Source organism: Actinoallomurus sp. NPDC052308 (genome assembly GCF_040679195.1).
In the GTDB taxonomy this organism is placed as follows: domain Bacteria; phylum Actinomycetota; class Actinomycetes; order Streptosporangiales; family Streptosporangiaceae; genus Actinoallomurus; species Actinoallomurus liliacearum.
The window spans coordinates 54865-112535 of the sequence record NZ_JBFAUM010000020.1 but is presented as its reverse complement, the minus strand read 5'-3'; the positions used below and the strand labels follow the sequence as shown (position 1 = coordinate 112535).

General features: G+C 69.0%; 47 protein-coding genes and 1 pseudogene (2 of these 48 only partly in view). 32 read left to right on the top strand and 16 right to left on the bottom strand.

From position 1 onward, the window contains the following. From AB0L00_RS33600 to AB0L00_RS33590, 3 genes are all read right to left on the bottom strand, one after another. Window positions 1-2198, bottom strand: the 5' portion of a protein-coding gene (locus AB0L00_RS33600; RefSeq protein ID WP_364441191.1) for a ricin-type beta-trefoil lectin domain protein. 223 nt of this gene lie to the left of the window's left edge; the window shows 2198 of its 2421 coding nt (coding positions 1-2198); the start codon lies at window positions 2196-2198; the stop codon falls past the left edge of the window. 43 nt (window positions 2199-2241) lie between these two features. Then, a complete protein-coding gene (locus AB0L00_RS33595) occupies window positions 2242-4638 on the bottom strand; it encodes an RICIN domain-containing protein (protein WP_364441189.1) in 2397 nt (798 codons plus the stop codon). 277 nt (window positions 4639-4915) lie between these two features. After that, window positions 4916-5932, bottom strand: coding sequence for a LacI family DNA-binding transcriptional regulator (locus AB0L00_RS33590; protein WP_364441188.1), 1017 nt, complete (start codon window positions 5930-5932; stop codon window positions 4916-4918). 218 nt (window positions 5933-6150) lie between these two features. On the opposite strand from AB0L00_RS33590, the gene AB0L00_RS33585 reads away from it, so the two are divergent. The 8 genes from AB0L00_RS33585 (at window position 6151) to AB0L00_RS33550 (ending at window position 18052) form a co-directional block, all read left to right on the top strand. Beyond that, window positions 6151-6282, top strand: coding sequence for a hypothetical protein (locus AB0L00_RS33585; protein ID WP_364441187.1), 132 nt, complete (start codon window positions 6151-6153; stop codon window positions 6280-6282). A 139-nt stretch (window positions 6283-6421) separates the two neighbouring features. Continuing rightward, window positions 6422-7951: an arabinofuranosidase catalytic domain-containing protein gene (locus AB0L00_RS33580; RefSeq protein WP_364441186.1), complete on the top strand. Its 1530-nt coding sequence runs from the start codon at window positions 6422-6424 to the stop codon at window positions 7949-7951. Between the two features lie 450 nt (window positions 7952-8401). Continuing rightward, window positions 8402-9814 carry an endo-1,4-beta-xylanase gene (locus AB0L00_RS33575; protein ID WP_364441184.1) on the top strand — a complete coding sequence of 471 codons (1413 nt, stop codon included), beginning with the start codon at window positions 8402-8404 and terminating at the stop codon, window positions 9812-9814. 122 nt (window positions 9815-9936) lie between these two features. Further along, the gene (locus tag AB0L00_RS33570) at window positions 9937-11913 is read left to right on the top strand and encodes an alpha-L-fucosidase (protein ID WP_364441183.1); all 1977 of its coding nucleotides are present in this window, start codon (window positions 9937-9939) and stop codon (window positions 11911-11913) included. Window positions 11914-12011: 98 nt separating this feature from the next. Then, entirely contained in the window at window positions 12012-13529 is a 1518-nt protein-coding gene (locus AB0L00_RS33565) for an arabinofuranosidase catalytic domain-containing protein (RefSeq protein WP_364441181.1), read from the top strand. Window positions 13530-13705: 176 nt separating this feature from the next. Next, window positions 13706-14977 (top strand): PHB depolymerase family esterase, encoded by a 1272-nt coding sequence (locus tag AB0L00_RS33560; protein WP_364441180.1) that lies wholly within the window; start codon window positions 13706-13708, stop codon window positions 14975-14977. 46 nt (window positions 14978-15023) lie between these two features. After that, window positions 15024-16499, top strand: a complete 1476-nt coding sequence (locus AB0L00_RS33555) for an endo-1,4-beta-xylanase (RefSeq protein ID WP_364441179.1) — start codon at window positions 15024-15026, stop codon at window positions 16497-16499. Between the two features lie 92 nt (window positions 16500-16591). Further along, the gene (locus AB0L00_RS33550) at window positions 16592-18052 is read left to right on the top strand and encodes an arabinofuranosidase catalytic domain-containing protein (RefSeq protein ID WP_364441178.1); all 1461 of its coding nucleotides are present in this window, start codon (window positions 16592-16594) and stop codon (window positions 18050-18052) included. Between the two features lie 40 nt (window positions 18053-18092). Here AB0L00_RS33550 and AB0L00_RS33545 read toward each other — a convergent pair whose 3' ends face one another. Then, complete coding sequence (locus AB0L00_RS33545) at window positions 18093-18875, bottom strand: FadR/GntR family transcriptional regulator (RefSeq protein ID WP_364441176.1); 783 nt, start codon at window positions 18873-18875, stop codon at window positions 18093-18095. Between the two features lie 582 nt (window positions 18876-19457). Here AB0L00_RS33545 and AB0L00_RS33540 point away from each other — a divergent pair. From AB0L00_RS33540 to AB0L00_RS33515, 6 genes are all read left to right on the top strand, one after another. Next, window positions 19458-20636 carry an extracellular solute-binding protein gene (locus AB0L00_RS33540; RefSeq protein ID WP_364441175.1) on the top strand — a complete coding sequence of 393 codons (1179 nt, stop codon included), beginning with the start codon at window positions 19458-19460 and terminating at the stop codon, window positions 20634-20636. Further along, window positions 20633-21529, top strand: coding sequence for a sugar ABC transporter permease (locus tag AB0L00_RS33535; RefSeq protein ID WP_364441174.1), 897 nt, complete (start codon window positions 20633-20635; stop codon window positions 21527-21529). The genes AB0L00_RS33540 and AB0L00_RS33535 overlap by 4 nt, the downstream gene beginning before the upstream one ends. Next, on the top strand, window positions 21519-22475 hold the full coding sequence (locus AB0L00_RS33530; protein ID WP_364441173.1) for a carbohydrate ABC transporter permease: 957 nt from the start codon (window positions 21519-21521) through the stop codon (window positions 22473-22475). Before AB0L00_RS33535 ends, AB0L00_RS33530 begins: the two co-directional genes overlap by 11 nt. A 110-nt stretch (window positions 22476-22585) precedes the next feature. After that, window positions 22586-24517, top strand: coding sequence for a hypothetical protein (locus AB0L00_RS33525; RefSeq protein WP_364441171.1), 1932 nt, complete (start codon window positions 22586-22588; stop codon window positions 24515-24517). Between the two features lie 154 nt (window positions 24518-24671). Next, window positions 24672-25718 carry an alcohol dehydrogenase catalytic domain-containing protein gene (locus tag AB0L00_RS33520; protein ID WP_345360778.1) on the top strand — a complete coding sequence of 349 codons (1047 nt, stop codon included), beginning with the start codon at window positions 24672-24674 and terminating at the stop codon, window positions 25716-25718. Then, window positions 25715-26491 carry an SDR family oxidoreductase gene (locus tag AB0L00_RS33515; protein WP_364441170.1) on the top strand — a complete coding sequence of 259 codons (777 nt, stop codon included), beginning with the start codon at window positions 25715-25717 and terminating at the stop codon, window positions 26489-26491. Before AB0L00_RS33520 ends, AB0L00_RS33515 begins: the two co-directional genes overlap by 4 nt. Window positions 26492-26743: 252 nt before the next feature. Here AB0L00_RS33515 and AB0L00_RS33510 read toward each other — a convergent pair whose 3' ends face one another. Next, on the bottom strand, window positions 26744-28192 hold the full coding sequence (locus AB0L00_RS33510) for a non-reducing end alpha-L-arabinofuranosidase family hydrolase (RefSeq protein ID WP_364441169.1): 1449 nt from the start codon (window positions 28190-28192) through the stop codon (window positions 26744-26746). 385 nt (window positions 28193-28577) lie between these two features. Here AB0L00_RS33510 and AB0L00_RS33505 point away from each other — a divergent pair, with 385 nt between their 5' ends. The 3 genes from AB0L00_RS33505 to AB0L00_RS33495 all read left to right on the top strand — a co-directional run bounded on the left by AB0L00_RS33505 (window position 28578) and on the right by AB0L00_RS33495 (window position 31497). Then, entirely contained in the window at window positions 28578-28880 is a 303-nt protein-coding gene (locus tag AB0L00_RS33505; protein WP_364441168.1) for a hypothetical protein, read from the top strand. Between the two features lie 315 nt (window positions 28881-29195). Then, a complete protein-coding gene (locus AB0L00_RS33500) occupies window positions 29196-30677 on the top strand; it encodes an endo-1,4-beta-xylanase (protein WP_364441167.1) in 1482 nt (493 codons plus the stop codon). 280 nt (window positions 30678-30957) lie between these two features. Then, window positions 30958-31497 carry a GNAT family N-acetyltransferase gene (locus AB0L00_RS33495; RefSeq protein WP_364441166.1) on the top strand — a complete coding sequence of 180 codons (540 nt, stop codon included), beginning with the start codon at window positions 30958-30960 and terminating at the stop codon, window positions 31495-31497. An 84-nt stretch (window positions 31498-31581) separates the two neighbouring features. Here AB0L00_RS33495 and AB0L00_RS33490 read toward each other — a convergent pair. The 4 genes and pseudogenes from AB0L00_RS33490 to AB0L00_RS33475 all read right to left on the bottom strand — a co-directional run. Further along, window positions 31582-31707, bottom strand: a pseudogene (locus AB0L00_RS33490) (IS630 family transposase); the annotation flags it as partial. A gap of 83 nt (window positions 31708-31790) precedes the next feature. Then, a complete protein-coding gene (locus AB0L00_RS33485; protein ID WP_364441165.1) occupies window positions 31791-33500 on the bottom strand; it encodes an RICIN domain-containing protein in 1710 nt (569 codons plus the stop codon). Window positions 33501-33571: 71 nt separating this feature from the next. Further along, on the bottom strand, window positions 33572-35236 hold the full coding sequence (locus AB0L00_RS33480; RefSeq protein ID WP_364441164.1) for a ricin-type beta-trefoil lectin domain protein: 1665 nt from the start codon (window positions 35234-35236) through the stop codon (window positions 33572-33574). Between the two features lie 36 nt (window positions 35237-35272). Next, window positions 35273-36322, bottom strand: a complete 1050-nt coding sequence (locus AB0L00_RS33475; protein ID WP_364441163.1) for a cellulose binding domain-containing protein — start codon at window positions 36320-36322, stop codon at window positions 35273-35275. A gap of 846 nt (window positions 36323-37168) precedes the next feature. On the opposite strand from AB0L00_RS33475, the gene AB0L00_RS33470 reads away from it, so the two are divergent. Next, a complete protein-coding gene (locus AB0L00_RS33470; RefSeq protein ID WP_364441162.1) occupies window positions 37169-37489 on the top strand; it encodes an Lsr2 family protein in 321 nt (106 codons plus the stop codon). A gap of 69 nt (window positions 37490-37558) precedes the next feature. Next, window positions 37559-37834 carry a hypothetical protein gene (locus tag AB0L00_RS33465; protein WP_364441160.1) on the top strand — a complete coding sequence of 92 codons (276 nt, stop codon included), beginning with the start codon at window positions 37559-37561 and terminating at the stop codon, window positions 37832-37834. Window positions 37835-37895: 61 nt separating this feature from the next. Here the strand turns inward: AB0L00_RS33465 and AB0L00_RS33460 are convergent, their stop codons facing one another. After that, the gene (locus tag AB0L00_RS33460; protein ID WP_364441158.1) at window positions 37896-38804 is read right to left on the bottom strand and encodes a LysR substrate-binding domain-containing protein; all 909 of its coding nucleotides are present in this window, start codon (window positions 38802-38804) and stop codon (window positions 37896-37898) included. A gap of 89 nt (window positions 38805-38893) precedes the next feature. On the opposite strand from AB0L00_RS33460, the gene AB0L00_RS33455 reads away from it, so the two are divergent. From AB0L00_RS33455 to AB0L00_RS33420, 8 genes are all read left to right on the top strand, one after another. Further along, on the top strand, window positions 38894-39859 hold the full coding sequence (locus AB0L00_RS33455) for a branched-chain amino acid transaminase (RefSeq protein ID WP_364441157.1): 966 nt from the start codon (window positions 38894-38896) through the stop codon (window positions 39857-39859). Then, window positions 39856-40254, top strand: a complete 399-nt coding sequence (locus AB0L00_RS33450) for a cupin domain-containing protein (RefSeq protein ID WP_364441156.1) — start codon at window positions 39856-39858, stop codon at window positions 40252-40254. Before AB0L00_RS33455 ends, AB0L00_RS33450 begins: the two co-directional genes overlap by 4 nt. Next, window positions 40251-41171 (top strand): zinc-binding dehydrogenase, encoded by a 921-nt coding sequence (locus AB0L00_RS33445; protein WP_364441154.1) that lies wholly within the window; start codon window positions 40251-40253, stop codon window positions 41169-41171. The genes AB0L00_RS33450 and AB0L00_RS33445 overlap by 4 nt, the downstream gene beginning before the upstream one ends. A 252-nt stretch (window positions 41172-41423) precedes the next feature. Further along, window positions 41424-41891: a MarR family transcriptional regulator gene (locus AB0L00_RS33440; protein WP_364441152.1), complete on the top strand. Its 468-nt coding sequence runs from the start codon at window positions 41424-41426 to the stop codon at window positions 41889-41891. Window positions 41892-41911: 20 nt separating this feature from the next. Then, complete coding sequence (locus AB0L00_RS33435) at window positions 41912-43663, top strand: MFS transporter (protein ID WP_364441150.1); 1752 nt, start codon at window positions 41912-41914, stop codon at window positions 43661-43663. Between the two features lie 461 nt (window positions 43664-44124). After that, window positions 44125-45201: a winged helix DNA-binding domain-containing protein gene (locus tag AB0L00_RS33430; protein WP_364441148.1), complete on the top strand. Its 1077-nt coding sequence runs from the start codon at window positions 44125-44127 to the stop codon at window positions 45199-45201. A gap of 187 nt (window positions 45202-45388) precedes the next feature. Then, window positions 45389-45886 (top strand): MarR family transcriptional regulator, encoded by a 498-nt coding sequence (locus AB0L00_RS33425; RefSeq protein ID WP_364441146.1) that lies wholly within the window; start codon window positions 45389-45391, stop codon window positions 45884-45886. Between the two features lie 22 nt (window positions 45887-45908). Further along, window positions 45909-46790 carry an SMP-30/gluconolactonase/LRE family protein gene (locus AB0L00_RS33420; RefSeq protein ID WP_364441144.1) on the top strand — a complete coding sequence of 294 codons (882 nt, stop codon included), beginning with the start codon at window positions 45909-45911 and terminating at the stop codon, window positions 46788-46790. 52 nt (window positions 46791-46842) lie between these two features. Here AB0L00_RS33420 and AB0L00_RS33415 read toward each other — a convergent pair whose 3' ends face one another. Both AB0L00_RS33415 and AB0L00_RS33410 read right to left on the bottom strand, forming a co-directional pair. Next, the gene (locus AB0L00_RS33415; protein ID WP_364441142.1) at window positions 46843-47910 is read right to left on the bottom strand and encodes a haloalkane dehalogenase; all 1068 of its coding nucleotides are present in this window, start codon (window positions 47908-47910) and stop codon (window positions 46843-46845) included. Between the two features lie 30 nt (window positions 47911-47940). Then, window positions 47941-48795, bottom strand: coding sequence for an NAD(P)H-binding protein (locus AB0L00_RS33410; protein ID WP_364441140.1), 855 nt, complete (start codon window positions 48793-48795; stop codon window positions 47941-47943). A 195-nt stretch (window positions 48796-48990) separates the two neighbouring features. On the opposite strand from AB0L00_RS33410, the gene AB0L00_RS33405 reads away from it, so the two are divergent. From AB0L00_RS33405 to AB0L00_RS33395, 3 genes are all read left to right on the top strand, one after another. Further along, complete coding sequence (locus tag AB0L00_RS33405; protein ID WP_364441139.1) at window positions 48991-49623, top strand: hypothetical protein; 633 nt, start codon at window positions 48991-48993, stop codon at window positions 49621-49623. Window positions 49624-49727: 104 nt separating this feature from the next. Then, window positions 49728-50687: an alpha/beta hydrolase gene (locus tag AB0L00_RS33400; RefSeq protein WP_364441137.1), complete on the top strand. Its 960-nt coding sequence runs from the start codon at window positions 49728-49730 to the stop codon at window positions 50685-50687. Continuing rightward, a complete protein-coding gene (locus tag AB0L00_RS33395; RefSeq protein WP_364441136.1) occupies window positions 50684-51529 on the top strand; it encodes an alpha/beta hydrolase in 846 nt (281 codons plus the stop codon). Before AB0L00_RS33400 ends, AB0L00_RS33395 begins: the two co-directional genes overlap by 4 nt. Window positions 51530-51550: 21 nt before the next feature. Here the strand turns inward: AB0L00_RS33395 and AB0L00_RS33390 are convergent, their stop codons facing one another. After that, entirely contained in the window at window positions 51551-52912 is a 1362-nt protein-coding gene (locus AB0L00_RS33390) for an MFS transporter (RefSeq protein WP_364441134.1), read from the bottom strand. 34 nt (window positions 52913-52946) lie between these two features. Continuing rightward, window positions 52947-53738, bottom strand: coding sequence for a glycerophosphodiester phosphodiesterase (locus tag AB0L00_RS33385; RefSeq protein ID WP_364441133.1), 792 nt, complete (start codon window positions 53736-53738; stop codon window positions 52947-52949). A 241-nt stretch (window positions 53739-53979) separates the two neighbouring features. On the opposite strand from AB0L00_RS33385, the gene AB0L00_RS33380 reads away from it, so the two are divergent. Beyond that, window positions 53980-54192 carry an EF-hand domain-containing protein gene (locus AB0L00_RS33380; protein ID WP_345347642.1) on the top strand — a complete coding sequence of 71 codons (213 nt, stop codon included), beginning with the start codon at window positions 53980-53982 and terminating at the stop codon, window positions 54190-54192. Window positions 54193-54471: 279 nt separating this feature from the next. Here AB0L00_RS33380 and AB0L00_RS33375 read toward each other — a convergent pair whose 3' ends face one another. Next, window positions 54472-55989, bottom strand: coding sequence for a leucyl aminopeptidase (locus AB0L00_RS33375; protein ID WP_364441131.1), 1518 nt, complete (start codon window positions 55987-55989; stop codon window positions 54472-54474). 59 nt (window positions 55990-56048) lie between these two features. Further along, window positions 56049-56987 (bottom strand): DMT family transporter, encoded by a 939-nt coding sequence (locus tag AB0L00_RS33370; RefSeq protein ID WP_364441129.1) that lies wholly within the window; start codon window positions 56985-56987, stop codon window positions 56049-56051. 91 nt (window positions 56988-57078) lie between these two features. Between AB0L00_RS33370 and AB0L00_RS33365 the strand changes: the two genes are divergently transcribed. Next, window positions 57079-57671: the 5' portion of a LysR family transcriptional regulator gene (locus tag AB0L00_RS33365; RefSeq protein WP_364441127.1), read on the top strand. It continues 298 nt past the right edge of the window; only the first 593 of its 891 coding nucleotides appear in the window; it begins with the start codon at window positions 57079-57081; its stop codon lies off the right edge, out of view.

Below are 57671 nucleotides of genomic sequence, written 5' to 3'. Positions count from 1 at the left end.
CACTTGGAGCCGTACACCTGCAGCCGCTTGGACGACGTCGACGTCCACTGCTGGTTGGTCCCGCCGTTGCAGTCCCACAGCTCGACCTGCGTGCCGTTGGTCTGCGAGACGTTCGGTACGTCCAGGCACCGGCCGGACGCCGCGTTGACCAGCGCGGACGTCGTCCCGCCGGTACCGCCGCCCGAGCCGGGGGTGATCTTGAGGTTGTCGAACTGAGCGGTCTCACCCTGGCTGGTCCCCAGGCCGATCTGGCCGGTCCCGTAGGTGGAGTCGCTCACCGAGCCGACCGCGGTGCCGTCGACGATGGCGGTGATGGTGCCGCCGGAGAAGCCGAGGGCGAGGGTGTGCCACCGGTTCGTGCCGAGCGCGGAGGTGGTGCCGCTGCGCAGCGTGGTCCACTGCGCGCTGGTGTTGGAGCGCAGGATGGACCAGGCGCCCGTGTCACCGACCCGCAGGTAGTAGGCGTTCAGCCCGTTCGGGTCGCCTGTGCTCTGCGCGCCGGCGCGGCCGATGACCTCGGCGTACCCCGACTTCTCCAGCAGTACGTCGGAGGAGACGGTGTAGTTGTTCCAGTTGGTGTTGCCCAGCAGTGCGTACGGGTCGGAGATCGGTTTCCACCCGATCGCGGCCTGCGTGCCGGCCTGGCGTACGCACATTCCGGAACGGCCGCCGCCGCAGGTGCTCGTCTCGAACGCGCCCTGCATGTCCATGAGGTACTTGGCCTCGTGGCCGGCGGAGTAGGAGTCGAAGTCGTCGCCGTACGGCAGGTTCAGCGCTCCCTGGGCCGGGCCGGTGGCGGTGCCCTTGCCCTGGCCCGTCGTGGTCGTGACGGTGTAGAGGTAGCCGGGCTGGACGGTCAGGGAGAAGTTCCCGCCGGACGGGGTGATGTCGGCGGTGTGCGCGAAGTAGTCGGCCGGGCTGCCGGAGTTGAGGTTGGTCGCCCACACGTGCACCTGGCCGGTGGACAGGCCGCCGGTGACGTTGAGGTTGAGCGTCTGGGCGCTGGTCGCGTCCATGGTCTCGATGATCGTGCTGTAGTCGGTGTTGTTCGTCGACTTCAGCGATACGTAGCTGCCGTTGTTCCGGTTGCCGCCGATATAGCCGCTGGAAGAGTCGAGGTACTTCCATCCCGGGGCGGTGAACTGGGTGGTGTGCGCCAGCGCCCACGTGTCCTTGCCCACGGAGTAGGAGCCCGACCACGGCTGGTTCGCCAGGATCAGGCCCACGGTCGGCCACGGGATGTTCGGCGTGACCGAGGCGATCAGGTCCCAGTTGAGGTAGGCGGTCATCTTCCCGTCGATGTAGGCCCGGTTGATGCCCCGGGCCAGCGGCGCGGCGCCCCCGTTGTAGTCCTGCGATCCGTTCTCGCTCGACCACAGCACCTTGCCGGAGCTGATGAAGTTCGACGGCACCGAGCACGAGTTCTGCGCGCTCAGATACCCGCATGGATAGTGCCCGCTCAGCACGTCGACGTCGGCGCGGAAGGTGGCGTTGCTCGCGACCTGGTCGGCTCCGACCCAGGCACCCGGGTACTGGTCACCGACGATGAGCTTGACGCCCGAGTAGCCGGCCGAGTTCAGCGCGTTGCGCAGGTTGATCGTCCAGTTGACGTCCCAGAGCTTCTCGTTCTGGGCGGCCGTGAGGTAGTCGATCGACAGGTTGTGCTGTTTGGCGCAACCCAGCCAGGACACCAGATAGTTGATCATGTCGGTGGACAGGAACGTGCCGTTGCCGATCCACCCCGGCGCGCCCCAGGCCAGCCCGACGAGCTTGATGTTGGGATTGCGCGCCTTGGCCTGCTCCATGATCCACCACTCGTAGCCGCGGTCGCAGTTCAGGTCGCCGCGGAAGTGGGAGTGACTGGGTTCGGCGCCGCTGGTGGAGTTGGTGTCACCGCCGATCTCGACCTTCAGGATCTGCAGGGAGGCGCCGTAGCCGGGCTTGAACAGGTAGTCGAGGATCTGACCGCGCTGCGGCTCGGGATAGTCGATCAGCAGGCGGCTGTTGCCGCCGCCGCCGCTGACCGCGCCGACGCCGTCGAACGTCCGGCCGCCCGACGTGCCGTTGATCGTGATCGAGGTGGCCGCCCGGGCCGGCGTCGTCGCGGCGCTCACGATGCCGCTCGCGGCCAGGACGACGCCGACGACCACGAGGATCGAGACTTTCAGTCGCCGGAGCAACCGGCTGGTTCCTGACATCAGGGTTCGTCCCTTTCAGGGTGTGGTTGGGGGACGCCGGCGATCAACTCCGAGTCCACTGCTGGTTGGTGCCGCCGTTGCAGGTCCAGATCTCCACGGCGGTGCCGTTCGCGGTGCCCTTGCCGGTGACGTCAAGGCACAGCCCGGACTCGGTGCCGACGACGGTGCCGTCGGAGTTCAACCGCCACTGCTGGTTGGTGCCGCCGTTGCAGGACCAGATCTCCACCCGGGTGCCCGCGGTGGTGGCGTGGCCCGGCACGTCCAGGCACTCGGATCCGCCGAACACGGTCAGCTGACCGCTCGAGGTCAGTGTCCACTGCTGGTTCGCCTGGCCGTTGCAGTCCCAGATCTGCAGGTAGGTGCCGTCGGTCTGGTTCGCGTTCGGCACGTCCAGGCAGCGGCCGGAGCCGACGCCGCGCAGGACTCCGGTGTCTCCGCCGCCGCTGGACTGGGAGCCGGTGCCCGCGTTCGAGATCACGGACTGGGCGCCCGAGGGCCAGGCACTGTTGCTGACCTGGGTGTTGCCGTAGACCGTGTTGCCGCGGTCACCGTTGTTGATGTTCGTGGTGCCGTTGCTGTACCAGTTGTTGGTCACGGTGAGCGTGCCGGTGTTGTTGTTCGCGTTGGCGTTCATCGTGGCCCAGACGCTGCCGGTGGAGGAGAACACGTTGCCCGTGGCGGTGAAGTACCGCGAGCCCTCGTCGAAGTACAGGCCGAAGTAGCCGTTGGTCCGCAGGCAGTAGTTGCCGCTGATGCGCCCGTTCGGGTTCGCCGACAGTGCGTAGATGCATCCGCCGTCGTTCATCTGCTGCATGACGTCGTGCACGTAGTTGTCGGTGATCTGGTTGTTCGACGCCGTCGTGGCGGTGCTGTAGCGCGGCTGGTAGTTGTACAGGCCGCGGTTCGCGTAGTCGTTGCTGCCGCCGGCGTCGTTGGCACCCCAGCCGAATCCGTCCGAGATGCCGGAGTACGGCATGTTGTAGACCTCGTTGTGGGAGATCGTGGCGTTGGTGACGTATGTCGGCAGGAACGAGCTGCTGTCGCGGTAGTCGACGCCGACGTCGTGCACCGTGTTGTAGCTGATCGTGATGTCTCGGTTGATCATCCGCGAGTCGCTGGGGTGGTGCGCGTCGGCCTGCACGCCGCCGGCCAGGATGGCGCCGGCCGCGTCACCGGTGAAGATCGACTTCGTGACGGTGATGGAGCTGGCGCCCAGGCCGACGCCGCTGGCGTGCGCGTTGGCGTCGTTACCGATGCCCATCGCGATCTGGCCCAGGTTGACGAACTGGTCGCCGCTGAAGGTGATGTGGTCGGCGGCCGAGACCTGCACCGCACCCGGCATCTGGCTCCAGTGCGGCCGGGCGGCCTCGAATTGGGTGCAGCCCGAGTTACACGATCCGAACGCCGGCCATGACCAGTTCCCGGCGAGGTAGCCACCGGTCTGCTGGTCCGCGAAGCCCTGGTTGCTGGAGGGTCCCAGCCAGCTCGTCCCGGTGAAGGTGATGCCGGAGAAGGAGATGTCGTGGGCGGGGGCGTCGTAGGTACCGCCGACGTCCAGCAGCGACTGCAGCCGCGGCAGCTCCACGTCGACGTTGCTCATGTTCTGCCCGGACCGCGGAATGTAGTAGAGGGTGCCGGTGCCGGTGTTGAGATACCACTCGGCGGGTGAGTCGAGGAACTCGTAGGCGTTCTCCAGGTACAGCGGGCCCGCGCGGAACGGGTTGGTGAACGTGTCCCACCCGAAGGTGTTGTTGTTCCAGGCCGGCTGCTGCATCGTGATCTGGTTGCCGCCGATGCTCTGCACGGTCACGTACCGGTCGGTCCAGGAACCGATGGCCTCGACCTCGACGCGGTTCTGGTTCGCCAGGTTGTTCAGGTAGCCCAGGGCGTTATTGGAGAAGTGCAGGCCGCTGCTGTTCGCGGTGAAGTCGGAGCGATTCACCTGGGTGCGGGCCCTGATGGCCGGCACGCCGTCGACGTAGAGCTGCCGGGTGTCGAAGCCGGTCCCCACGGTCGCCTTCCAGATGTTCTTGGACGCGTCGGCCAGGCTCCATCCCGTGACCGCCTGGGCGCCGGTGACCACCGGATGCGCCCCGGAAGCGGCCTGCCAGGTCACAGTGTGACCGCCGGTGCCGGAATCGGCCGCGGTGAACCGCAATGGCGTGGTCTGCCGGTAGACGCCGTCGGCGAGCTGCACCACGATGTCGCCGGACATCCCGCCGTTCATCGACCGCACCGCCGACTGCGCGCCCGCCAGCGAACACGGCTGTGCGGAGGTACAGGCACTGCCGCTACCCGATGGCGAGGCGTAGATCATCGTGACGGCCGCCGAGGCGGGGGCCGCCGGGGACACGAGGGCGAATGCCGCGGCCAGTCCGACGGCGGCGGCTCTGACCGCAGCCATCGGCCTGCGGCGGCCGAACGTGGGTGAGGAAGACATGACGGGATGCCTCTCAGGACAGGGACGGCATTGCTGGTGGCCGCCGATGGTCGACCTGTCGAATCGATTCACTGGGATGGATTTTCGAGCGGATGTTATGACCGGTGATCAAGCGGGTCAATGGTCTTTTCATCGGCTTTCGAACCGATTCGCTGCCGCCGTGTCGTTTCCGAGCCGGGCGGGCGTCACCGGCGTGATGCGCAGCCGGGCCCCTCGCCTTACGCGTGAATCGCGGACCTGGACCGTCGCTTGCGAACCACCACCACCGATGCCTCGCTCAGCGCGGCGCGGGTGCCGGTCCGGTGCTGTTCCGCAGCGAGATCGGCGGAACGAACAGGTGCTGCCTGGGTGGTGCGTCCGGGTCGGTGACGCGTTCGACGAGGAAGTCGACGGCGGTCGCGCCCATGTCCACCGCGGGCACGTCGGCCGCGGTGAGCTGAGGATGGAACTGCTCGGCCCAGTACCGCGCGGCGACGCCGGCGACGGAGAACCGGGCCGGGATGTCCAGCCCCGCATCCTCGAGTGCCCGCTGGACGCCGGGCAGGGCCGCCTCGTTGATCGTCGTGATCGCGGTGATCTCGGGATGGGCGCGGAGGATCTCCTGAACGCACGTCTCGCCCGCGGTCGCATCATCGGCGCAGCAGAACTCGACCCCTTCGACGCCGCAGCGGGCGACGGCATCGGCGAATCCCTCGCGAGCCCGGTGCGCGGGGCCGTAGCCGGAGGCGATGAGCTCGGCCGAGCGGTTGATCAGCGCGATGTGGCGGTGCCCGAGGTCGGCCAGATGGTTCACGCATCGGTCGATGAGCGTCGCGTAGTCCACGTCGATCCAGCACGTCCCCTGTGGCCGCGCGGTGCGGCCGATGGTCACGAACGGCAACCGCAGACCCTGCAGCCGTGTGACGCGGGGGTCGTCCAGGCGGATCTCCATGAGGATCAGACCGTCCACCCGGCGGCCGCCGACGATCCGCTCGAAGGAACGGTCGTGGTCGTCGCGGGACGGCGAGAGCAGCAGGTCGAGGTCGGCGCGGTCGGCGGCCTCCATGACGCTGGCGACGAACTCCAGTTGCATGAACGTCAACCGTCGCCGGGTGGGTGGGACGACCAGGCCGAGCGTGCGGGTGCGGCCCTCCTTCAGCGCCCGGGCGGCGGCGTTCGGGCGATAGCCCAGCTCGTCGATGACCGCCTGGATGCGTTGCCGGGTCGCCTCGGACACGGCGCGCTTGCCGCTGAGCGCGTACGACACGGTGCTGCGCGACACTCCGGAGCGGCGGGCGATCTCCCCGATGTTCATCGAGCTCCTTCGCGGCACCGACACGGTCGGCACAGGTCGTCCAGCCGACCGGCTCATTCGACGGTATGAGGGTAACGAGTCGAATCGTTTCGCCTACCTTCCATGAAGTGTAGTCATCCCACTTCTTGGCGGGCAACGTCGTCGGCCGTGCGTCACGGCCGGTCGGCCCCTCGCCGCGCACGCGCACCGGAGCGATCCGCGGCGTGAAGGCCGGGCCGATGAAAGCCGGTGAAAGCCCGGCGGGCGCCGACGGCCGGGGAGAGCTCCGGGAGCAGGGCGAACTCGGCCTGCTGGTCGCGGTCGTCGACGGCCCACGGTCGGGCGTTGACCTCGCCGAAGCCCGGTCATAGCATCCCGGCGGCTTGTTCGAATCGGTTCGAGTAGCCGCCGGGACTTCGTCGTTCACGTTCGGATGGCCTGATCCGACAGTGAAACCTCGTCGCGGCGGCTGCCGGGATCGTCGCAGTCGCAGGACGACGGAGGTTCGTCATGTTCCCAGTTCCCAAAGGCCTACCTTGGGCGGGGCGGCTGCTCGCCGCCTGCCTGCTGGCCGTGGCGGCGGCCGTGCTCTCCCTCGGTACCCAGGCCGCCGTCAACACGGCCTCCGCGGCGTCGCTTCCGTGCGACATCTACGCGGCCGGGGGCACGCCGTGTGTCGCCGCGCACAGTACGACCCGCGCGCTGTTCTCCTCCTACAACGGGCCGCTATACCAGATACAGCGCAAGTCCGACCAGAAGTACCTCGACATCGGCCTGCTGGCCGCGGGCGGGTACGCGGACGCGGCCCCACAAGCGTCGTTCTGCGCGGGCACGTCCTGCACGATCACGAAGATCTATGACCAGACGGCGAACCACAACGACCTGCCGATCTCCTGGGGCGGCTACTGGAAGGGCCCCGGCCCCAACGGCGCGGACATCGGCGCGGACGCCATGGCGCTCCCGATCACCGTGGCCGGCCACCCGGCGTACGGGATCAAGTCCACGCCCGGCACCGGCTACCGCATCGACCACGCCAAGGGGGTGCCCACCGGTTCGCAGCCGGCGGGCATCTACATGGTGACCTCGTCGAACTACGTGAACCAGTGGTGCTGCTTCGACTACGGCAGCGGCGAGAACTCCCACACCGACACCGGAAACGCCACCATGAACGCGATCTACTGGGGCACCGCGTGCTGGTTCGGCGGGTGCACCGGTAGCGGCCCGTGGGTGGAGGCCGACCTGGAGAACGGCATGTACCACACCGGTACCGGCTCCAACCACGACCCGAACAACAGCGGGGTGCACTTCCCGTTCGTCAGCGCGTGGGAGAAGAACAACGGCACCAGTAACTTCACCCTGAAATACGGCAACGCCACCAGCGGCGGTCTGACGACCCCGTACTCGGGTCCGCTGCCCAACGGCTACTCGCCGATGCGCACGGACAGTTCGATCCTGCTGGGCACCGGCGGTGACAACAGCGTCAGCGGCCAGGGCGAGTTCTTCGAGGGTGCGATGACGTCGGGTTATCCGTCTGATGCGACGGAGAACGCGGTGCAGGGGAGTATCACGGCCGCTGGTTACGGGTCGGGTGGCGGCAATGGTGGTGGTTTCCCGGGTGGTTATCACCAGTTGGTGGTCGGTAATGACGGGCTGTGCCTGGATGTGTACGGCAATAGTTCGGCTGCGGGTGCGGCGATCGATCAGTGGACGTGTAACGGGCAGTCGAATCAGCAGTTTCAGTTCCTGCCGGGGTCGAACGGTTTTGGGGAGTTGCAGGCGCAGAGCTCTGGTCAGGTGGTCGGGGTGGTGAACGGCTCGACGGGGCAGGGGAGTCCGGACATCGTGCAGCAGGCGCGCAGTGGTGCGGCGGGCACGATGTGGAAGCCGGTTCAGCAGTCCGATGGTTCCTGGTCCTTCCAGAACCAGAACAGTGGGTTGTGCCTGGACGTCTATGGCGCCGGGAGCAACCTGGGTCAGCAGTTGGACCAGTGGCCGTGCAAGAACGCGGCCGGCACCAACCAGGACTTCACCCCCCGCTAGCGGGATCATTCGGGTACGTCGATAAAGGCAGCCAGCCGAATCTGGAGGACGCGCGGCTGACCAAGAGGAGAGCCCTCGAGGTTCACCAACGTCGAGGGCTCTTCGACGCTGCCATCCGGCGATGGCAAAGGACATCGTCCGCCGGTGCCGACCTACCCGTATCGGTGAAATGCGCGGCACTGCATTGCCGCGTTACTTTCAGTTGTTTTCATGCGTCCCCCGGGCTGGAACCGCCGCTGCCAGCGCCGCAACGATTCGCCGGCACGCGCGAACGTCAGACGCCTTGACTTCGCGGCTGCAGCCCGGATACTCCCGGCTGAATCTTCAGTCCAATATCTCGCACCTTGTTCGAGATACCGAACCCCGGAGAGGTGAGAAGCAGCCGATGCGAGAACCTCGACCCGCCGTGGCGACAGAACGGCGCGGCCACCTGATGTGGCAGGGAGAATCATGAAATCTTCGATCCGGCCTCGCCGGGTGCGGGGGCTGGTCTCGGCGCTGTCGGCCGCCGCCGTGGTCGCCGTGGCCGCCGGGGCCGCGACGCTGGTGCCCGGTTCCGCGCAGGCCGCGAGCACCCTCGGAGCGCAGGCGGCCCAGTCCGGGCGTTACTTCGGTACCGCCGTGGCCGCCGGCAAGCTCGGGAACTCGACGTACTCGACGATTCTCGACCGGGAATTCAACATGATCACCCCGGAGAACGAGATGAAGTGGGACACCACCGAACCGTCCCGCGGCTCGTTCAACTTCGGCCCGGCCGACCAGATCGTCAACCACGCCCTGGCGCACGGGCAGCGCATGCGCGGCCACACTCTGGTCTGGCACAACCAGCTCCCCGGCTGGGTGAGCGGCATCTCCGACGCCAACACGCTGCGCAGCGTGATGGACAACCACATCACGACCGAGATGACCCACTTCAAGGGCAAGATCTACGCGTGGGACGTGGTGAACGAGGCGTTCGCCGACGGCAGCACCCAGCACCGCGGCTCGGTGTTCCAGAACGTCTTGGGCAACGGCTTCATCGAAGAGGCGTTCCGTACCGCGCGGGCCGCCGACCCGAGCGCCAAGCTCTGTTACAACGACTACAACATCGAGAACTGGAGCGACGCCAAGACCCAGGGCGTCTACGCCATGGTCAAGGACTTCAGGTCCCGCGGCGTTCCGATCGACTGCGTCGGCTTCCAGAGCCACTTCGGTTCCGGCGGACCTCCGGCGAGCTTCCAGACCACGCTGTCCAACTTCGCCGCCCTCGGCGTCGACGTCCAGCTCACCGAGCTCGACATCGCCCAGGCGCCGTCGACCGCGTACGGCAACACGGTCAAGGCGTGCGTGAACGTCTCCCGCTGCGCGGGCATCACCGTGTGGGGGATCCGCGACAGCGACTCCTGGCGCAGCGGTGAGAACCCGCTGCTGTTCGACGCGAACGGCAACAAGAAGGCCGCCTACGACGCGGTCCTGTCCGCGCTCGGCACCGGCGTCCCGTACGGCGGCGGAGGTTCACCCACGCCCACGCCAACTCCCACGCCGACCCCCACACCGCCGGGGAACGGCGCGTGCTCGGTCAAGTACACGATCGCCTCCCAGTGGACCGGCGGGTTCAGCGCGAACGTCACCGTCACCAACCTGGGCGATCCCGTCTCGAGCTGGACACTGACCTGGTCGTTCGGGGCGGGACAGCAGATCACCCAGGCGTGGAACGCCGCCGTGACCCAGAGCGGGGCGAACGTGACCGCCCGCAACGTCGGCTACAACGGCTCGATCCCCACCAACGGCAGCACGAGCTTCGGGTTCAACGGGTCCTGGAACGGCAGCAACCCGGTGCCCTCGAACTTCGCGCTGGGCGGCACCGCCTGCACCACCGGCTGATCACCCGGCCGCAGGCGCCGCCCATGCCGGGCCGGACGTGTGCGCGATGCGTCCGGCCCGGTCCCTCGCTCCGCCGGCCGCGCATCATCTCGAGGTGCGCCCCCCGCCGAAAGGTCCCCGTCATGCCTCCGTACCAGTTCCAACTGAGCCGCCGGCGCCTTCTCACCACGGCCGGCGCCACCGTCGCCGCCGGCCTGCTGGGATTCCGTACCGCCGGAGCCACCACCGGCCCGAGTAGTTACACGGCGAGCTGGTCGTCGGTCGATCAGCACCCGCCGGCTCCCGAGTGGTACCAGGACGCCAAGTTCGGCATCTACTACCACTGGGGCGTGTTCAGCGTTCCCGCGTTCGGTAACGAGTGGTATCCGCGGAACATGTACATCAGCGGATCCGCCGAGAACAACCACCACAAGAGCGTGTACGGCGATCCGTCGGTATGGCCCTACCACAACTTCATCAACGGCGCCCGCGACAAGGCCGGCAACTGGGTGCAGTTCGCCCCGAAGCTGAAATCAGCGGGCGGCAACTGGGACCCGAACGCGTGGGCGCAGCTGTTCGCCGACGCGGGCGCGAAGTTCGCCGGGCCGGTCGCCGAGCACCACGACGGCTACTCGATGTGGAACAGCACCGCCAACGAGTGGAACTCCGTCGCCACCGGGCCCCGGCTCGACCTGCTGCGGCAGCACGCCGACGCGATCCGGTCCAAGGGCCTGAAGCTGTACGTGTCCCTGCACCACGCGTACCACTTCAACGGCTATTACGACCACGTCCCGGCGCAGACGACGACCACCCTCAAGAAGCTGTACGGCCAGCTCGGGTCGGCCGCGGAGAACCAGCTGTGGTACGACAAGCTCAAGGAGGTCATCGACGGCTACCAGCCCGACATCATCTACCAGGACTTCGACCTGAACCTGGTCCAGGAGTCGCTGCGGCTGCAGTTCCTCGCGTACTACTACAACCAGGCGGTCGCCTGGAACAAGGATGTCGTGGCCACCTACAAGGACGGCTTCGACAACAAGGGCGAGGTCTACGACTTCGAACGCGGTGGCCCGGGCGGCATTCAGACGCCCTACTGGCAGACCGACGACAGCGTCTCCAGTTCGAGCTGGTGCTACACGGTCGGCATCGGCTACTACTCGACCAAGGCCATGATGCACGCGCTGATCGACCGGGTCAGCAAGAACGGCACCATGGTGCTCAACATCGCCCCGATGGCCGACGGCACCATCCCGGCGGGGCAGCAGGCGATCCTGCAGGGAATGGGGGACTACCTCAAGCGGTTCGGCGAGTCCGTCTACGCCACCCGCGCCTGGGCGTCCTTCGGCGAGGGGCCGACGCAGATGGGCGGCGGCTCGTTCACCACGCCGCGGGAGGGAACCGCGCAGGACGTCCGGTTCACCCGCAGCAAGGACAACACGGTGCTGTACGCGACCGTGCTGGGCTGGCCGGGCAGCACCCTCACCATCACGACCCTGAACTCCGGTCAGATCAACCTGAGCAGCCTCACCTCGGTCCAGCTCCTCGACCAGACCGCCGGCTCGTACGTCAACCTGCCGAACCGCAGCCAGGACGGCGCCGGGCTGCATATCTCGCTGCCCTCGTCCAGCGCCCCCTTCAGCGCCCTGGCGTACGTCGTGAAGCTCACCTTCTCCGGCCAGATCCCCGCCCTGGGCGGTGGCACCACCACGGGATGGGTGAAGATCGCCAATGTGACCAGCGGCCTGGTCCTCGACAGCGGCGGCAACGTCTCGTCCGGATCGGTGCTCAAGCAGTGGAGCTACGACGGCTCCACCAACCTTCAGTGGCAGCTGGTGGACCTGGGCAACGGCTACTACCGCATCGTCAACCGTACCAACGGCATGGTGGCCGACAGCTGGGGCAACACCGCCAACGGCGCGAGCTGCCTGCAGGCGGCCTGGAACGGCGGTAACAACCAGCAGTGGCGGCTGAGCGACGCCGGCAACGGCCGCTACCAGATCATCAACCGCGGCACCGGAACGGCCCTGGACGGCGCGGGCAGCACCACCATCGGCGCCACCACCGTGCTGTGGACGCCGAACTCCAGTACCAACAACGAGTGGACGATCACCGGGGTCTGAGCGCCCCGGCCGCACGGCCCGCCCTGACACGGGTCACGGGCCGCGTACCCCCGACTCCTGCCCGCGCACCCCTCATCCGCGATGACGGAGGTCTTTCGATGTCCCCACTTCCCGTCCGCCGCCTGCGGTCGGTGCGGCCGGTCGCCGCATCCCTGATGGCCGTGGCGGCAGCCGTGCTCGCCCTCGGCACGCCGGCGGTGACCAGCCCCGCGTCCGCGGCGTCGCTGCCCTGTGACATCTACGCGGCCGGCGGCACGCCCTGCGTGGCGGCGCACAGCACGACCCGCGCCCTGTACGCCTCCTACAACGGCCCGCTGTACCAGGTACGGCGTTCCTCGGACAACACCACCCGCGACATCGGCCTGCTGAGCGCCGGCGGGGTCGCCGACGCGGCGGCGCAGGACTCCTTCTGCGCCGGCACGAGCTGCGTCATCACCGTCATCTACGACCAGTCGGGCCGAGGGAACAACCTGACCCAGGCGCCCGGCGGCGGCGCGGCGGGCGGCCCCGACAATCTCGCGGTGGCGACCGCCGCGCCCACCACGGTGGACGGCCACGAGGCCTACGGCGTGTACGTGGCTCCGGGCACCGGCTATCGCAACGACCATACGAACGGCATCGCGACCGGAGACGCGGCAGAGGGGGAGTACGCGATCTTCGACGGGACGCACTACAACGGGGGCTGCTGCTTCGACTACGGCAACGCCGAGACCAGCAACAACGACACCGGCAACGGCCACATGGAGGCCATCTACTTCGGCAACATCAGGGTCTGGGGCTACGGCACCGGCAACGGCCCCTGGATCATGGCCGACCTGGAGAACGGCCTGTTCTCCGGCGTGAACGCCGGCTACAACGCCAACGATCCGACGATCAACTACCGGTATACCACCGCGATCGTCAAGGGGGAGCCGAACCACTGGGCGATCCGCGGCGGCAACGCCCAGTCCGGCGCCCTGTCCACCTTCTACAACGGCGCCCGCCCCAACGTCGCCGGCTACAACCCGATGCACAAGGAAGGCGCCATCATCCTCGGGATCGGCGGCGACAACAGCAAGGGCTCCGCCGGGACCTTCTACGAGGGCGCGATGACGTCGGGTTATCCGTCTGATGCGACGGAGAACGCGGTGCAGGGGAGTATCACGGCCGCTGGTTATGGGTCGGGTGGCGGCAATGGTGGTGGTTTCCCGGGTGGTTATCACCAGTTGGTGGTCGGTAATGACGGGCTGTGCCTGGATGTGTACGGCAATAGTTCGGCTGCGGGTGCGGCGATCGATCAGTGGACGTGTAACGGGCAGTCGAATCAGCAGTTTCAGTTCCTGCCGGGGTCGAACGGTTTTGGGGAGTTGCAGGCGCAGAGCTCTGGTCAGGTGGTCGGGGTGGTGAACGGCTCGACGGGGCAGGGGAGTCCGGACATCGTGCAGCAGGCGCGCAGTGGTGCGGCGGGCACGATGTGGAAGCCGGTTCAGCAGTCCGATGGTTCCTGGTCCTTCCAGAACCAGAACAGTGGGTTGTGCCTGGACGTCTATGGCGCCGGGAGCAACCTGGGTCAGCAGTTGGACCAGTGGCCGTGCAAGAACGCGGCCGGCACCAACCAGGACTTCACCCCCCGCTGACCACTCCGTCTGACCCGCCTCTGTTCGCCGGCGGGCGGGCGCTCCGACGCCATGTCGCGTCCGCCCGCCGGACCAGGCGGCGGTCCGGACGGCCGTCGCCGAACGATCCACTCCCTGCCCCACGAATCTCCACACGATCGCGGGCACCCACGGGCCCGTGAAGAAAGAGAGGAGCGATGAGACGGCTCACCAAGACGCTCGCCGGCTTCGTCGTCGCGGCACTGGCCGTGGCGCTGTGCACGGTCACGGCTCTCGTGCCGCGAGCGTCGGCGGCGTCCCTGACGCAGGTGTCGAACTTCGGCGCCAACCCCGGCAACATGCAGATGTACGTCTACGTCCCCGGCAGCGTGCCCGCCCACCCGGCCATCCTGGTGGCGATGCACGGCTGTAACGGCTGGGCGCCCGGCTTCTATCAGGGCTCCGAGTTCGCCTCGCTGGCCGACAGGTACGGCTTCATCGTCATCTATCCGCAGGCGTCGCACAGCATCAACGGCATGTCGAACTGCTTCGACGTGTGGTCGGACGCGGCCCTGCACCACGGCGCCGGCAGTGATCCGGTTTCGATCGTCGACATGGTGACCTACGCGGAGCAGCACTACGGCGGCGACCCGCAGCGCGTGTTCGCCACCGGCTTCTCCTCGGGGGCCATGGAGACCAACAACCTGCTCGCGACCTATCCGGACGTCTTCAAGGCCGGCGCGCCGTTCTCCGGCATCCCGTACGGATGCATGGCGGGCGGCGGCATGTGCGGCGACAAGACGCCGCAGCAGTGGGGCGACATGGTCCGTAACGCCTACCCGGGCTACACCGGTCCCCGGCCGCGGGTGCAGGCGTGGCACGGCACGTCCGACTCCGTGCTGCCGTACTCGATGCTGCAGGAGGAGGTGGACGAGTGGACGAACGTCTTCGGGGTGAGCCAGACGCCCACGTCCACCGACACCCCGCAGTCCGGGTGGACCCGGCGGCGGTTCGCCGACTCCTCCGGCACCGTGGACGTCGAGGCCTACACCATCGCGGGCGCGGGCCATGACCTGCCGCATCCGGGGATGGCCGCCTACGCGATTCACTTCTTCGGCCTGGACGGCGGTGACGGCGGTGGCGGAGGTACCGGGGGCGGGTCGTCCGCCTGCCGCGTGACCGCGACGGTCGGCTCATGGTCCGGTGGCATGACCGAGAACATCACGATCGCCAATACGGGCAGCTCGGCGATCAACGGCTGGTCTCTGGCGTTCACGCTGCCGTCCGGGCAGACCATCACTTCCGGGTGGAACGCCACCTACAGCGGCAGCAGCGGCCAGGTCACGGCCAAGAACCTGAGCTACAACGCGGTCCTGGCGCCGGGCGCCTCGACCGGCATCGGGTTCCAGGCGAACCAGACCGGCAACGCGGCGGCGCCGACCGGATTCACCCTCAATGGCACCGCCTGCGACGTGAGCACCTCGGGCTGAACGACACCGACGCAATGGACCTCGGGATCGGCGATGGAGGCCGAACGTGACCGTCAGAAGAACCTTGATCGACCCATGTAGGGCCCGGCTCGGCGGTATCGCCGCCCTCGCCGTGGCCGCCGTGATGATGTTGGCCGCGGTGACCGGCACGGCGCTGCCGGCGCGGGCGGCGACGTCCCTGCGCGGCCTGGCCGAGGCGAAAGGCCGTTACTTCGGTACCGCACTGACCGCGGCCGACCTCGGCGTCAGCGGCGAGACCGGCATCGCGGGGGCCCAATTCGACATGGTGACCCCGGGCAATGAGATGAAATGGGACACCACCGAGCCGTCGAACGGGTCCTACAACTTCGGCCCCGGCGACCGGATCGTGTCCTTCGCCCAGTCCCACACCATGCGGGTACGGGGCCACAACCTGGTCTGGCACTCCCAGCTGCCGTCCTGGGTCAGCGGCCTGCCATTGAACCAGGTCCAGGGGGCGATGGAAGCTCACATCACCACCGAGGCCACGCACTACAAGGGCAAGGTGTACGCCTGGGACGTCGTCAACGAGCCGTTCAACGAGGACGGCAGCCTGCGCACGGACGTCTTCTACAACGCCATGGGCAGCAACTACATCGCCGACGCGCTGCGCACCGCGCATGCCGCGGATCCCAACGCCGCGCTGTACCTGAACGACTACAACATCGAGGGACAGAACGCCAAGAGCAACGCGATGTACTCGCTGGCGCAGTCGCTGCTGTCCCAGGGCGTGCCGCTGAACGGCATCGGGTTCGAAAGCCACTTCATCGTCGGCCAGGTGCCCTCGTCCATGCTGTCCAACATGCAGCGGTTCGCCGCCCTGGGGCTGGACGTGGCGGTCACCGAGCTCGACGATCGCATCCAGCTGCCGGCCGGCAGCAGCACCCTGCAGCAGCAGGCCACCGACTACGGCGCCGTGACGAACGACTGCCTGCAGGTCTCCCGCTGTGTGGGCGTCTCGCAGTGGGGCGTGGACGACGGGCACTCCTGGATTCCCGGCACCTTTCCCGGCTACGGCGCGGCCACAATGTACGACTCCAACTACCAGCCCAAGCCCGCCTACAACGCCGTCGTCACCGCGCTGGGCGGCTCCTCATCCGGCGGCGGTTCCACGGGCGAACTGCACGCGGTCGGCGCGGGCAAGTGCCTCGACGTGCCGAACGCCGCCACCGCTCAGGGCACCCAACTGCAGATCTACGACTGCTGGGGCGGGTCCAATCAGCTTTGGACGCGAACCTCCGGCGGGCAGCTGACCGTCTACGGCGGCGGCTCGACCATGTGTCTCGACGCCTACGGCAACCAGACGTCCCCGGGCACCAAGGTCGAGATCTGGCCCTGCAACGGCCAGGCCAACCAGCAGTGGCAGGTCAACTCCAACGGCACCGTCACCGGCGTGCAGTCCGGCCTGTGCCTGGACGTGAGCGGAGCGTCGACGGCCAACGGCGCCCTGGTCCAACTGTGGACCTGCAGCGGCCGGTCGAACCAGCAATGGACCCTCGGATGAACCGCTCCGCACCACGTCGGCTGCCAAGGAGCAGGACATCTACGCCTCGTGGGCGGCGCACGCCGACGGCCGTCGCCGCTCACGTCCTGGCGATGCTGGTCACGGTGCTGGCGGCCGTGGTGACCTGGTCGGTGCCGGCGCCGGCGGCCGGTACCGGTCCCTGCGACATCTACGCGTCGGGTGGTACGCCGTGCGTCGCCGCGCACAGCACCGTGCGCGCGCTCTACGGCTCGTACAGCGGCAACCTGTACCAGGTCAGGCGGTCCTCGGACAACAAGACCAGGGACATCGGCGTGCTGGCCACGGGCGGTTTCGCCAACGCCGCGGCCCAGGACTCGTTCTGCACCGGCACCTCCTGTGTCGTCACCCTCGTCTACGACCAGTCGGGGCACGGCAACGACCTCTGGTACCAGGGCCCTGGAGGAGTCGGCGGCTCCGACACTCCCGCGAACGCGACGAGCGAGTCGCTGACCGTCGGCGGTAACAAGGCCTACTCGCTCTACATCAACGCCGGCAACAGCTATTGGCGGAACGGCTCGTCGTCGGGAGTCCCGACGGGTAGCGCGCCCGAAGGCATGTACATGGTGACCAGCGGTACCCACGTCAACGGCGGCTGCTGCTTCGACTACGGCAACAGCGAGACGGACCGGAAGGCCGACGGTCCCGGCGCCATGGACGCGATCAACTTCAGCACCTCGTGCTGGTTCGGCGGGTGCTCCGGGTCCGGGCCCTGGGTCCAGGCGGATCTCGAATGGGGTCTGTTTCCCGGCGGGAGCACCTCCTGGAACCCGAACCAGCGGGCCTTCACCAGCAGGTACGTCACGGCGATGCTGAAGAACAACGGCACATCGCGATTCGCGATCAAAGGCGCCAACGCCCAATCCGGCAGCCTGACCACCTTGTGGGACGGGGCGCTTCCCAGCGGATACAACCCGATGAAGAAGCAGGGCGCCATCATCTTGGGAAGCGGCGGTGACTGCTGCAACGGCAACACCAACTTGAGCGTGGGGACCTTCTACGAAGGCGCCATCGTCTCCGGCTATCCGTCGGATGCCACCGACAACGCCGTGCAGGCCGACCTCGTGGCCGCCGGTTACGGGTCCGGCGGCGGAGGGGGTGGTGTTCCGAGCGGCTATCACCGGCTCGTCGTCGGCAGCGATGGTCTGTGCCTGGACGTGTACGGCAACAGCGGCGCCGCGGGCGCGGCGATCGATCAGTGGACCTGCAACGGCCAGTCCAACCAGCAGTTCCAGTTCCTGCCGGGCTCGAACGGCTATGGGGAGCTGCAGGCGCAGAACTCCGGTCAGGTCGTGGCGGTGGCCGGCGGCTCGACGGCGCAGGGGATCCCGGACATCGTGCAGCAGGCCCGGAACGGGGCGGCGAACACGATGTGGCAGCCGATCCAGCAGTCCGACGGCTCGTATGAGTTCAAGAACCAGAACAGCGGTCTGTGCCTGGACGTCTACGGGGCCGGCGGCACCCTCGGCCAGCAGCTCGACCAGTGGCCCTGCAAGAACGCCCCTGGCACCAACCAGGACTTCGGCTTCGGCTGACGCCTCGATCCGGGTTCGGCCGGCCGCGTCTTCGGCTGCATCAGCCGAAGACGCGGCGCTGGATCTCGCGCCGGTAGTCCTCGAGGGTCTTGTCGAGGTGGACGGCGGCGGCCTGGGCCGCGGCCTCCGGGTCGCCGTCGCGGATGGCCTGGTAGATCGCGGTGTGCTCCTCGATCGCCTCCTCCGCGTGGCCGCCGACCGTACCGTGCAGGCCGATCGTGCTGGACTGGTGCTGCAGGCGGCGGGCCTCGCGGACCGCCGCGACGAGGAACGGGTTGTGCGAGGCGGCGGCGATGCCCAGGTGGAAGGCGTCGTCACCCTGGTCGAACAGCGCGGCCCGCCCGGTCACATGCCCCTCCCGGCACGTCTCCGCGGCGGCCTCGATGGCGCGCAGCTCGGCGGGAGTGGCCCGGGTCGCGGCGAGCCGACTCGCCGTGGTCTCCTGGACCCGGCGGAACTCGAAGAGCATGTAGACGTGATCGAGGTCGGTCGGGAGAAAGAAACCCCCCCAACGCGATGAGCCCAGCATCCCCTCGTCGTCGGCGACGTAGAGTCCGCGGCCCTTCTGGGCGCGAACCCGGCCGATCGCGGAGAGGATCTTGACGGCCTCCCGTACGACGGTCCGGCTGGTGCCCAGGCGCGCGGCGAGCTCGTTCTCGGTGGGCATCCGGTCGCCGGGCTGCAGGCGCAGGTCGGCGATGAGCTGGAGGACCTGCTCGGCCACCAGTTCGTAGCGTGGCCGGTACGCGCCGGTCCGCTGCGTGTCGCCGTCCTGCTCCGGGGTCGGCGCCTCGGTCGCAGCCGGCTTGGGCGTGCCGTCCACCGGCGGGCCTCCTTCGTGGCGGTCCACCCGAGAGTGCGACTGACCCTCGGCTGTGGGAAAGCATACCTCTCAACCGAGGCGACGAAAGATAAGTATGACTCATTCGCCCAGTCGGATATGGACACACCAGGTAAACCGGGCGATCAGTCTTAAATATGTCTCTCGCCGGTAACGCAGCCGTAAAAATAAGCCCGCTCATCCTCTTGACGCGACAGCGCTCCAGCGCTCTGATGAGGGCCACGGCGGCCATCCGATCTCAGTTGGTCGCAGGGGTGGTCTCCGCATCGTCGGGGACCGCCTCGACCATCCGAACCTCGCACGATGAGTCAGACACATTCCTCCTCTGCCCGCCCCATCCAAGCCGGCGGGCCCACGACGTCAGTGGAGCAGCCGATGACGATCAAGGTTCGCGCCGACGGCGCGAGGAGACCAGGCAGAAGCCGCCGCCGCGCAGTGCTGCCGGCCCTCGGCGGCACTATGGTGCTGGCGGCCGTCACCGCCTGCGGCGGCGGAGGGGGGACCGCCGGAGCGCAGGAAGGTTTCAGACAGGCGCCACAGACCGGCGGGCCACTGACGGTGTGGGTGGACTCGACTCGGCTGGCGGCCGCCCAGCTGTACCAGAAGCACCATCCCGCGGTGAAGATGAACATCGTCACCTATGACGGGGACGCCAACGGTTCGAACTACCTCCAGACCAAGGTGAGCCTGTTCAACCGGACCCGCAAGGGATGGCCGGACGTCGTCTTCAGCTCGCAGAACAACGAGGTCTCCTGGGCGGTGCGGGCGGGCTTCACCGCCCCGCTGAACAAGGGTCTGCTCCCGCAGTCCACTCTGGCCGGTTGGGCCCACGGCGCCAACGACCCGTGCACGGTGAACGGCACGCTCTACTGCCTGCGCAACGACCTGTCCCAGACCGTGCTCTGGTACAACGCCGGCCTCATGAGGAAATGGGGCTACAAGGTCCCGGCGACCTGGGAGGACTACCGGGCACTGGGCGAGAAGGTCGCCGCCGAGCACCCCGGGTACCTGGTCGGTTCCGCCGGCGACAACTTCACCCCGGAGATCTACATGTGGGCCGGCAAGTGCGGCGCCAACCAGATCACCGGTCCCAAAGCGGTGACGGTCAACACGACGAGTCCCAACTGCACGCGGATGGCCTCGCTGCTGGACACCCTGATCAAGAACCGCACGATGTCGACGAGCAGCGTCTTCAGCTCCGACTTCGACAAGAACCAGGCCGGCAAGATCCTCATGCTGCCCGGCCCGTCCTGGTTCGGCGGTTCGCTCTTCCAAGGCACCTTCAAGACCCCCGCCGGCCAGATCGGGGTCGCTCCGATGCCCCAGTGGTCCGGCGACCCGGCCCCCTCCGTCGGCAACGTCGGCGGCGGCACCTGGCTGCTGTCGGCGCACAGCGCCCATCTGAAGGCCGGCACGGACTTCCTCACCTGGGCGACCACCTCGAACGACTACCAGGGCAAGGTCGCACCCGGCTACCCGGCGTACACCGCCGCGGCCCAGGCCTGGCTGGCGAACCAGGCCTCCTCCCACTACTACGTGGGCGACATCGCCGGGCCGCTCCAGGCGGCGGCCGGGCAGGTGTGGTCCGGCTGGGGGTACGGCCAGTTCAGCCAGGAGGCGATCTGGGCGGCCACCGTCACAACGGGCGTGACCAGGGGCAGGTCGATCGTCTCGCTGCTCCCCGCATGGCAGACCGCGATCGCGAACTACGCGCGGTCCGACGGATACAAGGTCGGCCGGTGAGCGGGCGGAGCGACGGCCGGGCACGACGGGTGTCGTGGCCCGGCCGGGCCGGTCACGGTTTCGTCGCCCCGTACGTCGTGCTGCTGATCGCGTTCGGACTCGTGCCCACGGTCTACGCCATCTACTTCGCCTTCACCGACGCGAGCGAGCGCTTCGCCGGGCTGTCGAACTTCACCACCGCGGCGGCCGACTTCCGCTTCCTGCCGGCCATCGGCCACGTGGCGCTCTACCTGCTCGTCTGGCTGGTCTCGCTGGTGGTCCTGGTCGTCGGGCTCGCGCTCCTGCTGCACGGCGTGACCGCCCGCGCGGCCGACAGGACCCTGCGCTTCCTCTACTACATCCCCGGAGCGCTGGCCGGAGCGGCGAGCGCGATGGTCTGGCTGTTCATGCTCGACCCGACGGTGAGCCCGGTGGGGTTCCTGCTGCGCGCCCTGGGCTTCGACACCTTCGGCCAGGTCATCGCCCCCGGGCACCTGCCGATGCTGCTGGCCGTCATCGCGTTCTGGACGGGCGCGGGCGGCTGGATCGTGGTGATGTACGGCGCGCTGAACAACATCTCCCCGGACCTGCTGGAGGCGGCCCGGATCGACGGGGCCGGGCCCTGGCGGATCGCGCGGCACATCCAGCTTCCGCTCCTGCGCAAATGGATCGTCTACATGGTCATCCTGTCGTTCGCCGCGGGCACCCAGCTGTTCGTCGAGCCGCAGTTGCTGTCGCAGGCGAGCAATGGCGTGGCCGGCCGGGACTATTCGCTCAACCAGCTCTCGTACGACTTCGCCTTCCAGAACGACAACGTCGGCTCCGCAGCGGCCATCTCGGTCGAGCTACTGCTCGTCGGGCTCGTCGTCGCCGGCCTGTTCGTCGCCAGATCGGGGTTCTTCGATGCCGACTGACACCCGGCGGCCCGCCGGGGCCGCCCATGCCGGCACGGCCGTGGGATCGACTGCCCGCAGGGCCGGGCGGCCGAACCGCGCCCCACGCCGCAGGCCGCCGAACCCTCTTCGCGCCATGGTGCTCGCGGCGTTCCTGCTGTTCTTCGTGGTCCCGGTCCTGTGGCTCCTGCTGGCGGCCACCAAGACCGACGAACAGCTCGTCCACGGCGACCCGCTCTCGTTCGGGTCCTGGTCCGCGCTGCGGCACAACTGGGACGCGCTGACGTCGTACCAGGGCGACGCGATCCTTCTGTGGCTGCGCAACTCCGCGCTCTACTCGTTCCTCGCACTCGCGATCACACTGGGCGTGACGATCCCCGCCGGATACGCGCTCGCGATGACCGAGTTCCACGGCCGCCGCACGCTCCTGGTGGCGACCCTCGTCGTCATGCTCATGCCGAACGCGACGCTCGTGGTGCCGTTGTTCCTGGAGGTCAACGCCGTCCATCTGGTCGGCTCGATGTGGTCGATCATCCTGCCGTACTCGTTCTATCCGTTCGGCGTATACCTCACCTACATCTACTTCAGCACCGCGATGCCCAGGGAACTGCTGGCCGCCGCGAAACTCGACGGCTGCTCGGAGTTCGGAGCCTTCCGCCGTATCGCCCTGCCCCTCGCCGCGCCGGTCGTCGCGCTGGTCGGGTTCTTCAGCTTCGTGACCAACTGGACGAACTACTTCCTTCCGTACGTTCTGCTGCCCGAGAGCGACCAGTTCCCGGTCCAGGTGGGCCTGGGCACGTTGCTGAACAACGTTCCCCAGTTCAATCCGACCGTCGGCTCGCTCGAGGTTCAGCGCCCCGAACTGGCGCTGGCCACGCTGCTGGCGATCACTCCCGTACTCGTCGTCTTCCTCTTCTCCCAGCGCTTCCTGGTCTCCGGAATGCTCGCCGGCGCGACCAGGGGCTGATCTCAGATCGCGCCGCGGGCAAGACCCGTGTCTTCCGCCGTACGGCGGCACACACCCAGGTGCCCCGCTGACCGCGGGCGCGACCGCGCCCTGAAATGGAGAACTCCCGGATGCACCCCGTCATCACGGCCTCGGTGCCGCTGCTCGAACCACCGGGCTGGGCGATAGCGCAACGCCGGCTGTTCGAGTTGCTCGACTATGCCTGGCGCCGGTTCGAACGCGACTTCACCGGCCCGGACGGACGCCTGCTCTACCACGGCCGGCTCACCTCACGCGACGGCGTGGACGACTTCTACGAGGCCTTCTTCAACTGGCCCCAGCTCTACCTCCTCGGCGGGGCCGACGACCTGCTCGCCGCGTCCGAACGGCACTGGGAGGGAGTCACCCGGCAGCTGACCGAACTGGGCATGCTGCGGGACGAGTACGAGCGCGGTTACGACTGGTTCCATCAAGGCGAGAGCCTCCTGCTGTTCTACTTCCTGTGCATGGCCGCCCCCGAGCGCTGGACCGAGCGGGCGCTGCGGTTCGCGGACCTGTACGTCGATCCCGCGCACGGCAACTACGACCCCGAGCACCGCGTCATCCGCCGACCGCACAACGGCGCCGACCCACGGCGGGAAGGGCTCTTCGACGGTGACGCCTATCCCTGGCTGTCCGAAGAGGCGCGGATGTATGGCTTCCCGCTGGAATGGGTGCTGCCGGCCGATGCGGAGCCGGAGCAATCGGACCGCGACCCGCGGCTCGGCGAGGAGATGCGCCGCAGGATGGGCACCGGAGACACCGCGGTCAACCTGGCCGCCTCGGGCCTCGTCCTCAACGCCCTGATCCTCTCCGGCGAGCCGCGCTACCGCGACTGGATCGCCGAGTACGTCGGCGCGTGGCGCGAGCGGGCCGCCGCCAACGACGGCGTCCTGCCCGACAACGTCGCCCCGGACGGCACGGTCGGCGGCCTGCTGGAAGGCCGCTGGTACGGCGGCCACTACGGCTGGTCCTGGCCGCACGGCTGGTACAGCGTCGGGCACGCCGCGATCGTCGGCGCCCTCGCCGCGGCCGCCGCCACCGGCGACGATTCCCATCTCGACCTCGTACGTCCGGCGCTGGACGAGATCATCGCCCACGGCAAGGTGATGGCCTTCACCGAGGCCGACTCCAGCCTGGGGTCCAAGTGGACCGTCCAGCTCGAAGACGACGTCCACACGCCGACCCTGCACGTGCCGTTCCGGTACGGCGACCGCGGCTGGTTCGACTACAACCCCATGCTGATGGCGGTGCCCACCGCGCTTTGGCACCATTCCGCCTCTCGCGCCGACCGGGACCGCATCGAGCGCCTGCGCGCGGCCGCCGGTTACGACTGGTGCACGGTACGCGCCTTCCGCAGCAAGGAGGAGGCCGGGCACGAGGAACCGTGGTTCGCCTTCCTCGCCGGCGACGACCCCGGATACCCGGAGCGGATCCTCGCGGCCGCACAGGCCCAGGTGCGGCATCGGCTGGCACGCATGGAGCGCTACCGCGGCATGGACGTGCCCGAAGCCGACATTCACGTGTGGCAGCAGTCGAACCCGGTGGTCACCGAGGCCCTGGTCCAGCTGACCTGGGGCGGCCCGCAGGTCGTCTACAACGGCGGCCTGCAGCAGGCGCGGGTGCGCTACTACGACGCCGACGCGCGGCGCCCGGGCCTGCCCATCTCGGTGGCTGCGCTCGTGTCCCGCATCGACCCGGAGGCGACCGTCGTCGACCTGGTGAACCTCGACCCGCGGTCGGCGCGCCGCGTCATCGTGCAGGCCGGGGCGTTCGCGGAGCACACCATCGGCACGGTGCGCCACACGGTCTGCGACGACCCGTCCTGGATCGGTGACATGTACGACTACGGGCACGGCCGGCCGGCGGTGACGTCGGCAGAGACACGCGTCGACGGTCCCTGGCTGCTCGTGGTGCTGCCCCCGTCGACCCGGATCCGACTGACGCTGGGACTCGACCTGCGCACGCGCCCGCCGTCCTATCGGACGCCGTTCGACGCGCAGTCGTCCGGGGAGCCGTCATGACGAGACGACCGCCCGCCGTACCGCCTCCTCCCTTCACAAGGAACACGAAAGGACCCGTAGTGACGCGCTCAGCCCTGTTCGTCCCGACGCGGCCCGCCCGCCCCGAGGACGAGAACTGCCCGCACGCGGCCTCGCCCCGCGAAGGGGAACCCGCATGAACGCTCGACGCGTCGCCTACGCCGGGGCACGGCGGCTGGCGATCGAGACCGCCGGACTCACGCCACCGCCGCCGGGGCACGTCCGTGTCGACGTCGCCTACACCGGAATCTGCGGTACGGACCTGCATATCTTCCACGGTGACATGGACGGCAGGGTGGACCCGCCGTGTGTCATCGGCCACGAGATGTCCGGCCGGATCGCACAGGTCGGCTCCGGTCTCCGCGACTGGCGGCCGGGCGACCACGTCACCGTCATGCCGCTGGTTCCCTGCCGGACCTGCCCGGCGTGCCGGGCGGGCCACGCGCACATCTGTCACCGTCTGGTCTTCCTCGGAATCGACGCGGCCGGATCCATGCAGAACAGTTGGACGGTCCCCGCGGCCGCACTGGTCCGGCTCCCTCAGGACCTGGCCCTGGACCAGGCCGCTCTCGTCGAACCCACCGCCGTGGCCGTGCACGACGTACGGCGCGCGGAGTTGCGGCCGGGGGAGAAGACGATCGTGGTCGGCGGCGGTCCGATCGGGCTGCTCATCGCGATCGTCGCCCGCCGGTCCGGTGCCGACGTGTTGCTGGTGGAACCCGACCCGTACCGCCGCTCCGTGGCCGAAGGGCTGGGGCTGACCGTCGCCGACCCGAGCGGAGCGGGCCTCACCGAGATCGTCGAACGGTGGACCGGCGGGGCGGGCGCCGCGGTGGCGTTCGAGGTCTCCGGTGCGGCGGCCGCCGTCGCAACCGCCGTCGACTCACTGGCCACCCGCGGCCGGATGGTCCAGGTCGCCATTCACCCCGTCGCGCGCGAGATCAGCCTGCACCGCTTCTTCTGGCGCGAGCTGACCCTGCTGGGCGCCCGCCTGTACGACCGGGCCGACTTCGAGACGGCCGTGGGCCTCATCGCGGAGGGCGAGATCCCCGCCCGGACGCTGATCTCGCGGATCGAACCCCTCGACCGTGCCGCACAGGCCTTCGCGGCGCTCGAATCGGGAGCGGGCGTCATGAAGGTCCTGGTCGACTGCAGGGCGAACGGCAAGGCGGACGCCCGATGACCCGACCCGGCCCGCAGGCCTTCGACCTGAGCGGGAAACTCGCGGTGGTCACCGGCGCGCGCCGGGGGATCGGCCTCGCCATCGCCGAGGCGCTGGCCGCCGCCGGGGCCGACATCGTCGCGGTCAGCGCGCACCTGGAGCGCTCCGGAAGCGACGTGGCGGCCCGGGTCACCGCGCTCGGCCGCGGGTGCCTGGCGCTGAGCGCCGACTTCGCCGACCGTACGGCCGTCGCCGACCTGGCCGCCCGGCTCGCGGAACTCGACCGCCCGGTGGATGTCCTGGTCAACAACGCGGGCACGATCGTCCGCGCTCCCGCCGCGCGGCACTCCGACGCCGACTGGGATCACGTCATCGCCGTGGACCTCAGCAGCCAGTTCACGCTCACCCGCGAGGTCGGCCGCCGGATGCTGGAACGCGGACAGGGCAAGATCGTGTTCACCGCGTCGCTGCTCAGCTTCCAAGGAGGGATCTCCGTACCCGGATACGCTGCCGCGAAGTCGGGGATCGCGGGCCTGACCCGTGCGCTCGCGAACGAGTGGGCCGGGCGCGGAGTGAACGTCAACGCGATCGTGCCCGGCTATGTCGAGACCGACAACACTCGCGCGCTGCGGGAGGACCCGGCCCGCCACGCGGCGATCCTCGACCGGATTCCGGCCGGGCGCTGGGGACGGCCCGAGGACTTCGGCGGCGTCGCCGTGTTCCTCGCCTCGGCCGCCTCCGACTATGTGCACGGCGCGCTGATCCCGGTCGACGGCGGCTGGCTGGGCCGGTGAGCGGGCCGACGCCGTACACCCCTCGATGAGGGGCCTTGAAACGGCGTTTCCTTTCAGCGGTGGACGGGGACGCGCCGGCGAGACGTCGGCATGGTGGGCTTGGGCGGGCGCCGACGGGAGCTGCTCCGCGGAGGCGCCCCTCCCGGGCGGGAACCTGGTCGACTCGACACCGTCGGTTCCTTCCCAGGAGGGGCACCGGGCTCACCTACACGCCGGCGGCCACCATCGCGCGATCACCGTGGATCACGCAGGCTAGCGCTGCAGCGTCAGCAGACCCGGACGCCACGGCAGTTGGTCGTAGGGGCCGCTGGCGCTGGGGGACTTGCCCTGGTAGAGGAACTGCAGGTTGCAGGGATCGATGGTCATGGTCTGGTCGGGGTTGCTGCGGACCAGGTCACCATGGCTGATGTCGTTGGTCCAGGTGGCCCCGCTGTTGGCCTTGCCCGCGAACGGATTGCTTTCGCTGCCGGCCTGCGGAGTCCACGAACCGCTCAGGCTGGAGGCCGTGAACGAGCGGAAGTACCGCCCATTCGCCCCCATCGCCTCAACGATCATCAGGTACTGGTTCTGGCCCTGGACCTTGTAGACCTGGACCGCCTCGAACAGGTTGGCCGTCGAGTCGCTCATCACCGTCGTGTACGACGAGCCGAAGCTACCCGGGAAGTTCCCGATCGGCATGCTCGCCCGGTAGATCTTGCCGTTGTCGCCGGCGAAGAACAGGTACATGTTCGAACCGTCACCGATCAGCGTCTGGTCGATCGGGCCGGTGCCGGAGCCGGAGATGCTACCGGTGAACAGCGCCTGAGGCGAGGACCAGCCGTTGGGGTTGGTGGGGTCGCTCGACGTCCGGTAGATGAAGGGCCACGCGCCCCACTGGTACGCCAGCACCCAGATGTTCTTGGGCGCGAAGTAGAACAGCGTAGGCGCCACCGTGGCCTGACTCATCCCGATCTGGCCGGCCGAAGCCATGTCAGACCAGTTCGTGAAGGGACTGAACGCCATCGAACCGTACGACGATCCGGACACGTTCGACGCGTACACCAAGTGCTTGCCGTTGTAGACGACGTTGGTGAAGTCCTTGAGCGAGACCCACCCGTTCTGCGGCGTCGCCAACGCACCCGTCGACGTCCAGCGGTACGTCGACGGAAGAGAGCACGTGCCGCCGGTCGGGGTCGGGGTCGGGGTCGGAGTCGTGCCCGACAGGCCGGTCCACTTCTGATTCGAACCGCCGTTGCACGTCCAGAGATCCACCGCGGTGCCGTTGGCCGTACCGGCGCCCGTGACGTCCAGGCACAACCCCGACTCCACGCCGACCACCGTGCCGTCGGAGTTCACCCGCCACTGCTGGTTGCTGCCACCGTTGCAGGTCCAGATCTGCACCCGGGTACCGGCAGCGGTCGCGTGGTTCGGCACATCCAGGCACTTGCCGCCGTACACGGTCAGTTGGCCACTGGAGGTCGACGTCCACTGCTGGTTCGCGCCGCCCCAGCAGTCATAGATCTGCAGGGATGTACCGTCGGTCTGGCTTTGGCCGGACACATCCAGACACCGGCCGGAACCGACGCCGCGCAGGGCACCGGTGACGTCGGCCCGAGCCGGGTCGGCCACCAGGGTGAGCGCGAGGACGACCGCGCCCGCGGCCACCATGACCAGCGCCGCCGTCAGCGCGCGGCGCCCCTGCCCGATATGTGTTCTGTACATGGCTACCTCCTCCCAGGCCGGTTACGGGAACACTTCTGGTTGCCGGCGCTGTTGCGAGTCCGGATCTCCACTGGGGCCGTGACGGCGATGGAGCCGGCGGTCAGGACTTTCGGCCGGATGGTGCGGGGTGGATGTCTCATACCGATCCTTGCGTGAGACGGTGCGGGACGAATGAGGCGGGCAACGGGTTCACCGTCAATCGGAGGACACCGTTGGGGCACGGGTGAGGAGTGGATGACCGAGACCCGCCACAGATGTGTTACCGGTAACATGGGCCATCGCCTTACGTCTGTGCCAACGGTTGTCAATTGGGTGGTGACCGGCTGACCGGTCCTTGGCGGGAGTGGACTTTGACAGTGTCGGAGACGCGCCGAAGGAGGCCGCGGTGATGACGCCCTGGCGAAGGCCGCCGACGACCGCGTCGCCGTTGCCGCCACCGGTACCCGCGCTGATCGAAGCGCCGGATGCGCCATCAGGCGCGGTAGGCGGAATGTCATCGCTGTCGATCCGGGCGGTCGATCGAGATCCTTTCTTCAGTGGGTCGGTCGAAGGTGGTGTGGGGCGGAGCAAATATGAGCCGGGGAGATGTGTCAAGGGCCCCGATGTGCATCCTGAGAGCGTGACGGTGCTGAGTGTGGCTCATCTGGCGTTATCTGCGAAGCTGCGCCTGGCCGGTGAAGCGCCGTGATGAAAGCTTTCATGGCGATCCGCGCTCAGGAGGAGAGCGTCGAAAGGTTTCGGTAGCGCACTTGCCCACTGGAAGAGGTGGGTGCCGAGGGGTGGGTCGTGATAGGCATTCGAAATCTTTTCGAAAGCCTTGACATGTTTTCCGGGCGTTACTCACACTGAGTCCCCGATACGGTCGGGCCTGCCAGGCGTGGCAGCGCCCACAACTGGCGACGCCTTGGTGGTGTGCGTTCCCGGCGAAGGGACGCGGCGTCGAATCCGCGGGGGCGTCCCCGCGTTTCCGACCTTTCCCATGCTCAGTTATGGAGGCTCAGGAGTGAGCGCCAAAGAAACACCCTCGCCCGGAACCCGGCAACCCGTCCGCCGCTTCCGCCGGGCCCTGGTCGCCCTCGCCCTCGGCGTCGTCGGGACGACGACCGTCGCGCTGGCGGTGGCGGTTCCTTCGAATGCCGCGGCGAGTACGCTCGGCGCGGCTGCCGCGCAGAGCGGGCGGTACTTCGGCACCGCCATAGCCGCCGGCAGGCTCGGCGACTCGGCGTACACCACGATCGCGGGCCGGGAGTTCACCATGGTGACCCCCGAGAACGAGATGAAGATCGACGCCACCGAGCCCCAGCAGGGCCAGTTCAACTTCAGCGCCGGCGACCAGGTCTACAACTGGGCGGTACAGCACGGAATGCGGGTCCGCGGTCATACCTTGGCCTGGCACTCCCAGCAGCCCGGCTGGATGCAGAGCCTCAGCGGCAGCGCGCTGCGCCAAGCGATGATCAACCACATCAACGGCGTGATGGCCCACTACAAAGGCGAACTCGCCTACTGGGACGTGGTGAACGAGGCCTTCGCCGATGACGGGTCCGGGGGCCGACGCGATTCCAACCTTCAGCGCACCGGCAACGACTGGATCGAGGTCGCCTTCCGCACCGCGCGGGCGGCCGATCCGAGCGTCAAGCTCTGCTATAACGACTACAACATCGAGAACTGGAACGCCGCCAAAACCCAGGGCGTCTACAACATGGTCAAGGACTTCAAGTCCCGCGGCGTCCCGATCGACTGCGTCGGCTTCCAGTCCCACTTCAACAGCGGCGACCCCTACAACAGCAACTTCCGCACCACCCTGCAGAACTTCGCCGCCCTGGGCGTCGATGTGGCCCTTACCGAGTTGGACATTCAGGGCGCCTCGGCCACGACCTATGCCAACGTGACCAACGACTGCCTGGCCGTCTCGCGCTGCGTCGGCATGACGGTCTGGGGCGTACGGGACAGCGACTCCTGGCGGTCCGGCGACACCCCGCTCCTCTTCGACGGCAACGGCAACAAGAAAGCCGCCTACACCTCTGTCCTGAACGCCCTCAACGCCGGATCATCCTCCACTCCGACTCCGACTCCGACTGTCACGCCGCCCGGTGGCGGCGGACAGATCAAGGGCGTCGCCTCCGGCCGCTGCCTGGATGTGCCCAACGCGAGCACGACCGACGGCGTTCAGGTGCAGCTGTGGGACTGCAATGGCAACGGCAACCAGCAGTGGACCTACACCTCCGCCAACGAGTTCAAGGTCTACGGCAACAAGTGCCTGGACGCCGCCGGCACCGGCAACGGCGTCAAGGTACAGATCTACTCCTGCTGGGGCGGCGACAACCAGAAATGGCGCGTCAACTCCGACGGAACCATTGTCGGCGTCCAATCCGGACTGTGCCTCGACGCCTCCGGCCAGGGCACCGGCAACGGCACCCAGCTCCAGCTGTACTCCTGCTGGGGCGGCGACAACCAGAAATGGACCTGGGACGGCGGCGCCAGTTAAGTTCCCGCGGTGCGTTGATGTCTCATGACTTCGCGGGCATGGCTCGGTGCGGATCGCGCGATCCGCACCGAGCCGGAAGGCCCTCACCATCACAAGACCATCTATCCCGCGTCGCCGTCACGGACCTCCATGGTCAGTACACCTAGTGCTCTGACCGGGAAGGTTCGCCGGGGCAGCCTTCGTCAGTCTTGGCGCTAGCCGTGCATTCTCCTTCTGAGCGGTGGTAGCAGGCCCGAAAAACGGATTGCCTTGGGGACGGCGCTCACGTTGGCTGGGCAGCATGGCTGAACTGCGTACCGATCGCCTCGTGCTCCGTCGATGGCAAGATTCCGACCTTGAACCGTGGGCGGCAATGAATGCTGATCCTGAGGTCCGGGAGCACTTGGGCGACCTGCTCACCCGTGAACAGAGCGATGCCTCCGTGGCGCGGTTCCAGGCTGAGTTCGACCAGCGAGGCTACGGATGGTGGGTAGTTCAATTGCAGGCCACGGGCGAGTTCATCGGCTTCGCGGGCTTGGACCAGGTGGATGATGGCATGCCGTTCACGGGGGTAGAGATCGGTTGGAGGCTCGCTCGCTCGGCCTGGGGCCGGGGTTACGCCACTGAGGCCGCCTTGGCTGGATTGGCCTTCGGCTTCGAAACGCTTGAACTCCCCGAGATCCTTGCAGTGACTACTGCCACCAACCTCCGTTCCCGAGCAGTGATGCGCCGGATCGGCATGACCCGAGACCCGGCCGACGATTTCGACGACCCCACCGCGCCTGAAGGGCCACTGCGTCCGAACGTGTTGTACCGAATAGCGCGTGGTGTGAGGGTCTGACGCTCTCGGCTCGGTCGCTTGGTCAGGCCGCGGCGGCGAGCGGGCGTCCGCCCTAGCGAGTGCCCTTCTCGCTGCGGATGCGGGGGCGTTCGCGACGCTCATCATCGCGCGCCGGTACCGCACCGAACTGGTGCTGCCACGACGCACGATCTGCTGCAGCTTCTGACCCTCCTGGTCGGTCAACCTGCGCACACGGACAGGCTCAGCCACCACACCCCCGACGGTCGGATCGGGCGCCTCCGGACATCCAATCGTTGGAACCGCCGACCCGGCGAACCTTCCCGGTCAGAGCACTAGCGGGCCGTGAGGGTCCAGAGGTGATCTGCGGTGCCGTTGTCCTCCCACTGGATGACCTGGGCGCCGGGGGCAGTGCTCATGTTCGTCACGCCGAGCAGGAGACCGCTGTGGTGATTGGTGATCTTGTAGTGGCCGTTCCCATCGGCGGTGAACTGCCACAGGTGGTCGGCGGTGCCGTTGTCGCTCCAGATCAGAGCGGTCCCGCCGTCGCTCTTGCTCATGTTCGTGATGCCGAGGAACAGCCCGCTGGCCTTGTTGACGATCTTGTAGAGGCCGGAGCCGGCATCAACGAGGGTCCAGGTCTGGGTGCTGCTGGACGAGGAAGCGGCCTGGTCGACCAGAGTTCCCTGGGCGGTGCCGGAGCCTTGGGTGTCCAGGGCCAGGCCGCTGTTCGCATTCTTGATCTGGTAGGTGCCGGCCAGTGAGGATGATCCTCCGCTGCCCGGAGTGACCACCAGGTGGTACCCGTAGTTGGCGTTCATCCCCGAGATGGGCACGGTGATGGAGCCGTTGGTCACGGCGTAGTTCGACTCGGCCAGCGTGCTGGGCCCCGAAACCGCCACCGTGCGGCCGGGGGAGGGGGCGTACTCCACCTTCACGTGGACGGTGCTTCCGAAGGCGCCGAGTCCGTTGATGGTCACGGCGCAGTCCCCGGAGCCGTGACCGACGATGACGCTGAGCTGGTTGCCGGCGCTGTTGACCGCCGCCGCGCCGTCGATTCCGGTCTGTGCGGGTGGGGTGGTGACGACCATCTGGCCGTTCATGTCGGCGTACCACTTGTAGAGCCAATAGGCGCCGTTGGGCGAGCCGCCCTGGCCGGTGAGCAGATCGCCGAGCGCGCCGGACTGGTTCCAGAACGCGAGTTCGGCGTCGTGGACGCCCAGTCGCTCGAACTTGGCGATGTAGCCGACCAGCGGACCGGGGATGCCGACCTCGGACGGGGCGGCGTACTCCTCGATGGCGATGGGGCGGGGGCTGATTCCGAGGTTCTTCTCGATGGCGGTGACGTTGGCGACGTCACCGGCGATCTTGGCGGAGTTCGACAGCTCATGCCAGGCCAGGATGTCGGGGACGGTGTTGGTCGCGACCGCGTTCTGCAGGAAGTTCTGCATGTCGCTGATGTTGTCCGAGAAGCTCGGGCCCTGGATCGGGGTCGTCGCGTCCTTGGACCGCACTTCGCGGTAGGTCCTGGTCCAGAAGTCCTCGAAGGTGCCGTTGGAGGACGACCAGGTGCCGTCGGCCTCGTTCCACAGCGCGTACGCGGCCAGGTTCGTGATCCCGGACGCCTTGACCTGCGCGATCTGCTGATCGACGAGGCTGAACCAGTTGTTCCAGCTGAACTGGTACGGCCAGCCGGCGTAGATGTCGGAGAGCCGGTCCACGACCTTCGCGCCCGCTCGGGCCGCCTCCGGCGCCACGGTCAGGACGTCACCCGTGGGTTGCTGCTTGCCGCCCTGAGGCTTCTGTACGAAGGTGTTCGGCTTGATGGGCTGGACCAGGTTGTCAGCCGGCGTCGTCGCGTTCGCCAGGCCGTACAGCGAGCCGGTCGCCACATGCGTCACCGGACGCAGGACCTGGTTCGCGTTGACCACCAGGGTGGTGGCGGCGTGCGCGGGTGTGGTGGTGAGGGCGGCACCGATCGCGGCGAGTGTCAGCGAGGTGAGGAAGGCAGCGGCTTTTCCGCCTCTGGTTCTGGTTGTGTTCACTGCGGCTCTCTTGATGAGTAGGGAGCAAAGGGCTGTGGCCGATGATGCGGATTCGGACGGCGTGTGAGTCGCTAACCCACGGTCCATCGCTGGTTGGAGCCCCCGTTGCAGGGCCATAGCTCGACCGGCGTTCCGTTGGCGGTGCCGGCACCGGTCACGTCGAGGCACAGCCCGGACTGGACGCCGGTGATGGTGCCGTTGGAGTTGATCCGCCATTGCTGGTTGGCTCCGCCGTTGCAGTCCCAGATCTCGACCTTGGTGCCGGCCGTCGTCTGGTTGTCATAGGCGTCGAGGCACTTGACGCCGTTGTAGATGGTGAGACGGCCGCCCGAGGAGGCCCAGATCTGGCCCGTGCCGCCGTTACAGTCGAAGATCTGTAGCTGGGTGCCGTTGGTCTGGGTCGCGTTGGGCACGTCAAGGCACTTGCCCGCGCCGACGGCGTGGATCTCGCCGGCCGGCCCGCCGCCGGTGGTCCCGCCGGTGACCCGATACATGACGGCGCCGTGTGCCGGGACGGAGGCGCTGATGGTGCCGCTGGTCGTGGACGTGGCACCGGTCCACAGGTCGGTCAGCGTGTAGCCGGAGGATCCGGTCTTGCCGATGGCGGATGCGGTGGTGGAGATCGTGGCGGTCGATCCGGTCTCGTTGAACAGGACGACGGAAACGTCACCGTTGGCGAGGGGCTTGGCCAGCACATCGTGGCCGTTGGAGGAGGACACCTGGGTGCCCTGCTTGCCGAGCGAGTCCTGGTCGACCGCGATCACTGCCTTGTTGGTCAGGACGGACAGGGTGGAGGAGCCGGGGTTGACGAGGTTGCCTCCCTCGATCAGCGGTGCCGCCATCTCGGCCCACAGGCTGAACTCCGCCTGGTTCTCGGTCGCGGTCATGCCGTTGCCGATCTCGAGCATGTCCGGGTCGTTCCACGCGCCGGGGCCCGCGTGGTCGGCGAGCCCGACGTTGACGTGGAAGTTGTTCAGCATGCTGGTGAAGTTCGGCTGGATGTCGACTGTGGTGCGCCACAGGTTCGCCACCGGGCCTGCCCAGTTCCACGGCTGCACGCTGGAGTCCCAGCCGTTGCACATGCTGAAGGCGATGGAGCGGCCGGTCGAGGAGAGCGCGTCGCGCATTCGCGTGTAGAGGGTCTGGGCGACCTGCTGGTGCGACTGGCCGGAGAAGTCGCCGAACGGGATGTTGCACCAGTCCTCCTTGAGGTAGTCGACCCCCCAGGAGGCGAAAAGCCTGGCGTCCTGCTGCTCGTGTCCGTAGCTGCCGGGGTATCCGGCGCAGGTCGCCGTGCCGGCGTCCTCGTAGATGCCGAGCTTCAGGCCGAGAGAGTGGACGTAGTTCGCGACCGCGGCGATCCCGTCGGGGAACTTCCCCGAGTTCGCGACCAGGTTCCCGGATCCGTCACGGCCGGAGGCCATCCAGCAGTCGTCGATGTTGACGTACTGGTAGCCGGCGGCCTGCATGCCGTTGTCGTGCATCGCCTGCGCCGTCTGCTCGACGAGCTGTTCGCTGACGTTGCAGCCGTAGGCGTTCCAGTCGTTCCAGCCCATCGGCGGTGTCAACGCCAGGCCGTTGCCGAGCGCCGATGCCGGCGGCGCGGACGTGAGCGCGATCACCGGTGTGACGAGCAAGGCGAGCGCGGTGGCCAGGCCGAGCCTGGCCAGGCGGGTCGCCCGGTGTGCCGTCGAGCGCCACCCGGCGCCGGATTCACGATCAGTGGGACGTGTCACGTGTCACCTCATAAGGCGTGCGGGAGTACGGGGCTGTCAGCCGGCGGTACAGGTGAGCGCGGGCACCTCGCCGCCGGATCCGGATCCGGTGAACCCGAAGTCGGTGCTCGCGCCGGCGCCGAGGGCGCCGTTGTAGCCCACGTTGTGGGCGGTGATCGTCGATCCGGAGCTGTTGACGGTCGCGTTCCAGGCCTGGGTGACGCTCTGTCCGCCGGAGTAGTGCCAGGGGACGGTCCACCCGGCGATCGCGCTGCTCCCCGCGGTCACCGTGACCGAGGCCTGGAACCCGCCGGACCACTGGCCGACCACGGTGTACTTGGCGCCGCAGCCGCCGGGCGGGGGAGTGGTGCCTCCGCCGTTTCCTCCACCCGCGTCACCGATGCTGCCGGGTACCGACTTGAGCGCGCTGTACCAGGCCGCGGCCATCTTGTCGTACCCGGTGGCGTTCGGGTGGATGCCGTCGGCCAGGTCCGCGGTGGTCAGCGCGGCGTGCATGTCCACCAGATGCAGGTGCTCGCCGGCGTTGACCTTGCTCTGCACGACGCCGGGGATCGCGGCGTTGAACGTACGGGCGTTCGTCTCCTGTCCGGAGTCGGCGAGCGGGATGATGGTGGCGACGAAGACCTCGGCGGAGGGCACTGCGGCGGTGATGTGGTCGATCAGCGCCGACAGCCGGACGGGGGCGTTCGCCAGGTCGTGGTTCTGGAGGACGTCGTTGGTTCCGATGTGGAGCAGGACGGTGTGCGGCGTGTAGGTGTGCAGCCAGCCGGCGATGTTCGCGTCGATCTGGTCGATGCGCCAGCCGGAGTGTCCCTCGTGGTCGTGGTCTCCGAGGCTCGCCGGCCCGTTGGACAGCGACCCGACGAAGTCGACCCTGTATCCGTCGTTCGCGAAGCGCTGCCACAGCCCGATCCGGTATCCGCCCGGCACCGTGAACCCATCGGTGATCGAGTCGCCGAGCGGCATGACCCGCACACCGCCGTTCGACTCGGCGTAAGCGGAACCGACACCGACAGCGGATAAAGCGCCGGCAACCAGGAGCAGCACGGCAACCGCGCCGGCCCACCGCGGGAAGACTCTGCGCATCGTCCACCTCTCAGCGAAGGAGCGGGGCACCGGCGCGCGGCCCCGGTACCTCGCCGAGGCGATCGCGTCCGGCCCCCGCCCAAGATGTCGAGATATCGAACTAGGTACGGAATGCTGGACACCAGCTCAGGCAGGAGTGTGCGCCGATGCAGTCATATGTCAAGCGAGCCGGCGGTCACGGGTGACAGGGGATCGTTCTGGCGCAAGTCGGGGCGATGGACGGCCGGCGTGACGTCCGCTGGGCTTTCACTCCGCTTTCATCGACCGGGGACGATCCTTCGCCGCCCCACCGTCTGAAGGCATGGCGAAGCGGTGCGAAGCGCCTGAGTGCGTGCTGCATGGCGCCGTCGTCGGCGGTCGGCGCTGATGAGAAGCGGCCCGGCCGAGGGTACGGTTGTCTGCGCGAATATGATTCCTGAGGGTGATGTCCGCTCTTTGAGGGCGGCAAAGCGGTGCTGCTTGGAAACAGGTGAGCTCCGGATCTGGATTGAGGGCCGCGTGTGAGTGACGGTCATCGTTGATCCGTTCCTTCGCTAACGAAGGGCAGGGGGTGTCATCGGTGATCTGGAAAGGCACACGAAGAGGTCGTCGCTCTGAAGCTGGGAAATCGCCGGTCAGATTGACCTGTGTTCGCAGGTATCGGTTACGTCGCTGGTGAGGGCGGCCGCCCGAAAAACGGAACCGTTATCCCAGCGCTGTCTGGCGCGTTACTATGATCGTGCACCGTGTGCGCGTAGAGCCGCGCTTTAGAGCATGACCGGTGATCGTTAGCCGTGATCTGGAAGTAGCGCGCGGTGCTACATTGGCTACAACCGTTAACGGGCATCCGCCGAGGAAGGACTGAATATGGCTGAGCAGGTCATCAAACGACTTATCGACGATCTGGATGGCAGCGAAGCGGAAGAGACGGTTTCGTTCGCCATTGACGGGGTCACTTATGAAATCGACCTCAGTGCCGAGAATGCGGGAATACTGCGTGATCGTCTGTCGCCGTTCGTGGAGCGCGGGCGGCGGGCCGGCGGTGTCCGGCGCCCTCGAGGACGTGCCGTGTCCAGCCGCCAGCGCAGTGCGGACATCCGCGCGTGGGCGAAGGCGCGTGGGATCGAGGTCAGTGAACGCGGGCGTATCCCGGCGACGGTCATCGAACAGTACGAGCAGGCGCACTGACCGCGCGGCTCTTTCGCGGCCGCCTGTTCTCGCGGAGCCCCAGGCAGGCCGCTTCCCGGTCGCGAGCGTGTGACGGCGGCGGTCGCGGGATGGGCCTACCTCGCCGATGAACTGGTCGACTACGACGTTTTGCGGGCCGCGCTGGTGGAGATCGCCGGCTCGGCCCTGCTGTCGATGGTCTGTGATGGCTGTTTCGCCGAGGTCATCGGCGTGCATCGTTCGACCTTGCGGCGGGCGGACCGCCTAGGCGACCGTGAACGGGCTGCAACCCGTGTAGTGGACGACCTGCGTCGGCGTTTCGCGAGCTCGTCGTCGAATCGATGCATATTTGACTCAATCAACTAAATGTCTGACTGGGTCAGTGATAACTGATGTGCGGCACGGCTGTCCACCCCGCGAGGACCGATCAGAGCCCGAGTTCTTCGGCGACCCGGCGCAGGTGGTCGATCATGGCCATCGCCGACGGCAGCCGATATGGGCCCGCAGGCGTGGCCGCCGAGACCGTACGGGTCAGCGCGGGGTCGCTCAGTGGACGTATGACGAGGTCGGACGGGACCGCCGGCAGGGTGAGAGACGGTGCCAGGGCGACCCCGAGGCCGGCGGCGACCAGCCCCCGTACGGTCATCTGGTCGTCGGTGCGGAACGCGATCCGCGGTTCGAACCCGGCCTTCCGGCAGGCGCGCGGCAGGACGTCGATCGTCGAACCGTGGTGCACGCCCTGGATCCACCGGTCTTCCGCCAGATCGGTGAGACGAAGGTGCTCGCGGTACGCCAGCCGATGGTCGGCCGGAAGAGCGACGTGCAGCGGATCCACGAGCAGTGGACTGAGCTCGACGCTCGGCGGGATCCGCAAGGACACCACCGGGAACTCGTACACGAGGGCGAGATCCAGTTCGTGCGCGGCGACCGCCGCCGTCGCCTCGTCGGTGTCGATCTCGACCAGCTCGAGCTCCACCTGCGGGTACTGCCGCTGGAACGCGCGCACGGCCCGCGGCATCAGCGTCGCGTTGGCCGTCGTGAAGGACCCGAGCCGTAGGCGGCCTCCGACACCGTGCGCGATCGCGGCCAGCGATGTCTCGGCCGCGCGCAGTTCGGCGATGATCACGTCCGTGTGACGAATCAGGGCCCACCCGGCCTCGGTGAGCCGTACGCCACGGGCATGCCTTTCGAGGAGCCGGGTGCCCGCCTCCCGCTCCAGCACGGTGATCTGCTGGGAGACGGCGGAGACGGTGAACGACATGGCCGCCGCGGCACCGGTCAGCGAGCCGTGCCGGGCCACCTCACGGAGCACCCGGAGCCGTGCGACATCGAGCATACGGCAATGCTAAAGCCTTCCTTAAGCAACCTTCGATTGTGCTCAACTCCTGACCCGACCTAGATTCCGGCGGCAGGAGGTCGGAACGCATGAGTCAACAGCTGGTGGAACCGGAAGGCATGGCGTTCGGGACGCCGTACCCCTGGGTCTTCGTCGACGGCGCATTCGTGCCGGCGGAGGAGGCCCGGCTCAGTGTGCTCGCGAACGTGGTCTCCTACGGCACCGGAACCTTCGACGGGATCCGCGCCTACTGGAACGCGGCGCACCAGGAGCTGTACCTGCTGGAGGCCGCGGCGCACTACGAGCGGATGCGGCGATCCGCCCGCATCCTGGGACTGGACCTGGCCGTCGCCGACCCGGTGCCGGCCACGGTGGAACTGCTGCGCCGCAACGGCGTGCGGCGCGACGCGTACGTGCGGCCGCTCCTGTTCCTCGCCGGTGAGCAACTCGCGGTCCGGATGCACGACTCCGAGACGCGATTCTGCGTCGCGGCGACCCCCGTACCCGGGGACTACATCGATCCGCGCGGGGTCCGCTGCATGGTCAGCAGCTGGCGGCGCGCTTCGGACGTCGCCATGCCGAACCGCGCGAAGGTGATCGGGAGCTACGTCGGCCCGGCTCTCGCGAAGTCCGAGGCGATCAGGAACGGCTTCGACGAGGCGATCCTGCTGACCGGCGACGGGTACGTCGCCGAGGCGACGACCTCGAACATCCTCATCCGTACCGGAACCGAGTGGGCCACCCCGCCGGTCACCGACGACATCCTTGAGGGCATCACCCGCCGTCAGATCATGGACCTGCTCGGCGAGCGGTTCGGGCTCGTGGTCACCGAACGCCGGATCCAACGCTCGGAGCTGTACGCCTGCGACGAAGCGCTGCTCTGCGGCACCGCGGCCGTGGTCGTCCCGGTCGTCGAGGTGGACGGTCGTCCGGTCGGCGTCGGCGGTCCCGGTGAGACGACCGTGGCGCTGCAGCGCGGCCTTCAGGCGATCGCCCGCCGCGAGGACCACCGCCACCACGAATGGACGACACCCGTCTACGAGGAGCTGACATGAGCGAGCGGAGCGAGCGAATCACGACCGCGCTGAAAGACCTGGGTTCGATCCCGCCGTTGCCCATCTGGCCGGGCGTGGTCGCCCGCGTGGTCCAGGGTGCCCGCATCACCCTGTCCGTGGTCGAGCTGCCCTCCGGAGGCGTCGTTCCCGAGCACCGGCACGAGAACGAGCAGATCGGAATCTGCGTCACCGGATCGCTGACGTTCCGGGTGGGCGCCGAGAAACGCGACATCGGCCCCGGCGGGACCTGGCGCATCCTCGCCGACGTCCCGCACGAGGTCGAGACCGGACCCGACGGCGCGGTCGTCATCGAGGTCTTCTCCCCGGTCCGGGACGACTGGAACGCCATTGAGCCCGCGCCGCAGGCACCGCCACGATGGCCGGCCGAAGCATGAGAGCGATCGTCGCGACGGGCGACGCCGACCTCGTCGGCGTCGCCCAGGTCCCCATGCCCACCGCGGGCCAGGACGAGGTGCTGGTCGACGTGCGGGCCGTCTCGGTCAACCGCGGCGAACTGCACCGGATCCTGGACGCCGTTCCCGGATGGCGGCCGGGCTGGGACTTCGCCGGCGTGATCGGGGAAGAGGCGGCCTCGGGTGCCGGACCGCGCGCCGGCACCCGCGTGTTCGGCATCGCACATGGGCAGAGCTGGGCCGAACACCTCGCGGTTCCCGTGCGGCAGCTCGCGGTCATCCCGAACGGCGTCTCCTGGGAACAGGCGGCGGCCCTGCCGACCGCGGCGCTGACGGCGCTGCGCATGCTCCGGCTCGCCGGCGACCTTTACGGTCGCACCGTACTGGTGACGGGCGCGGCCGGTGGGGTCGGGCGGTTCGCCGTTCAGCTGGCGCGGGCGGCCGGTGCGAAGGTCACCGGCATCGTCGGGCGGCCCGACCGCGCGTACGGGCTCGACGCGCTGGGCGCCGACGACCTCTACGTCGGCATGGGCGGCGTCACGCCCGGATTCGACCTGATCCTCGAGTCGGCCGGAGGCGACTCGCTCGCCCAGGCGTTCACGCTTGTCGCCCCCGGCGGAATGATCGTGTCCTTCGGCAACTCCGCACGGGCGACAACGCGGTTCTCGGTCAGCGACTTCTACCCCAAACAGGCGATTCTCCGTGGGTACTACGTGCTCGATGACCTAGACGACGATCCTCCCTCAGACGATCTCAGCGACCTGGTCGCCCGATACGCCCTCGGTACGCTGCGGGCCGGGATCGCCACCGTCGTCGACTGGCGGGAGGCGGAGGCGGCGCTGAGGGACCTGTGCGCACGCCGGCTGCCGGGCAAGACCGTGCTACGGGTATCGGCATGACGTCCAACCCGCCGGAACAGAAGAGCGGCGTGCGTACTCGCCGGTGAGTTTTCACGCCGTTTTCAACCGTCGGCCGCGAAGCGGGCCGGACGGGCCGCCCGCGGTGACAATTCGTCGCGGGACCCGCGGGGGCTTCGGAAGGCGACCCGACCGACCCGGCGCCGGGGGCCTGGCCCCGGCTCGTTGGCCAGCGCAGGACAGGCATCTCGGGCACATAGTTAAGAACAACTTATTAAGTTACCGTAAGCAACTATGTCGGAGATCGACGCGTCGGCTGCGGACGCGGACGAGGTGGACGCGAGTGAGATCGCGGCGGCGCTGCGCCTGAGCGTGGGGCGGATCGCCCGGAAGATGCGGCAGGCCAAGGGATCCGTCGGCGGCCTGGCGCTCTCCGAGATATCGACGCTGGCCAGGCTCGACCGGGAAGGTCCGAGTTCACCGAGCGCACTCGCCGCTGTCGAAGGCGTACGGCCCCAGGCCATGGCGGCCACCCTGGCCGCCTTGGAAGAACGCGGCCTCGTCGACCGGAGCCCGGACGAGAGCGACGGCCGCCGGGCGGTGATGACGATCACCGAGGCGGGCCGTGGACTGGTCGCCGACCGGCGCTCGGAATCCATACGGCGCCTGGCCGCCCTCATCGACGCGGAGTTCACGCCGACCGAGCGGCGGGCGCTCCTTCCGGTGCTCGCGCTGCTCGACCGACTGGCGGAACGGCTGTGACGGACGGAGACGAGAGACGGATGGGTTCTGCGGACGACCGCGAGCGCGCGCACGAGGAGAACGGGCGCTACAAGTGGGTGGCACTGTCCAATACGACGATGGGCGTGCTCATCGCGACCATCGACTCCTCGATCGTGATCATCTCCCTACCCGCGATCTTCCGCGGCATCGGACTGGACCCGCTCGCACCCGGCAACATCGGCTACCTGCTGTGGATGATCCTCGGCTATCTGCTGGTCTCCGCCGTGCTGGTGGTCGCGCTGGGCCGGCTGGGCGACATGTTCGGCCGTGTCCGGATGTACAACGCCGGCTTCGCGATCTTCGCCGCGGCCTCGATCGCCCTCTCCCTCGATCCGTTCAAGGGCGGCGGCGGCGCCCTGTGGCTCATCGGCTTCCGGATCGTGCAGGCCGTCGGCGGCTCGATGCTCACCGCGAACTCCGCCGCCATCCTCACGGACGCCTTCCCGGCCCGGCAGCGCGGCATGGCGCTCGGCATCAACCAGATCACCGCGCTCGCGGGCCAGTTCATCGGGCTCCTCGCCGGAGGACTGCTGGCGGCCATCGACTGGCGCGCGGTGTTCTGGGTGAGCGTGCCGATCGGCGTGGCCGGTACGGCATGGTCGTACCGCAGCCTGCGTGAGATAGGCTCTCGCCGGCCCGGCCGCATCGACTGGATCGGGAACCTGACCTTCACCGCCGGCGCGGGTGCCCTCCTCGTCGGCATCACCTACGGCATCCAGCCGTACGGCGGCCACTCGACCGGGTGGACGAACCCGTACGTGCTCGGCGCGCTGGGCGGGGGCCTGGCGCTGCTCGTCATCTTCTGCGTCACGGAGACCCGGATCAGAGAACCGATGTTCGAACTCGGGCTGTTCCGCATCCGTGCCTTCGCCGCGGGCAATCTGGCGGCGCTGCTCACCGCGATCGCCCGCGGCGGCCTGCAGTTCACGCTGATCATGTGGCTGCAGGGCATGTGGTTGCCCTTGCGCGGTTACGACTTCGAACGCACTCCGCTGTGGGCCGGCATCTTCATGCTCCCGCTGACGATCGGGTTCCTCCTGGGCGGGCCGATCTCCGGCTGGCTGTCCGACCGTTTCGGCGCGCGGCTGTTCGCCACGACCGGGCTGCTCGTGGTGGCCGGGGCCTTCGTCGGCCTTCTGCTCCTGCCGGTCGACTTCCCGTATCCCTTGTTCGCGGCCATGCTGCTGCTCAGCGGCCTCGGACAGGGCATGTTCGCGGCGCCCAACACCTCCGCGATCATGGGCAGTGTCCCGCCGGACCAGCGCGGAGTCGCCTCCGGGATGCGCTCGACGTTCCAGAACTCCGGCACCGCCCTGTCGATCGGCCTGTCCTTCTCACTCATGATCACCGGTCTCGCGGGCTCGCTCCCCGGCGCGCTCGACAGCGGCCTGCGGGCGCACGCCGTGCCCGCGGGCACGGCGGCCCAGGCGGCGAACCTGCCGCCGGTCAGCAGCCTGTTCGCCACTTTCCTCGGCAACAACCCGATCGGCCATCTGCTCGCGCCGAGCGGAGTCCTGCGCACCCTGCCCGCCGGCGACGTCCACACCCTCACCGGCACCCGCTTCTTCCCGACCCTGGTGACCGGTCCGTTCCATCACGGCCTCGTCACCGTCTTCACCGTGGCCACGGTCCTGGCCCTGGTCGGCGCGCTCGCCTCCGCACTGCGCGGCCGACACCGGCGCATCGCCCCGAGCACAGGGCCCGACCCGCGGAAGGGGGAGCAGACCAGGTCCGAAGCGCGTTCCTCCTGAGCGCCGTCCAGGCACGGTTCGAGGATCACACCACGTGCTGATCCCTTCGTGGCATTCCGTTACGAGGCGTGCGCGCCACGCCGGCGAGCCCCCACCGGCCCACCCCGTCGAGGTCATCGGTCAGTACATCGCCGCGATCAACCGTTCCGCAGACCTACGGCCGAGCCGACCGGTTGTCGGTCTTCCCGACCCGCCGACCGGCCAGCGCTGACCGCCGGCCGAGGCTACGGCCGGGCGGGGCCTCGGCCTCCTATCCCTGACCCACAGCGCAAAGGAGGGCGGGATCTGCCCGGTATTGGCTTTATGCTCCCCGCAGCACCTCATTCTGGGAGATCACGTGGCCACCTTCGTACTCGTTGAGCGCAACGATCTGAACGTCGCGCTGGTCGCCCACAGCCATGCGGCTGCCCCGATCGACACAGCCGTCTCCTGACCCCGCCGGACCACGAGATACACGGCCGATGCTTGACCAGGAGAGCGTCCGCAGGCTGCGGGCCCATGCTCAGGCACTGGCCGGCGGTACACGGGAGGCCTCTGCCGAGGCCGTCGTCCGACGGGTCTTCGCCATCCAGGCCCAGGACGCCACGGCCGCCGACCTGGGCATCCGGGTACGCGGGCAGGACATCACTCCTCGAGAGGTCCGCGCAGCGTACGAGGAAGAGCAGAGCATCGTCCGCGGCTGGTACATGCGCGGCACCCTGCATACCATCCCGAGCGACGACGCCCGCTGGGTCCTGCGACTGCTCGCCCCCAGGATCCTCGCCGCAACCAGCCACCGCTACCGGCAGCTGGGCCTGAACGACGATCTGCGGCAGCGCACCGACCATCTCCTTCGGCGCGTCCTCACCACGCACGGCCCGCTTACTCGACCCGAGCTGACCGAGCATCTCACCGCCCTCGGCATCCCACCGGACGGACAGGCACCTTTCCACCTGATCCGCCACGCCGCACTCACCGGCACTCTTTGTTACGGCCCGCAACGCGCTGGTGAAGCCACGTATGTGCTGCTCGACGACTGGCTGCCCACCACCGGGGGCGGCCGGCGAGAGGGAGACGCCGCCCTCGCCGAGCTGGCCCGCCGCTACCTGGCCGCGCACGCCCCCGCCGCCTTGGAAGATTTCGCCGCCTGGTCCGGGCTGCCGGTCACTTGGGCCCGCAGGGCCTGGAAAATGCTGGCGGAATCCAGCGTGATCATCGAGTACGGTGCCTTGACCATGCTCGCCGGGCGGGTGGAGGAACCCACGGGCCCGCCTGACACCCCAGACGTTCGCATGCTGCCCGCCTACGACAACTACCTGGTCGGCTACCGCACCCGCGATGTGTCGGTCCCCGCTCTCCACCAGGCCGACGTGTGGCCGGGAGGCGGCTTCATCCGGCCCACCGTCCTCGCCGACGGGCTGGCCATCGCCACCTGGACCCGTGGCTCCGGCGCGCGCCGCATCCAGGTAGACGCGTTCGGGTCCATCCCGCCTCAGATCGAGCTGGGCATCGACATGGAGAAGGCGTCCGTCGTTCGCTTCCTGCAGCCCACCGCATAACCGAACCGCATCCCAATCCAATCCACGTCGGCCACGTCGTCGCCGTCTCCGAGGTGGACGCCGTCCGGATCCTCGTGGCGGCGCGGATCGCCCGCGGCGGCGAGGGGGGATCTTCGGGTGCGCTAGTATCGTTAAGGTCTCATCAAATACGTGCGGCATATCATATCGGGCTAGGAGGATGTCGATCATGGCGTCCACCACTGGTGAGGACGCCGGCTCGGCGCGAGATCGACGGCGAACGACCAACACGATCAAAGAGTCCCTGCGCGAGTTGAGCATTCAGCTGTCACTGCTCAACCATCAGATCTGTGACCACGTCGCCATCAAGGACGTCGACCTCTTCTGTCTCGACCTGCTCAACCGGCACGGGCCGATGAGCCCCAGCGTCCTCGCCCGCCGTGCCGGTCTGCACCCCGCCACGATGACCGGCATCCTGGACCGGCTTCAGCGAGGTGGCTGGGCCGTCCGCCGGCGCGACCCGGACGCCGCCGACCGCCGCGCCGTGACCGTGTACCCCCTGCGTGACCGCGTCCCGGAGCTGTTCGAGCTCTATTCCGGGATGAATACCTCGATGGACGGCATCTGCGCGGACTACACGGACGGCGAACTTCAGACGCTCGCCGTCTTTCTGCGGCGCGTCACCGACGCCGGTCAACAGGCGACCGAGCAACTGGCCGGCGACTGAGTCACCGGGAGAATAGAGGGCCATGTCATCCGCGGATGTCGAAGAAGTCAGCACTGTGAAGTCGTTCGACTACGGTGCTCGTGAAACGCCGGAGAACATCGTCGTGTTGAAGGACGGCACCATCTGCACGACGCTGTTGGCGGCCGGAACGGTCTGGCGTTCGACGGCCGGCGCGGAGCGGGTCGTCCGGCAGTCCGACGACGTCATGGCGGTCGGGCTCGCGTCAGACGCGGACGATCGGCTCTATGCCGCCGTGCGCAGCGGTGCGGAGACCGTGGCGGGAATCTGGAGAAGCGACGCCGCCGGGCGCTGGGCTCGGTTCGCCGCCGCCAAGGCCAGTGCGGGGCTCAACGGCATCACGTTCGACGATGAGGGCACTCTGTTCGCGGCGGACTCCGTGAACGGCGAGATCCTTTACCTGCCTCGCGGCCACGATGATCTGCGGCTTTGGCTGGCCGATGACCGCCTGAAGCCGACGTCGTTCGACGACCCCGTCTCGGGAACAGGGGTGAACGGCATCAAGTTCGTCGATGGACGTCTCTATGCCACGAATACGGCGCAGGCCACCGTACTCCGCATCGATGTGCGGGCCGGCCGGCCGTCCACGATCACCGAGGTGCATTCAGGTGTGCCCGCGGACGACTTCGCCTTCGACGCTTCCGGGAACATCTATCTCGCGGTGCATCCGGAGAACACCGTCCAGCGGATCGCCCCCGACGGGGCGGTGACCGTTCTCGCGACGGCCGACGATGGACTCGACGGGCCGACGGCCATCGCCGTTGTCGAGGAAGGCCTTCTCGTGACGAACCTCGGCATGCTGGGGACCAGGCACGCACCCAGTCTTCTCCGGCTCTCCATGAAGGTGGGCGCGCCCGTACTGCCCAGGCCGAAGCTCTCCTCCTGACGGCCCGTCGCGGCCGGCGGCCCGATCGCCGCCGGCCGCCGGGCGGAGCCGGTCAGCGCGTCGAGCCGATGAAGCCGTCGATGACCGCGGCGAGCTCCGGCCCGCGGTCCTCCTGCACGAAATGGCCCGCGTTCGTGATGGTGGGGTGCGCTCGTCCCGCCGCGCCGGGGATCCGCGTCCGCAGCATCCGCTCGCCGTCACCGACCCCGTAGTCCTTGTCGCTGAAGGCGCAGAGGAACGGTGTCCGCAGCGTCTCGAGGACGGCCCATGCCGCGCGGTTCGCCGGTGCCGCGGCGTCGAAGGGCGCGATGGGGACGAGGAGCGGGAACTGACGGGCGCCCTGCACGTACGACTCATCGGGGAACGGCGCGTCGTACGCCGCGCGCACCGCCGGGTCGAGCTCGGTCACGGTGCCCCGGTCGACGACCTGGCCGGGCTCGAAGGGGTTCGCGCGCTGACTGAGTTGCAGCCAGGTCGCGTACGCGTCGCCGAGGCTCTCATCTCCCGTCGGGAAGAGGGTGTTCGTGGCGACCACGCGGCGGAACCGGTCCGGGCTCGCGGCCAGCAGGCGCAGTCCCAGCAGGCCGCCCCAGTCGTGGCACACCATCGTCACGCCGTGCAGGTCGAGACGGTCGAACACCGTCTCCGTGAGCCAGTCGACATGACGCTGGTAGGTGTACGCGAAGCGGTCGGCGGGCTTGTCGGACCTGCCGAACCCGACGAGGTCGGGGGCCACGCAGCGGTGCCCGGCCGCGACCAGCGGCGGAATGACGTGGCGGTACAGGTAGCTCCACGACGGTTCGCCGTGCAGCAGCAGGACCGTCTCCCCGGAGGCCGTGGCCGGATCGCCCGGTCGTTCGTCGACGTAGTGGACCCGTAGCCGGGTGCCGGCGCCGTCACCGGCGTCGATCTCGACATAGTGCGGTGCGAAGGGGTGGCCGGGCAGATCCGCGAACCGCTCCTCCGGGGTGCGCAGCACGGCCATGGCGTCCTCCTTCGTCGGAGAGTCGACCCGTGGGGCTGTGCCGTCGATTCCCTCGCTCCGCTCGGTCATGGCCCCGGTCGAGGCCGGGTGCGAGGTGTGGGCGGCCGCGCCGGAGCGCGCTTCCGTGCCGGTCATGCTGTCTCCTCGGTCCTGATCGGGGCGCCGTCAGCGCTGGAAGGCGGCGGCATGGTCGGCGACCCATTCGGCGTACGTGCGGGCGGGGCGGCCGAGGATCCTCGCCACCTCGTCGGTGACGGTCTCGGCCGGCCCGGCACCCCGGGCGTACCTGGCCATCAGGGCCTCGACGAAGGGCCGCGGGAGACCCCGCTCGACCAGGCCTCGCGCGAACGCCTCCGGAGGGATCTCCGCATAGCGCAGCGGCCGTCCGATCACCTCGCCGATGACGGTGACGAGCGCCGCGTGGGAGAGGGAGCGCGGGCCGGTGAGCCGGAGCCGGCGGCCCGCCAGGTCGGCGCCGAGCAGCGCGCGGGCGCCGACCTCCGCGACGTCCCGCTCGTCGATCAGAGGCTCGGCGAAGGCCGCGTACGGGCCTCGCACCACGTCACCGGCCCGGACCTGGGGCGCCCACGTACGGAGGGTGTTGACGGCGAAGGAGGCGGCCCGCAGGCTCACCCACTCCAGGCCGCTCGCGACGGCGGCGTCCTCGACCTCCTTGTTCCGGTCGCCCTGGAAGCGGGAGGGCTGCTGCGCCGGATCGTCGTCCACGTTGATGGCCGAGAGCACCACGACCCGCTCGACGCCCCGCTCCCGGGCGAGCGCCAGCAGATCAGCGGCGGCGTCTCCGGCGGCCCGCGGGTGCAGGAGCACGGCGGTGGCCCCCTCGAGGTGCGGGACGATCGTGCCGGGCCGTGAGGGGTCGCCCGCGACGGCCTCGACGCCCGAGGGCAGACCGGCGGCCTCCGGGGCGCGGGTGACGGCGCGGACCTTGGCGCCCTCCCGAACGAGCAGGTCGATCAGTGGGCGTCCGATGGTGCCGGTCGCTCCGGTCACAAGAATCATGATCAGTTCTTTCCGTGTGAGATGCCGTGGCCCGGATGTCAGGCCGTCGCACGCGGTCCGCCGGGATCCGGATGCCGCTCGACGACCTTCCGCTCGCGAACTTACATCAGTTTCATATCATATGAAAATCATACTTCTGTTGACACGTCGCGCCTCCGATGTGCGGCGATCGCCCGGACGGTGGAAGCTGTGGCCATGGGATTCGCGGCTGATGAGGCACCGAAGGCGGGGTACCGGCGGTCGGCGGGGTCGCCACGTGGCGAGGCCAGGCGCCGGGAACTGCTCGAGCGTGTCACCGAGGACGTCGCCGCGAACGGGCTCGTGGACTTCTCGCTGCGGCGTGCGGCGCGGGCGGCCGGTACGACGCACAAGGTGCTGCTCTACCACTTCGACGGCGTCGAGGACCTGCTCCGCCAAGTGGTCTTCAGGCTCCGCGCGCGGCGGATCGACAACGCGATGGCCGCCGCGCGCGAGGCGTCGGGGCACGAGACCCTGGCGGCGCGGATCCGCGCCGTGTGGCCCACCCTCCTGAACGAGGAATCCCGGCTGAGCCGTGTGCTCGACCAGGCCATCGGCCTGGCCATGTACGACCCCGAGCGCCATTCCGACCTCGCCCGGGAGGCGTCCCGGCAGTACCTGCCCGTCCTGGAATCCCTCTGCCCGGCGCAGTGGTCCGACCGGCGGCGGCGCGAGGTCGCCGAGATGGTCCTCGCCACGTTGCGCGGCTTCCTGCTGGAGCGGCTGACCACCGGTGACGCCCCCGGCGTCGCCGCGGGGTTCGAGGCGCTGATCCGCATGCTGGAGCGCGAAGAGGCCGCCGGCGGATAGCCGCCGCCCAGCCGGAGTCCCGGACGCGGACCCGCCGTGGACGACATGTGAACCGCGTGGTTCACTTGGGCTCGTTGATCCAGTCCATTCGACGGAGGGTCGGGATGCGGGTTTCCGCGCAGCGGGAGAAGGTTCGTTTCATCAGCGACGGCACCGAGTGCGTCGCATGGCACTATCCGGGCCGCAACGGCGCCTGTGTGGTCATGGGGGCCGGCGGTGCCGTGACCAAGGAGCCGGGCACCGATCCGTTCGCCGGGCCCTTCCACGAGGCGGGGTTCAGCGTGCTGGCCTTCGACTACCGCCGGCTCGGGGAGAGCGGAGGGCGACCGCGCCAGGTCCTGCGGATGGGGGAGCAGCTCGCCGACTGGCGGGCCGCGATCCGCTTCGCCGCGACACTGCCCGAGGTCGACCCGGAAAGGATCGCCGTCTGGGGATTCTCGCTCTCGGGCGGTCACATCTTCCGGGCCGCGGCCGGCGAGCCGCGGGTGGCGGCGGCGATCGCGCAGATGCCGCTCGCCGACGGCCTGGACGCCACGTCCAAGGCCGGGCGCCACCAGAGGCCGCCGGCGATGCTGCGGTTCACCGGCCGGGGTCTCCTCGACGCAGTGGGCGGTCTCTTCGGCCGTTCTCCGCTGCTGGTACCGCTCGCCGGCGAGCCGGGGACCATCGCGATGCTCACCACTCCGGACGGTCAGGACGGAGACCGGGCGCTCAACCCGGACAACCGCCATCCGGACTGGCCGCAGGTGATCGCCGCCCGCTCGGCGCTCCGCATCACGCTGTACCGGCCCGGCCGGCACGCCTCCCGCGTGCGCTGCCCGCTGCTGGTCGTGGTGTGCGAGCAGGACCAGACCGCTCCACCCGGCCCCGCGATCCGCGCGGCGCGGCGAGCGCCCAGGGGCGAGCTGGTCCGCGTGCCCGGCGGGCACTATGCCCCGTTCCTGGACGCGCACGAGCAGGCCCTCGACGCCGAGCTCTCCTTCCTCCGTCGGCACCTGCTCGACCGCGCGGAGCCGGAACGCCGCGCCGCGGAGTCCGCGGCGCCCCGAACGGGGCGGGCATGAGGACCGTCGAGCTGTCCGCCGGAACGATCGAGTACGAGGACACCGGTGGCGACGGTCCGACCGTCGTGCTGTTGCACGGGCTGCTGATGGACGCCTCGCTGTGGGACGGACCGGTCGCGGAGCTGTCCCCGGACCACCGATGCGTGGCGCCGACACTGCCGTTCGGGGCGCACCGTCACGCGATGCGCCCCGACGCCGACCTCTCACCGCACGGGCTGGCCCGGCTGGTCGGGGAGTTCCTCGACCGTCTCGACCTGCGCGACGTCACCCTGGTCGGCAACGACACCGGCGGCGCCCTCGTCCAGCTCCTCATGGCCGAGGGCGCCGAGCGCGTCGGACGGGTCGTCCTCGCCTCATGCGACGCGTTCGACAACTTCCCGCCGGGTCTGACGGGCCGGACGCTGCTGCTCGCCGGGCGGCTTCCGCCTCGCCTGTTCGGGCTGTTCATGCAGCAGATGCGGCTCCGCCCGGTCCGGCGGCTCCCGCTCGCGTTCGGGTGGCTCACCAAACGAGGAGACGCCGCCACCGCCCGCTGGATGATACCCCTCCTGACCCGGTCGGACATCCGCCGCGACACCGTAGGGATCCTGCGCGCGGCGGCGGCGGACACCGGGTTCCTGCTCGCCGCGGCCGAACGCCTGCCGGACTTCGACCGCCCCGCCCTGGTGGTCTGGGCGAGCGCGGACCGGGTGATGCCGCCCGAGCACGGCCGCCGCCTCGCCGGCCTGCTCCGCGGACGGCTGGCCGAGGTGGAGGACACCTACACCCTCATCCCCCTCGACCAGCCGACGAGACTGGCCCGGCTCATCCGGGAGTTCACGCACGCACCGCGTACCGGATGAGCGATCCGCGGGCGGCGATCCTCAGAGTCGCCGCGGGAGCGGGTTCCCCGACTCCCGTACGCCGCGGGGAACGTCCACGGTGACCAGCAGCGCGAAGCCGACCACGAAGAAGATCACCAGCGAGACGAGTGCGGTGCGGTAGCTGTCGGTCCACTGCAACGCCGCGGCGAACACCAGCGGCCCCAGCCAGCTGGTCCCCTTGTCGCTGATCACGTAGAAGCCGAAGTACTCCGCCTCGCGGTCGCGCGGCAGCAGGTGGGAGAACAGCGACCGCGACAGCGCCTGCGTGCCGCCCAGGACCACACCGATGGCGGCGGCCAGCGCCAGGAACTCCGCCGCCGACCCGCGCCGCAGCCCGTACGCGGCCAGCACGACGGCCGTCCACAGGACCAGGGAGGTCAGCACGACCCGCTTGGCGCCGTACCGCCGGGCGAGCCGGCCCAGCAGCAGCGACCCGCCGCAGGCGACGAACTGCACCAGCAGCACCGCCGCGATCACGTCCGTCTGGCCGAGCTTCAGCTCCTCCGTCGCGAACGTCGCCGACATCGTGATCACCGTCTGCACGCCGTCGTTGTAGACCAGGAACGCCAGGAGGAACAGGAGCGCGACCGGCCGGCCGCGCATGTCCCGGAGCGTGTCGGCCAGCCGGCCGAACGCGGAGCGCACGGCCGCGGGCAGCGGTTCGGCGGCGGGCGTGCGGTGCCGGTCGCGCAACGCGCGCAGGGGGATGAGGGTGAACGCCGCCCACCAGACGCCGGCCGAGGCCAGGCTGATCCGCACCGCCTCGGTCTTGGTCACCCCGAAGGCGTCGTGCGCCAGGAACAGCACGAGATTGAGCACGAGCAGCAGTCCGCCGCCGAGGTAGCCGAGGCCCCAGCCGCGCGAGGACACCGCGTCGCGTTCGTCCGGAGCGGCGATGTCGGGCAGGAACGCGTTGTAGACGACGGTGGAGGCGCCCAGCGCCAGGTTGCCGACCACGAACAGCGCGACGCCGAGCAGGTACCGCCCGCCGCCGACGAAGTACAGGCCCATGGTGGCGAACGCCCCGATGTAGGCGAACGCCCCGAGCAGCGCCCGCTTGCGTCCGGTGTGGTCGGCCAGCGCGCCCGCCAGGGGCAGGACGAGCACCTGCAGGACCACCGACAGCGTGACGGCGAGTGGGTAGACCGCCTTGGCCCGGAGGTCGGCGCCCAGCGGGTGCACGAACCCGTCGGCGTCGGCCGCGGCCTTGGCGATGTCGCTGAGGTAGGGCCCCAGGAACACCGCCACGACGGTGGTGTCGAAGGCGGAGTTGGCCCAGTCGTAGAAGTACCAGCCGCGCTGTTCGCGCCGGCGGTCGCCGGGGGTCGTCTCGACGGGGGTGCCGACGGGCGCCAGGCCCACGCGTCCTCCTCGGCCGCCCGGGGGATGTCCGGAGTCAGGCCGACGCGGCGGCCCACTGCGCGCGGGCGGTCATGACATCGCGCAGCACCTCGATCTCATCGGTGATGATGCCATCGACGCCGAGGTCGAGGAGACGTTCCATCTCCACCGGGTCGTTGACCGTCCAGACGTGCACCTGCAGACCGAGCCGGTGCGCGGTCCGCAGGAACGCCTCGGTGACCAGCGGGGTCCGGCCGACGCGCCGGGGGACCTGGGCGCACGGCACGCCGAGTTCGGCCAGGCGCACCAGCCGGCCGAGCGGGCCGCCGACGGATCGGGCGCGCAGCGTGGCGACGCCCAGCGGGCTCAGCGCGGTGCACACGTCCCGGCCGGACAGCAGGCGCATGCGGGCGCGTACGTGCCGGAGGCGGCGGGAGGAGAAGGAGGTGACGCACACCCGGTCCCAGGCGCGGGCCCGGTGCAGGACCTCGGTGAGCGGGCCGATGGCGTTCTCGGCCTTGACGTCGATGTTGAGGCGCGCGCCGGGCCAGGCGTCGAGGATCTCCTCCAGCCGGGGGATGGGCTCACGGCCGGCGATGCGTGCCTTGGCGACCTCGGCGTGACCGAGCCGGGCGATCGGGCCGGTGCGGTCGGTGACCCGGTCGAGGGTCGCGTCGTGAAAGGCGACCAGGACGCCGTCGGCGGTGGCGCGCACGTCGGTCTCCAGGTAGCGGTAGCCCAGCCCGATGGCGCGTTCGAAGGCGGCCATGGAGTTCTCACGGCCGTCGAGGGATCCGCCGCGGTGCGCGAAGGGGATCGGGCCGGGATGGTCGAGATATGTGTACACGGATGCACCTGTCGTACTAGGGGCGGCTGGAGCTGCTCCTGCTCTCCACAGTAGTGACCTTACTACGTAAAGGCGGCGGCTCGATCAACCAACGGTCTATCCGGTGCGGTGGAACCCCAACCCACCGACACGACGCCCACCAACCATCAATCCACCCCAAGCCGGGCGTCTCTTCCACTAGGTTGTCTCGCGTCGTGGCTCGGGAGAGCCGTCGTGACCCTCAAGCGGAAGGCCGGAAATCGTGCCGGACACCAGCGCCTACGCGGCGACGTTCGAGATCGTCGATATCAACAAGGACGGGCGCGTCTCCGCGCCCGAGCTCAAGCAGCTCATGAAGGCCCTCGGGGAGGACGTCACCGACGAGACGGCGGCCGAGGTCGTCCGCCGGATGGACTCCGACGGCGACGGCGAGATCTCCCTGGAGGAGTTCGCCGCGTACATGTCCAACGGCTGACCGGTCTCCGGGTCGGCGGGCCCGGCCGTGCGGCGCTCGCCGTTCAGCGCGGCGACGCCCACAGCGGTGATCACTCGGCGGGCTTGCGCGCGACGGGGCGGCCGGCCGCCAGGCTCGGCGCGAGCTTCCACGTCTTCCCGCCGCGCCTGGCCGCGGGTCTGCTGATCGGCAGGCCCGTGTCGTAGGTGCCTCCGCCGCGATGGAGCCGGAGCGGGCCCGTACGAAAGGCGTTTACCTTACTGCGTAAAGGCTGCAGGCCGTTTGCCTACCGTCGGTTCCTCAACCCCCGTGTACCGGCTCGCCCATGACCGCCTCCGATGCCCCGGCTGCGGCGTCCTCCGCCAACTGCACCAGGGTGCGCGTGGCCGCTCCGGTGCCGCCCGTGGCGGTGTATCCATAGGGCGCGCCCTCATGAAAGGCCGGTCCGGCGATGTCCAGGTGGGCCCAGGGGATGCCGCCCGGTACGAACTCCTTGAGGAAAAGGCCGGCCACCAGCGCTCCCCCCATCCGCGCGCCTGTGTTGGCGATGTCGGCCACCGGCGAGTTCAGGCTCTCGCGCAGCTCGGCCGGCAGCGGCATGGGCCACGCCTGCTCGCCGGAGCGCCGGGCGGCGTCGATGACCCGGTCGCGGAAGGCGTCGTCGTCGGACATCACGCCGAACACGCGGTCGCCCAGGGCCATCTTCATCGCGGCGGTCAGGGTCGCCACGTCGACGATGGCGTCGGGCCGCTCCTCACCCGCCCGAACCAGAGCGTCGGCGAGCACCAGACGGCCCTCGGCGTCGGTGTTGAGTACCTCGACGGTCTTTCCGCCGTACATCCGCAGCACGTCCCCCGGCCGGGTGGCCGAGCCGGACGGCATGTTCTCGGCGAGCGGCAGCCAGCCGGTGACGTTGACTCCCACGTCGAGCCGGGCGGCGGCCACCACGGCGGCGAACACGGCGGCGGCGCCGGACATGTCGCGCTTCATGATCTCGTTGAAGCCGACCGGCTTCAACGAGATGCCGCCGGAGTCGTAGGTGATGCCCTTGCCGATGAACGCCAGGGTCGTCCGCGCCGCCGCATGGGTGTGGGCGATCCTGACCAGGCGCGGCGGTGCGGTCGAGCCCTGCCCGACGCCGAGGATGCCGCCGAAGGAGTGCCGGGCGAGTGCCTTCTCGTCGAGCACCTCGACGTCGAGCCCGTACTCCGCGCCGGTCTTCGCCACGATGGCCGCGAAGGTCTCAGGCGTCAGATCGTTCGCCGGCATGTTGACGAGGTCACGGGAGCGGTTCACCTCCTGGCCGATCACGGTGCCGCGCCGGACACCGGCCGTCACGTCCCTTCGGGCCGGTTCGGTCGTGAGGATCGCCAGCTCGCCGACGGGGCCCCTGCCGCCGACGGGACCGCGGTAGGCGGTGAAGGCGTACGCGCCGAGAAGGCCGCCCATGGCGATCGCCTGTGCCGCCTCGACGGTGTCGCCCGGAAGGGCCAGGACGGTCCGCCTCGTACCCGCCAGAGCGCGGGCGGCCACTCCCGCGGCCCGGCGCAGCGCCTCGATGGAGGGCCCGCCTCCGGCGGTGGCGCCCAGACCGACCGCAAGGACCACATCGGTCTCCAGACCTGCCGGCGCGAGCACCTTCAGCGCCTCGCCTTCGGCACCGGTCATGCCGAGGACGTGGAGCGTCTCGGCCGGCCCGCCGGCGAACGCCCGGCTCACCGCGTCCGCGGCGCAGGCCGGGACCGGCCCCTCGGGGCTCATGGCGACGCCGATCACGACGCAGTCCGGACGCGGCGACGCCGCGATCGAAGTGGTCACGGTCAGGACGGTCAACTTCGGTGTTCCTGTTCTCTCGCGGTCCGGTGGCGGTCTCGGGCTCAGGACGGGTCCGACGTGACGACGGCGGCCGGGGTATGGGCCGATGCCGCCGAGGCCGCCTTCACCCGGCGTGACATGCCGACGCCGATGAGAACGACCGCCATGCCCGCGGCGACCCGGAGGCTGAAGGGCTCGTCGAGCACGATGGCCCCCAGCCCCACCGAGACCACCGGCAGCAGGTAGCCGACGGTCGCGGTGTTCGTCGCGCCCTCATCGGCGATCATCCGGTAGGTGAGATGGAAGGTGATCCCCGTGGCGCAGATCCCCAGCACCACCACCGCGATCAGGCCCGTCGGGTGGAGGCCGATCGGTGTCAGTCCACCGGCCGGGAAACTGAGGGCGGTCAGCGCGGTGGCGGCCATGAGCTGGGCGGTGGAGAGGGAGATGGTCGCGTGTCCCCGCCCGACGAGGTGGCGTCCCATGTAGGCGAAGCCGACCGCGTAGCTCGCCGCCGCGGCGACGATGGCGAGCGCGCCCCAGCCGACCTGCGCGTGTCCCTCCCACGGAGCGAAGATCAACGTCACTCCGCCGAACCCGAGCAACAGGCCGCCCAGGCGTACAGGGCGGATGCCGCGTTCGGCGCCGATCGCGATGCCGAGCAGGAGGGACCACAGCGGAGTCGTCGCGTTGAGCACGCCGGCGAGCCCGGAGCCGACGGTCTGTTCGCCGAGGCTGTACATCGCGAAGGGCAGAGCGTTGCAGAAGAAGGCCGCCACGAAGAGGTGACCCCAGGTGGCCCGGCCACGGGGGAGACGCTGCCGTGCCGTCAGGCACAGGACCAGCAGCGCGCCGGTCCCCAGCAGGCAGCGGGCGAGGGTGACCTGGACCGGAGACAGTGCGTGCAGGGCCAGTTTGATCCACAGGAACGTCGAACCCCACAGCAGCGCGAGCACGCCCATGCGGGCCAGCCCCAGAGTCCTGCCCACCGCACCGTCCATCCGCGTTCTCCTTCCGTCGCCCATGAACGATGCCGCGTACCCATCGTTAAGGACAATCGATGATTCCTGGATCACTATTAAGCTGAGCTACGTGATCGATGTGAGACGGATGCAGATTCTGCGGGCGGTGGTCGCGAGCGGGTCGGTGACGGCGGCCGCGGCGCATCTGGGATACACCCCGTCCGCCGTCAGTCAGCAGGTGGCGGTGCTGGAGAAGGAGGCCGGGATCGCCCTGCTCGAGCGGGTGGGGCGCGGTGTACGGCCAACGGCGGCGGGCCGGCTCCTCACCGAACACGCCGCGGTCATCGGCCGCAGTGTCGCGGAGGTGGAGACCGCGCTGGCCGACCTGCGATCCGGGCGAACGGGCCGGCTGGCCGTCCGCTATTTCACGTCGGTGGGGCCGACCCTGGTGGCCCCCGCGCTGGCCCGGCTACGGCATGAGCATCCGGGTGTGCAGATCGATCTCAAGCTGGCCGACCCCGAAGATCCGCTGCCGGAGGTGGAGAAGGGCGCCGCGGACCTGGCGCTCGTCGTCCGGCCGGGGGAGGGGAAGCGCCAGGGGATCCGCCTCGTTCACCTCCTGGACGACGCGTACCAGGCCGTGCTGCCGACCGGGCATCCACTCGCCGCACGACGGGTGCTCGATCTGGCCGATCTGGCCGACCAGCAATGGGTCGGCAGCGA

What these genes read in the sequence shown, in the direction of transcription:
- AB0L00_RS33595 (WP_364441189.1), bottom strand. Translation starts at nt 4,638, where the DNA reads ATGTCTTCCTCACCCACGTTCGGCCGCCGCAGGCCGATGGCTGCGGTC.
- AB0L00_RS33590 (WP_364441188.1), bottom strand. Translation starts at nt 5,932, where the DNA reads ATGAACATCGGGGAGATCGCCCGCCGCTCCGGAGTGTCGCGCAGCACC.
- AB0L00_RS33585 (WP_364441187.1), top strand. Translation starts at nt 6,151, where the DNA reads ATGAAAGCCGGTGAAAGCCCGGCGGGCGCCGACGGCCGGGGAGAGCTC.
- AB0L00_RS33580 (WP_364441186.1), top strand. Translation starts at nt 6,422, where the DNA reads ATGTTCCCAGTTCCCAAAGGCCTACCTTGGGCGGGGCGGCTGCTCGCC.
- AB0L00_RS33575 (WP_364441184.1), top strand. Translation starts at nt 8,402, where the DNA reads ATGAAATCTTCGATCCGGCCTCGCCGGGTGCGGGGGCTGGTCTCGGCG.
- AB0L00_RS33570 (WP_364441183.1), top strand. Translation starts at nt 9,937, where the DNA reads ATGCCTCCGTACCAGTTCCAACTGAGCCGCCGGCGCCTTCTCACCACG.
- AB0L00_RS33565 (WP_364441181.1), top strand. Translation starts at nt 12,012, where the DNA reads ATGTCCCCACTTCCCGTCCGCCGCCTGCGGTCGGTGCGGCCGGTCGCC.
- AB0L00_RS33560 (WP_364441180.1), top strand. Translation starts at nt 13,706, where the DNA reads ATGAGACGGCTCACCAAGACGCTCGCCGGCTTCGTCGTCGCGGCACTG.
- AB0L00_RS33550 (WP_364441178.1), top strand. Translation starts at nt 16,592, where the DNA reads ATGCTGGTCACGGTGCTGGCGGCCGTGGTGACCTGGTCGGTGCCGGCG.
- AB0L00_RS33530 (WP_364441173.1), top strand. Translation starts at nt 21,519, where the DNA reads ATGCCGACTGACACCCGGCGGCCCGCCGGGGCCGCCCATGCCGGCACG.
- AB0L00_RS33525 (WP_364441171.1), top strand. Translation starts at nt 22,586, where the DNA reads ATGCACCCCGTCATCACGGCCTCGGTGCCGCTGCTCGAACCACCGGGC.
- AB0L00_RS33520 (WP_345360778.1), top strand. Translation starts at nt 24,672, where the DNA reads ATGAACGCTCGACGCGTCGCCTACGCCGGGGCACGGCGGCTGGCGATC.
- AB0L00_RS33515 (WP_364441170.1), top strand. Translation starts at nt 25,715, where the DNA reads ATGACCCGACCCGGCCCGCAGGCCTTCGACCTGAGCGGGAAACTCGCG.
- AB0L00_RS33510 (WP_364441169.1), bottom strand. Translation starts at nt 28,192, where the DNA reads ATGTACAGAACACATATCGGGCAGGGGCGCCGCGCGCTGACGGCGGCG.
- AB0L00_RS33495 (WP_364441166.1), top strand. Translation starts at nt 30,958, where the DNA reads ATGGCTGAACTGCGTACCGATCGCCTCGTGCTCCGTCGATGGCAAGAT.
- AB0L00_RS33475 (WP_364441163.1), bottom strand. Translation starts at nt 36,322, where the DNA reads ATGCGCAGAGTCTTCCCGCGGTGGGCCGGCGCGGTTGCCGTGCTGCTC.
- AB0L00_RS33470 (WP_364441162.1), top strand. Translation starts at nt 37,169, where the DNA reads ATGGCTGAGCAGGTCATCAAACGACTTATCGACGATCTGGATGGCAGC.
- AB0L00_RS33460 (WP_364441158.1), bottom strand. Translation starts at nt 38,804, where the DNA reads ATGCTCGATGTCGCACGGCTCCGGGTGCTCCGTGAGGTGGCCCGGCAC.
- AB0L00_RS33455 (WP_364441157.1), top strand. Translation starts at nt 38,894, where the DNA reads ATGAGTCAACAGCTGGTGGAACCGGAAGGCATGGCGTTCGGGACGCCG.
- AB0L00_RS33450 (WP_364441156.1), top strand. Translation starts at nt 39,856, where the DNA reads ATGAGCGAGCGGAGCGAGCGAATCACGACCGCGCTGAAAGACCTGGGT.
- AB0L00_RS33445 (WP_364441154.1), top strand. Translation starts at nt 40,251, where the DNA reads ATGAGAGCGATCGTCGCGACGGGCGACGCCGACCTCGTCGGCGTCGCC.
- AB0L00_RS33440 (WP_364441152.1), top strand. Translation starts at nt 41,424, where the DNA reads ATGTCGGAGATCGACGCGTCGGCTGCGGACGCGGACGAGGTGGACGCG.
- AB0L00_RS33435 (WP_364441150.1), top strand. Translation starts at nt 41,912, where the DNA reads ATGGGTTCTGCGGACGACCGCGAGCGCGCGCACGAGGAGAACGGGCGC.
- AB0L00_RS33430 (WP_364441148.1), top strand. Translation starts at nt 44,125, where the DNA reads ATGCTTGACCAGGAGAGCGTCCGCAGGCTGCGGGCCCATGCTCAGGCA.
- AB0L00_RS33425 (WP_364441146.1), top strand. Translation starts at nt 45,389, where the DNA reads ATGGCGTCCACCACTGGTGAGGACGCCGGCTCGGCGCGAGATCGACGG.
- AB0L00_RS33420 (WP_364441144.1), top strand. Translation starts at nt 45,909, where the DNA reads ATGTCATCCGCGGATGTCGAAGAAGTCAGCACTGTGAAGTCGTTCGAC.
- AB0L00_RS33415 (WP_364441142.1), bottom strand. Translation starts at nt 47,910, where the DNA reads ATGACCGGCACGGAAGCGCGCTCCGGCGCGGCCGCCCACACCTCGCAC.
- AB0L00_RS33410 (WP_364441140.1), bottom strand. Translation starts at nt 48,795, where the DNA reads ATGATTCTTGTGACCGGAGCGACCGGCACCATCGGACGCCCACTGATC.
- AB0L00_RS33405 (WP_364441139.1), top strand. Translation starts at nt 48,991, where the DNA reads ATGGGATTCGCGGCTGATGAGGCACCGAAGGCGGGGTACCGGCGGTCG.
- AB0L00_RS33400 (WP_364441137.1), top strand. Translation starts at nt 49,728, where the DNA reads ATGCGGGTTTCCGCGCAGCGGGAGAAGGTTCGTTTCATCAGCGACGGC.
- AB0L00_RS33395 (WP_364441136.1), top strand. Translation starts at nt 50,684, where the DNA reads ATGAGGACCGTCGAGCTGTCCGCCGGAACGATCGAGTACGAGGACACC.
- AB0L00_RS33370 (WP_364441129.1), bottom strand. Translation starts at nt 56,987, where the DNA reads ATGGACGGTGCGGTGGGCAGGACTCTGGGGCTGGCCCGCATGGGCGTG.